The following is a 56976-nucleotide window of genomic DNA, read 5'->3' as shown; positions in this document are numbered from 1 at the left end:
CCGAGAAGCGGGCCCGCGGGCCGGTGAAGAAGGCGGCCAAGAAGGCACCGGCGAAGAAGGCGGCGGCCAAGAAGACCACCACCGCCAAGAAGACCACCACGGCGAAGAAGACGGCCGCCAAGAAGACCACGGCGGCCGGGACCACGGCGAAGAAGACCGCCGCCAAGAAGGTCGCGGCGAAGAAGGCGGCGGCTCCCGAGCAGGAGTGAGCAGGACCGGGCAGGACTGAGCAGGACGTTCCACGACGAGGGCCCGCACTCCGGTGCGGGCCCTCGTCGTGTGCGGGGAGGGCGGGCTCGCTGCGGTGCCGGGTGCGAGGGGAGTGTCACAACCCTGTGATGACGGCGTTCCGGAGGGACTCGCCCCTCTTATCCGCCGGGCGGTGACCGCTACGCTGACGGTATGACGAGCGAGGAGCAGCCCAGCCCCACCAGTGCCCCCGAGCCACCGGAGATCCGTCCCGCCGGGACGCCCGGCGAGCGGGCCAGGGCGCTGCTGCGGCTGCGCCCGTACCGGAGGCTGTGGACCGCACAGCTGATCGGCGGGGCCGGTGACCGGCTCGGGCTGATGGTGCTGGTCGGCCTGGCCTGGGTGGCCGCGCTGATCGGGGGTCAGTTCGGGCACGGGTACCGGGCGGGGGCGCTGGCCGTCGCCGCGCTGCTGGCCTCGCGGCTGCTGGCCACCGTGCTGTTCGGCGCGGCGCTGCTCGGACCGGTGCACGGTCTGGTCGCTTCGAAGCTGGACCGGCGCTGGGTGCTGTTCGGATCGGACGCCTTCCGAGCGGTCCTGATCGGGATCGCGCCCTGGTGGCTCACCTGGTCGTCCGGCTCGGCGCTCTGGCTGCTGCTCGGCACCGCCTTCCTGGCCGGTGCGGCCGAGCGGGTCTGGACGGTGGCCAAGGACGCGGCCGTCCCCGGCCTGCTGCCGGTCGCCGACCCGTACGCCGTCGAGTCGGAGCAGCGGCCCTCGGCCGCCTACCTGGAGACGGTCCGCTCGGTCGACCTGCGGACCGGCTGGGCCGTGGTGCCGCTGGCGGGTGCCCTGCTGGTCGCGCTGACCCTGCTCAACAACGTCTTCGCCGCCTTCGGCTCGGACTGGCTGCGGACGCACCAGTTCACCACCGCCGGGGTCGGCGCCGCGCTGCTGCTGGCCGCCTCGGCCGTGCTGGTCTTCCTCCAGCAGCTGCCCTCCGGCGCGGCCGGAGCCCCGCGCTCCCCGTTGCAGGGCCTGCGCGCCCCGACCGACGCCACCCCCGGCCCCGCGCTGAGCAAGGGCCGGACCGGCTCCGCCCCCTACTTCACCTTCGCGGTGGCCGCCGCCTACGCCTCGATGGCCGGCGTGGCCGCGCTCGGCCTGCTCACCTCGGTCGACCACCGGGGCGGCCCGATCGGCTACGGCCTGGTGGTGCTGGCCGCGGGCCTCGCCCCCGCCGTCGGCGTCCGGATCACCCGTCCGCTGCTGCCCTCGCTCTCCCGCCGCCGGCTGCTGGCGCTGGCCCTGATCACCGAGGGCCTGGCGCTGATCCTGGCCGGGCTGGTGCTGGACTTCGTCCTGGTCCTGCTGCTCACCGTGCTGGCCGGCCTGGCCGCCGGCGTGGTGATCGGCACCGGCCGGACGCTGCTCGCCCAGGAGGTCGAGGAGGCCCGGCTGCCCAAGGTCACCGAGCACCTCCACGCGGTGCTGCGGGTGGTGGTCGGTGCCGCGCTGGTGCTGATGCCGCTGGCCGCCGCCGGGTACGGCGAGATCTCGCTCGGCGAGGTCGAGCCGGGCAGCTTCACCTTCATCCACGACGGCGCCGCGCTGGCCGTCGGCTCCGCCGGGCTGCTGGTGCTGGTGCTCGCCGCCGTGGTGCTGCTGAAGACCGACGACCAGCGGGGCACCGTGCCGTTCGGCCGCGAGCTGCTGCGCTCGGTCCGCGGCGCGGACGTGGTCCCGGCCCACCGGGTGAGCGGCACCGGCTACTTCATCGCCCTGGAGGGCGGGGACGGTGCCGGCAAGTCCACCCAGGCGAACGCCCTGGCCGAGTGGATCCGCAGCAAGGGCCACGAGGTCGTGGTCACCCGCGAGCCGGGCGGTTCGCCGATCGGCCAGCGGCTGCGCGCCCTGGTGCTGGACGTCGGCAACACCGGCCTCTCGCACCGGGCCGAGGCGCTGATCTACGCGGCCGACCGGGCCGAGCACGTCGAGAACGTCATCCGCCCCGCGCTGGAGCGCGGCGCCGTGGTGATCACCGACCGGTACATGGACTCGTCCATCGCCTACCAGGGCGCGGGCCGCGACCTGGCCGCCACCGAGGTGGCCCGGATCTCCCGCTGGGCCACCGGCGGCCTGGTGCCCGACCTGACCGTGGTGCTGGACGTCGCCCCCGAGGCGGCGCGCGAGCGCTTCACCGAGGCGCTCGACCGGCTGGAGTCCGAGCCCACCGAGTTCCACGCCCGCGTGCGCGCCGGGTTCCTCGCGCTGGCCGCAGCCGACCCCGCCCGCTACCTCGTGGTGGACGGCAGCCAGCAGCCCGCCTTCGTGACGACCGCGATCCGCCACCGGCTCGACCGCGAGCTGCCGCTCTCCGAGCAGGAGAAGGCCGCCAAGCTCGAGCAGGAGCGGCTGGCCCGCGAGGAGGCCGCGCGCCGCGCCGCCGAGGAGGCCCGTCTGAAGGCCGAGGCTGAGGAGGCCGAGCGCAAGCGGCTCGAACTGCTGGAGGAGCTCCGGAAGGAGCAGGAGGAGAAGGACCGGCTGGCCCGCGAGGAGGCCGAGCGGCTCGCGGCGGAGGCGGCGGCCAAGGCCGCCGAGGAGGCGCGCCTGAAGGCGGAGGCCGAGGCGGCCCGTCAGGCCGAGGAGGCTGCGGTCCGGGCGGCGGCGGAGGCCGAACGGCGCAAGGCCGAGGAGGCGGAGCGGCAGCGGCTGGCCGCCGAGGCGGCGGCGCAGGCGGAGCTGCAGCGCCAGCGCGAGGAGCAGCGGGCCGAACAGCGGCGGCGGGCCGAGGAGGCGCTGCAGCGGGCGGAGGCGGCGCGGGTCGCCGCGGCCGCGGCTGCTGCGGCGACGTCTGCTGCCGCGGCCACGGCGGCTGCCGCGACGACGGCTGCGGCTGCTGCGCCGACTGCGTCGGCTGCCGAGGCGGAGGACTCGGGGGTGGCGTCCTCGAACGAGGCGACCACCACCATGGAGCTGGCCCACCCGGGCCGGGACCGGGACCAGGCCACCACCGAGCTGCGGAAGCCGGCCGACGAGACGGCCGTGCTGCCGCGCGTCCCGGCGGACGAGACCGCGGTGCTGCCGCGGGTGCCGGCCGTGGGTGAGACGGCGGTGCTGCCGCGGGTCCCCGCGGACGAGACGGCCGTGCTGCCGAAGGTGGAGGGTGCCCGGACCGCCGAGCTGCCCAAGCTGACGGCTGAGCCCGTCCGGCCTGCCAGGCCGACCGCGCCCGCTGCTCCCGCTGCTCCTGCGGACCGGGTGCCGTCCGACCTGTGGCGGGACGAGCCGGCCGCTCCGGCGGAGTCCGAGGCCGAGTCGACCCGGGAGCTGCCGCTGCCGGTGGAGGAGCCGCGGCCGCGGCCGTCCTGGGCCGAGGAGACCCCGATGGACGACCTGCCCAGCCTGACCGACAGCCTGCTCGGCTCCCGTGAGGAGTGGGCGCGCTGGGACGAGAACGGCGAGGAGCAGGACCGCGACCGCAAGGGTCGCAAGCGCAAGTAGCCGTTGGATCGATCGGAGGGGCGGGCGCGGCCGGTGGCCGGGCCCGCCCCTTCCGCGTGCCGCCGCTTCCGCGTGGCGGGGACGGGGCACGGCGTCGACCTCTCCCGCCGGTCGGCGCGGCCGTGGCGGGTGCGTCTCGGCGGCGGGCCCGTGGGTGTCCGCCGTTGCGGTTAGGCTCGGGTGGGACGAGGGAGTGCGGCGTGAGTGTGTGGGACGACCTGGTCGGCCAGGATCGGGTGGTCGAGCAGCTGACGGCGGCGGCCGTGGCGGCGCGGGCGACGGTGGCCGCCGGGCGCGCGGGTGCTGACGGAGCGTCGGAGGGTGCCCCCGTCCCGGGTGGGAACGCCTCGCTGATGACGCACGCCTGGCTGTTCACCGGCCCGCCGGGCGCCGGGCAGACCACCGCCGCGCGGGCCTTCGCGGCGGCCCTCCAGTGCACCAGCCCGGATCTCGAACTCGGCGGCGTTCCGGGCTGCGGTTTCTGCGACGGCTGCCACACGGTGCTGTCCGGAAGCCACGCCGACGTGAAGTACGTCCGCACCGACGGCCTGTCGATCGGTGTCGGCGACATGCGCGACCTGGTGCTGCGCGCCGCCAGCTCCCCGACCGGCGGCCGCTGGTCGGTGATCCTGGTGGACGCCGCGCACCGGCTGACCGAGGCGGCGGCCAACGCGCTGCTGAAGGGCGTGGAGGAGCCCTCCCCGCGCACCGTGTGGCTGCTCTGCGCCCCCTCGGTGCAGGACGTGCTGCCCACCATCCGTTCGCGCTGCCGCCTGCTGGTGCTGCGCACCCCGGCAGCCGAGGCGGTGGCCGACATGCTGGTCCGCCGGGACGGGGTCGAGCCGGAGGCGGCGCGGCTGGCGGCGCTGGCCGGGCAGGGGGACATCGAGCGCTCCCGCCGCCTGGCCGTGGACGAGCAGGCCCGGGCCCGTCGCCTGGACGTGCTGAAGATCCCGCTGGAGGTCGCCGACATCGGCGGCTGCCTGGCCGCGGCCCAGCGGCTGGTGGACACCGCCAAGGCGGATGCCGAGGCGCTGGCGGAGAGTCAGGACGCGAAGGAGACGGGCGACCTGAGGGCGGCTTACGGGGCGGTCGAAGGCAGCCGCGCGCCGCGCGGGATGGCGGGCGCCGTCAAGGAGCTGGAGAAGCGCCAGAAGAGCCGGGCCACCAGGACCCGGCGCGAGACGCTCGGCGTCGCCCTGCTGGACCTGCTCGGCTTCTACCGGGACGTGCTGGCGCTCCAGCTCGGCTCCACCGGCGCGCTGTCCAACGAGGATCAGCGCCAGGCGCTCGGCCGGGTCGCGGGCGCCGGGAGCGCGGAGAACACGCTGCGCCGGATCGAGGCCGTGCTGGCCTGCCGCCGTGCCCTGGACCGGAACGTCGACCCGCTGCTGGCGGTCGAGGCGATGACGGTCGCCCTCCGGGCGGGCTGAGCAGCACCGCTGCGCGACCCCGTGGGGCTGGAGCCGGGGCTGGGGCTCGGACTGGCAGCGGGGCCGGTTGCCGCCGTACGGCGGTGAGTTGACGAAACATCACCTCCTCCCTTCGAGTGAATCGCGGACCCGCCCCGGGAGCCGTACCGCCGCCCGCCGCTGCGCCCGGCACGCTGTGCACCGAGAACCGAGAGGTGGTGCGCCGCATGCCCAGACCGTTCCTCGTCGTACCGCTGGTGGTGGCCCTGGTTGCCGGGTTCCTGCTGGGCCGGGCCGCGCTGGTCCGCTGGCGCGACCTGAAGGCGGCCCAGACCTACGAACTGACCGCCGAGCAGCGGCCGTTGCTGGTCAGGGCCGGCGGCGCGGTACTGTGCGGGATGTGCGTGACCGCGCTCACCGTCGCGGTCGTCCTGGACGGCCGGGGCGTCCGTCCGGCGCAGGCCGCCGCCGTGGTCGCGGCCGAGCGGCCCGCCGCGCCGCCGGTGCAGCCGCCCCCCTCCGGGGCCGAACTCCCGCCCGTGGTGACGCGGTTCGAGCTGATCGGCAGGCCCGCGGGCGGTGAACTGATGGAGGGTGAGGTGGCCGGACCGGACGGCCGCCCCCGGACGGTCAGGGTCTGGCTGCCGGACCGCTACCGCGCCGAGCCGCAGGCCCGCTTCCCGGTCGTGGTGCTGCATGCGGGCACCACCGGCCGGACCGCCGACGCCGAACTCCCCGACGTCTTCGAGGGCGTCGCCTCCGCCGTGAAGCTGGGCCGCTCCCGCCCGTTCGTGCTGGTCGCCCCGGCGGCCCCGGCCGGCACCGGCCACCCGTGCGAGCTGGTCGCCGCCGCCCCGCAGGCCATCGCCGACGACCAGGCTTTGCGGACGGCCGTCGGTGCCGCCTTCCGCACCCTGCCGCCCGGTCCCGGCGGCTGGGGCGTGCTGGGCGTCGAGGGCGGCGCGGCCTGCGCGGCCGCCGCCGGACTGGCCCGCCCCGACCTGTACGGGGCGGCGGCCGCCGTCTCCGGCCGGTACGACGGTGCCGCGCTGGCGGTCGCCGCGGCCGAGGCGCCGGAGGGCACCGCGGCGAAGTTGCTGCTGGCCGCCGCCAAGGACGACGCGGAGGGGCTGGGCGCGGCGCGCGGGTTGCAGAAGGCGCTGAAGGAGGGTCAGGGGCGGGCCGCCAAGGCCAACGTCCGGCTCTCCGACGCGGTCCGGGACTTCGCGCCCGAGCGGGAGCGGCTCCGGCTGGTCCGGGTGGCGGTCCAGTACCTGGCCGAGAACCTGACGCGCTGACGGCCATGGCACCCGCCGTACCCGCCGCACCTGTGCATCCAGCGGCCCCAACGGGCCCGGCGGCCCCGGCGGCCGTACCGGCGATGGCGGAGCTGCGGGCCCCGGCGGTGGTGGCGACGGCGGCGGTGGCGGAGCGGAGCAGTTGCACTGGCGGGCTCGAAAGCGGGTTCGGGGCGCGCGGCGACGCCCGTGCGCCGGAGCGCGGGCGTGCCGATCACCGAGCGCTAGGCTCGGGGCGTCCGACCCCCTCTGCCGAGAGAAGACGCCCCGATGCGCGCAGTCCGGCCCGTCCGCCTCGTGCCCGCCCTGCTCGCCGCCGCGCTGCTGGTGGGCGGTTGCACCTCGGGCCGGTCCGACAGCCCCACCTCGTCCACGCCGCCGTCCTCGGACGCCGCTTCGGGCGCCTCGGCCTCCCGGAGCGCCGGTGCCACCCCGCTCCAGCCGCTCCCGGAGGGCACCCCGGCCGCGCTGGCCCCGTACTACGCCCAGAAGCTCTCCTGGCAGCCCTGCGACGGCGAGTTCGAGTGCGCCACCTTCAAGGTCCCGCTCGACTACGCGGCCCCGTCCGGCGGCGATCTCACCCTCGCCGCCGCCCGCAAGCCCGCCACCACCCGTCCCGGTGGCCGGGCCAAGCTCGGCTCGCTGCTGCTCAACCCGGGGGGCCCCGGCGCCTCCGCCGTCGAGTACGTGGAGGCGGTGGCCAAGGGCTACGACGCCGAGGTCCGCGCCGGGTACGACCTGGTCGGCCTGGACCCGCGCGGCGTCGGCCGCTCCCGGCCGGTGACCTGCCTGAGCGGCCCGCGGATGGACGCGTACACCGCCGTCGACATCACCCCTGACGACCAGTCGGAGATCGATGCCCTGGTGGCCTCCGACAAGGAGTTCGCCGAGGGGTGCAAGCAGAACGCGGGCGCCGTGCTCGGTCACGTCTCCACCGTCGAGTCGGCCCGCGACCTGGACGTGCTGCGCGCACTGGTCGGCGACGAGAAGATCAGTTACCTCGGCAAGTCCTACGGCACCTTCCTCGGCGCCACCTACGCCGGCCTCTACCCCGCCAAGGTCGGCCGGATGGTGTTGGACGGCGCGATGGACCCGGCGCTCGACGCCGTCGCCGGCAACCGGACCCAGGCGGCTGGCTTCGAGACCGCCTGGTCCGCCTTCGCCAAGGACTGCGCCAAGCACGGCGGGGAGTGCGCGCTCGGCGACACCGAACAGAAGGCCGGCGAGCAGCTTCTCGCCCTCTTCAAGCAGCTCGACGGCGCCCCGCTGCCCACCTCCGACTCCGCCCGGAAGCTGACGGAGGCCCAGGCCACCACCGGCGTGATCCACGCGATGTACGCCGAGTTCCTCTGGCCCCAGCTGCGCACCGCGCTCACCTCCGCCAAGGCCGGCGACGGCACCGGTCTGCTCAAGCTCTCCGACCAGTACTACGAGCGCGAGTCCGACGGCAGCTACCCGAACCTCATGTACGCCAACATGGCCGTCAACTGCCTCGACCTCCCCGCCCCTTTCGCCTCGCCCACCGAGGCCGCCGCCGCCGTCCCGGACTTCGAGAAGGCCTCCGCCCACTTCGGCCGCGACATGGCCTGGATGGCCCTGGCCTGCGCCTACTGGCCGGTCCCCGCCACCGGCGCCCCGCACACCATCGCCGCCGCCGGCTCCTCCCCGATCGTCGTGGTCGGCACCACCCGCGACCCGGCGACCCCCTACGCCTGGGCCCAGTCCCTCGCCGACCAGCTCGACTCCGGCCGCCTCCTCACCTACGACGGCGACGGCCACACCGCCTACGGCCGCCGCAACACCTGCGTGGACGGCGCGGTCAACCGCTACCTCCTCGGTGGTGACGCCCCGGCCGACGGCACCCGCTGCGCGAAGTAGCTCACACCGGGCGGAAAGTGGCTTCGGCGCCCGGGCGGTCCGTATGTACGATGACCGCCCCTACCCCTGCCCGCCCAAGGAGTGCTCCGTGCTCGGAGTCAACGACCTGGCGACGTACGTGCTCGGCGCCCTGGTCATCGTCCTGCTGCCCGGCCCCAACTCGCTCTACGTCCTGTCCGTCGCCGCCCGCAAGGGCATACGCACCGGCTACCAGGCCGCCGCCGGCGTCTTCATCGGCGACTTCACCCTGATCAGCCTCACCGCCCTCGGCGCCTCCTCCCTCCTGGAGGCCAACCCGGCCGTCTTCGCCGTGGTGAAGTTCGGCGGCGCGGCCTACCTGCTCTGGATCGGCTTCGGCATGCTCCGCGCCGCCCGTCAGCTCTGGCGCGAGCGGCACGCCCTCCCCGCCGCCGAGTCCCCCGACGAGGCCCCGCAGGCCGACACCGAGCGCCCGTTCCGCCGCGCCCTGGTGATCAGCCTGCTCAACCCCAAGGCCATCCTCTTCCTGCTCTCCTTCTTCACCCAGTTCGTCGACCCGACCTACGGCGCGCCGATCCTCTCCTTCTCCCTCCTCGGCGGCGTCCTCCAGACCTTCAGCGTCCTGTACCTCTCCCTCCTGATCTTCGCGGGCACCACCCTCGCCACCGCCTTCCGCCGCCGCAAGCGCCTCTCCGCCACCCTCACCACCGGCGTTGCCGCCCTCTTCGCCGGCTTCGCCGCCAAGCTCGCGGTCTCCTCCGCCTGACCTCGGCCTGACCCCCGCCCGGCCTCCGGGCCTGCCGGAAAGTCGGTACGGAGCACGAGTGCGCAGCGTGTAGACTGGCCCGCGTTGCCGAAGGCGTGTTCACACACCCCAGGCAACGGTGCCGCCTTAGCTCAGTTGGCCAGAGCAACGCACTCGTAATGCGTAGGTCATGGGTTCGAATCCCATAGGCGGCTCCGGAGTCGAAGAGGCCCGGTCAGGGAAACCTGACCGGGCCTCTTCTGTTGTGCCCGGGGCCCGGATTCACCCGTGCGGGCGGCGACGGGGGTGGGTGGGGGCGGATAGCTTCGTGGGCGAACTGCGGGTGGCGAGCCGTGCTGCCCGTGACGTCGTCGAGGGAGAGGCCCGTGAGGGTTCCCGTGATGGTGGCTGCTGTGGTGGTGGCGGCTGCGCTCGTTCCGGTGGGTGCGCAGGCGGCGCCGGCGGACGGGCCGCCGTACGTGCGTGATCTGGCGGTGTCGGTGGCGGCGCCGGAGCCGTCGGCGCCGGGGGAGGTGGCGCCGTTCACGGTGGTGGTGTGCAACCAGGGGAGCGAGGCGCCGCAGGAGGATGCGGTGCTGGTGGTGAACGGGCCGCCCGGGGAGGGGATGGAGCTGACCTCGGAGAGCTTCGGGGTGGTGGACGGCGGGTGGAACTGGATCAAGTTCGAGCTGGGGAAGGGGCTCTACCCGCACGACTGCACGCACGTGAAGCTCCGGGCCCGGACGCTGGCCGGGATGGACGGGTCGAGGACCTTCGACGGCGGTACGGCGGAGGTGAGTTGGGCGGCGGACCAGGACCAGTCGGACAACGCGGCGACGTGGAGTTCGGTGATCACCGGGCCGGTGACGGGTGCGTTCCTGGCGCTGTCGAAGCAGCCGCTGCCGACCGCGCCGGGCGGGACGGCGGAGTTCCAGGTGGAGGAGAGCAACCTCGGCCCGTCGGTGGACTACCCGTGGCGGGGCCGGGTGGTGGCCCAACTGCCGTCCGGGTCACGGTTCGTGCCCACGGGGGAGGGCAGCCAGTGCGAGATCTCGGCGGACGGCACGACCGCCGTCTGTCCGGACGACATCGTCAGCAACACCTGGCGGCCGGCGAAGCGGGACTTCGCGGTGAAGGTGGGAGAGGGCTGCGAGCCCGGGAGCACGGTGCGGGCGGTGGTGACCTACGAGGCGCCGGCGAACCCGCCGCCGCACCGGTCCGTGCTGAACGTGGACATTCCGGTGAAGTGAGGGGATGAAACGCTGAAGGCGGGCCCGGACCGAGGTGGACTCGGCGGGCTCGCCCAGCGGCGGCACATGACGACGGGTCAGCCGTGGCGGGGCTCCCAGCGGAAGAGGCGGCGGGCGAGGACGGTGGCGCCGGCGGTCCAGGCGGCGGCGATCAGCAGGGACGTGGCGGCGTGCTGCCAGCCGTGCACCAGGTCGAGTTCGGGGAGGGCGGCGCCGCTCCAGGACTCGTGGCCGAAGCCGCGGCCGAACCAGGCGGTGCGCAGGGTCTCCACCACGGGGGCGAGCGGGAGGTTGTGGGCGGGGTCCTGGAGCCAGCTGGGCATGGAGCTGAGCGGGGCGACCACGCCGCTGGCGAACATGCAGATCAGCAGGACGGGGGTGGCGACCATCGGGGCGGACTCGGCGCTGGGGGTGATGCCGGACAGCGCCACCGCCAGGATCGCGAAGAGCAGGAACCCGAGGGTCAGGGTGAGCAGGAAGAGCAGCGGGTCGGCGGGCAGCGGGGCGCCGAACCAGAGCACCGCGGTGCCGCCGAGCACCAGCACCTGGAGCAGGACGACGGCGGCGGCCGCGCCGAACTGCCCGGCGAAGATGGCGGTCGGCGGGACTTCGGTGCCGCGCAGCCGCTTGAGCACCAGGTCGTCGCGGCGGGCGACGATGCCGTTCAGCAGGTTGATGAACGTGGTCACCAGGGCGAAGCCGATGAAGCCGATGGTGCTGTAGGCGGCGGCGTTCACCCCGCCGATCTCGCGCTCGCGGAGCGGGGCGGCGATCACCAGGTTGAGCAGGACCGGCAGCAGGAAGCCGATGAAGGTGGAGCGCCGGTTGCGCCAGAACACCCGCCAGGAGAGCAGGAACTGGCCACGGGCGTAGGCGGGCCAGCTGAGCTCGCGGACGGTGGTGGTGGAGCGGGGCAGGGTGGTGGTCAGGGCGCTCATCGGGTCTCCGCCTTGTCGTGGGCCAGCTGCAGGAAGACGTCCTCGAGGGAGGCGTTGCGCGCCTCGATGCCGTCCAGCTCGACGCCCAGGCCGTCGGCCCAGCCGTGCAGGGCGGCCAGGGCGGGGGCGGTCTTGGCGACGGTGTAGACCACGGTGCCCTCGTCGAGGGTGGGCGACTCGCCCAGCACGGTGGGGAGTTGGGCGGGCAGCACACCGGCGGGCAGCGGGAAGGTGACCCGGGTGCCCTGGCCGGAGAGCACCTCGTCGACGGTGCCGACGGCGGCGAGTTGGCCGCGGTCCATGATGGCCACCCGGTCGGCCAACTGCTGGGCCTCCTCCAGGTAGTGGGTGGTCAGCAGGACGGTGGTGCCGGCCGCGCGGAGCTCCTTGACCAGGCGCCAGGTGGTGCGCCGGGCCTCCGGGTCCATGCCGGTGGTGGGTTCGTCGAGGAAGAGCACCTCCGGGGTGTTCAGCACGGCCAGGGCGAGGTCGAGCCGTCGCCTTTCGCCGCCGGAGAGTTGGGAGACCCGGATGCCGGCCCGCTCGGTGAGGGCGACCCGGTCGAGCACCTCGGTGGTGGGCCGGGCGCCGGAGATGAAGGTGCGCCAGGAGTCGACGGTCTCCTTGACGGTCAACTCCTTGAAGAAGCCGCCCTCCTGGAGCATCACGCCGGTGCGCCTGCGCACCTGGGCGCCCTGGGTCCAGGGGTCGAGGCCGAGCACCCGGACGGTGCCGGCGCTCGGGGCGCGGTAGCCCTCCAGTACCTCCATGGTGGTGGTCTTGCCGGCGCCGTTGGTCCCCAGCAGGGCGAACAGCTCGCCCCGCGCGACGGTGAAGGAGACTCCCCGTACGGCTTCGTAGTCCCCGTAGCTGCTGCGCAGACCGTGTACCTCCACGGCCGCCTCCCCGGTATTCCCCGGGCCTGTGGTGAGTGTCATGGGACATAGGGTGAACCGGCCCGCCCCTATAAGGCAAGTGCACGACATAACCGCAGGTCAGAGGGTATGCAAAATGTCATGGGTGCAAGTGTGGCATTTTCGACGGATGGGTTTCTTACATTCCCTACTGATGTTCGAGCGGCGGCCGGGTGCATAGTTTCCTCATCGCCGAGAACGAGCCGGAGAAAAAGACCGGAAAGCGAATCGGCGGAAAGGGTGACCGGCCCCGACGGGGCAGGCCCCACGACCCAAGAGGGAGCTTCACATGGCTGAGAACACCACCCCCGCGAACGACCAGTTCGACATCGAGATCGAGGAGCTGGACAGCGTCAACGCCGGCGTCTCCGTCTCCTCCCTGGCCTGCGCGGCCTGCCCGGTCTCGAGCTTCAGCTCGATCTCCAACGCCGCCGCCGAGGTTGCGGCCGAGTAATTCGGGACCTGTGCCGCGGTGAGTCCGCCCTCGGGCGGAGTCACCGCGGCACCCTCGTCTCTTCCCCCGTCTTCCCGCCCACAGACACGAATTGACCGACGAACAGCAGTGAAGGAGAAGCCGGGTCATGGAGAACCTCCGGCAAGAGCTGACGCGGTTCATCCAGGAACCCGCCGCTCAGCAGGACCCGCCCGCGCTCTACCGTCGACTGCTGGCCGAGGAGCCGGTGCTGGACCTCGGACGGGTGCACGTGGTGTCGGGCTACCAGGAGATCGTCACCGTACTGATGCACCCCGGCACGGCGGTCGATCCGACCACCGTCGGTCTGCCGAGCGCCGGTTCGACCGCGCTGGCGCGGATCGTCAACCGGATGCTCCCGATGCGCGACGGCGCCGACCACACGCGGTTGAAGCGCCTCGCCACCACCGCCTTCTCCGCCCGCCGCCTGGAGCAGATGCGCGAGCGGATCGAGAGCACGGCCGCCCGGATGCTCGAACCCCTGCTCGCCGCAGGTGAGTTCGACGTGGTCGCCGACCTCGCCGTCCCGCTGCCGGTGGCCGTCTCCTGCGCCATCCTGGACATCCCCGACTCCGAGCAGGAGCGCGTGGTCGGCTGGGCCGGCCTGGTCGCCCGCTCGCTGCTGGACGACTTCGGCGGTCAGGGCGCCTCGGCGGACGCCGCCACGATCGCCGAACTCGACGCGGAGTTCGAGGAGTTCCGCGCCTACGTCGAGGAGCTGTGCGCCGCGCGCGCCGCCGCTCCGGGTGACGACCTGATCAGCCGTCTCACCGTCGCCCGCGCCGAGGGCAAGCTCGACGACGAGGACCTGCTCGCCTTCGTGGTGATGCTGCTCGCCAACGGGCTGGAGACGCTCACCTCCGGACTGGCGCTGGCCGTATGGCAGTTGCTGCGCGACCCGGAGCTCGCCGAACTGATCCGGAACCGGCCCGAGCGGGCCGAAGCGGTGTTCGACGAGGCCCAGCGGCTCGGCAGCCCCGTGCGCGCCAGCGCGCGCGCCCTCACCCACGACGTGACCCTCGGCGACACCGTGATCCCGGCCGGCCGGGTCGCTCTGCTGCTCTACGCGGCCGCCAACCGGGACCCGCGCCGCTTCGCCGCCCCGGACGCCTTCGATCCGGACCGGGCCGAGACCCGTCACCTGGCCTTCGGCCACGGTCCGCACCACTGCCTGGGTGCGCCGCTCTCCCTGATGGCCGGTGCCGCCGTGCTGCGCGGCCTGGCCGAGGCGGGGCGCACGCAGGAGCTGAGCACCCCGCTGACGGAGGAGACCGTGCGCTGGAGCACCCAGTTCGTCTTCGGCGGCATGCGTGAACTGCCGCTGCTCTGCGTCCCCGTGGCGCGGCCCGAGCCCCAGCCGGAGCCGGAGCCGCAACTGGAGCCGCAGCCGGAGTCCGAGGAGTCCGCGGCCGCGCTGGTGGGGGCGGTGCGGTCATGAGCCTCACGACGACCGACGCGTCCGCACGCACCACCGGGACCGCGGAGGAGGAGCGGAACGGCCGGGCCGTGGCCGCCGCCCCCGCCAAGGAGTCCACCGCCGTCGCGGCCGCCCGGGCCGCCGCCGTCCTGGAGCCCGGGCTGGACCGCCCGGTGGGGCTGGTCGGTGCCCGGCTGCGGGCCGCCGCCGCGGCGCTGTTGCTGGTGGTCGGCGCGGGCGGCGGCTGGCTGGCCTTCGGCACGCTGCCGCACACGCTCGCGCTCCCGGCCCTGCTGGCCCACGGCGCGGCCCCGGAGACCGTCCGGGCCGAGCAGGCGGGCGCGCTGCTCGCCTACCAGGTGAGCCCCGGGTCCGCCGTGACGCAGGGTCAGACCCTGGCGCTGCTGCGGACGCCGGCGGGCGAGGAGCTCGCCGTCCGGGCCCCGCAGGCCGGCACCGTCACCGCGCTGCTCTCCGCCCCCGGCGCCACGCTCGCCCCGGGCGCGGCCGTCGCCGCCCTGGACGCGGCGCAACTGCCGGACACCGTCCGACTGTTCGCCACCTCGCTGCGGGAGGCCGGGGAGCTGGTGCCCGGCCGGACGGTGCTGGTCCCGGTGCCGGGCGGGGGTACCGTGCAGGCCACCATCATCGAGGTGGACCCGCTGCCGGTCCGCGCCGAGACGCTGGACGGGGCGTTCTCCGTACCGCTGCCCGGTGTGCCCTCCGGCGCGGCCCCGGTCTGGACGGCCCGGGCCCAACTGCCGCCCGACACCACCCGGCTGCGCGGCCCGGTGCCGCTGACCGTCTCGGTCGACCTGGGTGCCCGGCACCCGTACGAGGCCGTGTTCGGGACGGGGGCCGGCCGGTGAGCCTCGACGTCCGGGAGGCTGCTGCCCGGACCGCACCGGCGGCCGCGGCGAGCACCCCGGCGCCGAAGCCGGAGCAGAGCAGGACCAAGAGGACCAACAAGCCCCGCCGCTACCTGCGCACCCCCGTGGTGCCGCAGATGGAGGAGCAGGACTGCGGCGCGGCCTGCCTGGCCGTGGTGCTGGGCGCGCTCGGCCGCCGGGTGACGCTCCAGGAGGCCTCGCGCTCCTGCGGGGTGAGCCGGGACGGCGTCAGTGCGGCCGCGGTCGCCCGGGCGGCCGGCCGGTACGGCGTGATCGCCAAGGGCCGCCGGATCGTCCGCACCGAGGAGAGGCTGCAGGGCCTGGAGGCCCTCCAGGTCCCGTCGATGGTCCTGGTCACCGGCCCGCACTTCGCGATCTACGAGGGCGTCAAGCGCGGCCGGGTGCACGTCAACGACCCGTCGATGGGCTCCTACTCGGCCACTCCGGCCGAGTTCTGGGACTCGTTCTCCGGGATCGCGGTCGGCTTCGAGCCGGGCCCGGACTTCGAGCCCGGCGGGCAGCGCTTCCCGCTGCTGCGGGCCCTGGGCGGCCGGATGCGGGCGTTCGCGGCCCCGCTGCTGCTGGCGGTGCTGCTCTCGGTCGCGCTGGCGGTGCCGGGGGTGGTCGCGGCCTTCCTGCTGCGGGCGTACCTGCGCTCGGTGGTGCTGGGGGGCCTGGAGTCCTGGGCGGTGCCGCTGGCGCTCGCCTCGGCCGCCGTGGCCGGCACCGTGGTGCTCGGCACCTGGCTCCAGCAGACCCTGGTCAACCGGGTGTTGGAGGCGATGGCGGCCCGGGCGTCGTCCGGCTTCCTGTGGCGGCTGATCCGGCTGCCCGGCTCCTTCTTCCACCGGCGCCAGCTGGGCGGCCTGGTGACCCGGGTCCAGATGAACGACGGCCTGGCGATGCTGCTCTCGCACCGGGTGGCCTCGGCCTCGGCCCAACTGGCCGCCGCCGCCGTCCACCTGGGGGCGCTGGCCTGGCTGGAGCCACGGCTGGCCGTGGTGCCGGTGGTGGTCGCCGGGCTGGACCTGCTGGCCCTGCGGGTCGCCGACCGGCGGCGCGGCGGGCTGGTGCACCGGCTGCACGCCGAGCAGCACAAGCGCGACGGGGTGGCCTTCGCCGGGGTGTCGGCGATCGAGACGCTCAAGGCCGAGGGCGCGGAGGACTCCTTCTTCCGCTCCTGGGCGGGCTGGCAGGCCCGGGCCATGGAGACCGGCCAGAAGGTCACCACCGCGGTGATCGTGCCGCTCTCGCTGCCCGGTGCGCTCAACGCGGCGGCCACCGCCACCGTGGTGGTGGCCGGCACCTCGATGCTGCTGGGCGGCTCGCTCTCGATCGGCACGCTGCTGGCCTTCCTGCTCCTGCTCAACGGATTCCTCGGCCCGGTCGGCCAGTTGGTCAACGCGGCCTCGGAGCTCACCATGGCCCGGGCGCAGAACGCGCTGCTGGAGGACGTGGAGAGCAGCGAGCCCGATCCGTACCTGACCCCGGTGCTGGACGCGCCGGCCGAGCCGGGCCCGCGCCTGAGCGGTGAACTGGAGCTGCGCGACGTCGAGTTCGGCTACGACCCGAACCGGCCGCCCACCCTGGCGGGGATCTCGCTGCACATCCGCCCGGGGGAGTGGGTCGCGGTGGTCGGCGGCAGCGGCAGCGGCAAGTCCACGATGGCCAGGCTGGCCGCCGGGGTGCTGCGGCCGTGGTCCGGCCAGGTGCTGCTGGACGGCAGGCCCAGGGACGACTGGCACCGGGCCGTGGTGACCGGTCAGGTGGCGTACGTGGAGCAGCAGTTGAGGCTCTTCGAGGGCACCGTCCGGGAGAACCTGACGCTCTGGAACCCGGCCGCCGACGAGGACGCCCTGCGCCGCGCGCTGGAGGACGCCGAGGTCGCCGACCTGGTCGCCCGCCGGGGCGGCCTGGACGCCGGGCGGATCGACGAGGACGCCCGCAACCTCTCCGGCGGCGAGCGCCAGCGGCTCGAACTGGCCCGCGCGCTCGCCCTGGACCCGGCCCTGCTGGTGCTGGACGAGGCCACCTCCGCGCTGGACGCGCACACCGAGGCGGCGGTCAACGAGCACCTGCGGCGGCGCGGCACCACCTGCCTGGTGCTGGCGCACCGGCTGAGCACCATCCAGGCCGCCGACCGGGTGGTCGTGCTGGCCGGCGGACGGATCGTCCAGCAGGGAACCCCGGCCGAACTCGCTGCCGTCCCCGGCCCCTACCAGACCCTGCTCACCGAAAAGGCCCGGCGCACCGGGACCCATGAGCCGTCCGAAGGCACCGCGCTCACCGAAAAGGCCCGGCGCACCGGGACCCATGAGCACTCCGAAGCCATCGCGCCCACCGAGAAGGCCCGGCGTACCGGGACCCATGGGCGGACCGAAGGCCCCGCGCCCACCGAGGAGGCCCGGCAGACCGGGACCCATGGGCGACCCGCCGGATCCGAGATCCCGAAGGAGGAGAAGTCATGACCGCCACGGCCACCGCCGAAGCCAACCGGGCCGCGCTCGCCGCCACCGTCGGCGTGCTGCACCCCGGCCGTGGCGGACGACAGACCCGTCCGCAGAACCTCACCCACCCGGCCGAGCAGGCGCACGCCGTGCTCGTCGCGCTCGGGGCGCTCCCCGCAGACGCCGAACTCCCTTCCACGGTACGGAGCTCCCGCGACCCGCTGACCGCGCTGCTGCGGTCGGCCGGGCTGCGGTACCGGCCGGTGACCCTGCCCACGGCCGAGGACGGCCACGGCGACCCGGCCGGTACGGCCGGGCCGATGGTCGGCTTCGCGGCCGAGGACGGCCGCCCGGTCGCCCTGGTGCCGCGGCCGGCCGGCGGCCACCGCCACCACGACCCGGCCGGGGCGTCCGCCCCGGTCGCGCTGCAGGAACGGGCGCTGCTGCTCTACCTGCCGCTTCCCGCAGGTGACTTGGGGCCGGCGGACCTGGCCCGTTTCGTCCTGCGGGTGCCCGGCGCCCGCCGCGACCTGGGACGGCTGACCGCAGCCGGCCTGGGGGCGGCGATGCTCGGGCTGATCGTGCCGCTGAGCGCCGGTGTCCTGATGCCGGAGCTCATGGCGGCCGACCGGCACCCCGTCCGCTGGCTGGCCCTGCTGCTGGGGTCGGCCGTCCTGGCGGCCTGGCTGCTGGTGATCGTCCGGAACACCGCCGCCGTGCGGTTGACCGGGCGGGTGCAGAGCGCGTTGGAACCGGCCGTCTGGGACCGTCTGCTCGGTCACGACGCCCGGTTCTTCCGCGACTTCAGCACCGGAGACCTGGTCCACCGCGCCAATGCGGTGGCCCAGGCCCGGGCCGCGCTGTCCGAAGTCCTGGTCAGCGCCGTCCTGGGGGCGGTGTTCGCCACCTCGGGGCTCACGGTCCTGATGCTGGTGGACGCCTGGCTCGGCGGGCTGCTGCTGCTCGCCGTCCTGGCGGTGACCGGGCTGCTGCTGTTGCTCGGTCGCCGTCGCCAACGCCACGAGAGTGCCGTCTTCGAACTGCACGGCAAGCTGAACGGCGTGCTGTACGGGCTGCTGCTCGGCATCGACAAGATCCAGACGGCCGGCCGGGAGATCCAGGCCTTCGCCCGCTGGGCGGTGCCGTTCGCCGCCCAGAAGCGGGCCGACGCGGACGCCCAGCGGGCCGACGCCGCGGCCGCCGCGCTCACCGCAGGGCTCCAACCGCTGCTGCTGGCCGTTCTGTTGGCGGGTGCGGTGCTCGACGGGAACACCCTGCCGGGCCACCTGATGGCCGCCGGCGTGGCGGCCGGCCAGGTCGCCGCGGCGCTCGGTCAGGTCACCCACGCGGCGGCCAGTGCCTACGGGATCGCCCCGGTGCTGGACCGGATCCGGCCGATCCTGGCCGAGGTCCGGGCCTCGGACGGGGCACGGGAGTTGAACGATCCCGGCGAGCTGCGTGGGGCGGTTTCGCTGGACCGGGTCACCTTCCGCTACCCGGGCACGGCCGCCCCGGTGCTGCACGAGGTCTCGCTGCACGCCGGGCCCGGCGAGATGGTCGCCGTGGTCGGCCCGTCCGGGGCCGGAAAGTCCACCCTGGTGCGACTGCTGCTCGGCTTCGAGACGCCCGAGTCCGGCGCCGTCCGCTACGACGGGCAGGACCTGGCCGGGCTGGACGCGCGGCTGGTCCGGCGCCAACTCGGCGCGGTGCTCCAGCACGGCCGGATGCTGCGCGGCTCGCTGCTGGAGAACCTGGCCGGCAGCGATCCGGACGTGACCGAGGACCGGATCTGGGAGGCCGCCGAACTGGCCGGGATCGCCAAGGAGTTGCGGGCCCTTCCGCTCGGTCTCGGCACCCGGGTCGGGGAGGACGCCGCGGGCTTCTCCGGGGGCCAGGTGCAGCGCCTGCTGCTGGCCCGCGCGCTGGTCCGCCGGCCCGCCGTCCTGCTGCTGGACGAGGCCACCTCCGCGCTGGACAACGCGACCCAGCTGCGGGTCGCCGAGGCCGTCGCGGGCCTGGACCGCACCCGGCTGGTGATCGCCCACCGGCTCAGCACCATCCGCACCGCCGACCGGATCCACGTCCTCTCCGGGGGCAGGGTCACGGCCTCCGGCACCTACGACGAACTACTAGGCCACGACCCGCTGTTCACCCGACTCGCCCGACTCCAGGAGATGTGAGATGCCGCTCGACCTGCAGACCTGGCTCCCCGTCGACGGTGCCTCCGCCCCGACCACCGACGCCGACGCCCTCGCCGATACCGACACCCACGACGAGCCGGGAGCGCTGCTCCCCGGCCCCGCCCGCGGCGACGAACGGCTGCGCGCCGTGGTGGCCGCCGCCGCCTCCTTCCCGGAGCGGGCCGAGGCCCGTGCCGACGGCTCCACGCTCTTCGCCCCCGACCCGGACGAGGACCGCCGGGGCCGCACCTCCGCGGTGGACACCTGGCTGCGCCGGGCGGCCGGCGAGCGCGGCGGCGCCGGGGCGCTGCTGGACCACCTGGCCGAGACCGGCCGCCCGCTCGGCGACGGCCTGCGCCCGGTGGTGCTCGCCGATCCGGCCAAGCTGCCGGACTGGGCGCTGGCGCTGGCGGTCTTCCTGCGCACCCTCCCGGTCTCCCCGGCCCCCGAGACCTCCGCGCCCGGCGCGCTCACCGCCGCCTTCGCCGCGGCCGCCGACGCCCTGCTGCCGCACTCGGGCGGTGCCGTCCTGGGCGTCCCGGTCACCGAGGCGGCCCGGGCCGACCTGGCGGGCACCCTGACGGCCCGTCTGGTCGAGGCCTGCAAGCTGGCCTTCTGCCACGAGCAGCAGACCGCCACCGGCCGCCCGCGCGCCACCGACTGGGACGAGGTCGGCGGCCTGGACACCTCCCAGGAGGGCTGGCTGGCCCGGCTGGAGCGGCTGCCCGGACTGGCCTTCCTGGTCGGCACCGTCTGCCGCCAGTGGCAGCACGTGCAGGCCGAGATGTTCGCCCGGCTGGCGGCCGACCGCGCGCTGCTGGTCGAGCGGATGTGGGACGGCGAGGACCCGGGCGCGCTGGCCAAGGTGCGCGGCGAGGCCGGCGACCGGCACGCCGGCGGCCGCTCGGTCGCGCTGCTGTACTTCGAGTCCGGCGCGGCCGTGGTCTACAAGCCCAAGGACATGCGGCACGTCTCGGCGTACCTGGAGCTCTCGGCCCGGCTGAACCGCGAGCTCTCGCTCGACCTGCCGCTGCGCACCGTGCTGATCCGCAGCGACCGCGGCGACGACGGCCACGCCGCCTCGCTGACCGCCGACTGCGAGAGCGACTACGGCTGGGAGCAGCTCGTCCCGCACCGCCCGGTGGCGGACGAGGGCGGCTTCGGCCGGTTCTACCGGCGCCTCGGCATGACGATCCGGCTGGTCCAGCTGCTGGAGGGCCGCGACCTGTGGGCCGACAACCTGCAGGCCGACGGCGAGTACCCGACGATGATCGACCTGGAGTGCCTGCTCTACCCGCGGGTGCAGACCCCGCCGAGCATCAGCGCGGACCAGCACGGCCTGCTGGACGCGCTGGAGTCGACCGTGGTGCGCACCGCCATGGCCTTCCAGCCGTGGACCCCGGCCAAGCACTCCGCCACCCTGGACATCGGCTGCCTGTCCCGGATCGGCAGCCTGGAGGTCACCCCCGGGGTGGCCGCCCTGCCGCTGCCGCCGTACCGCCCGGTGCGGGTGGACGAGAGCGGGGCCACCGTCACCGCCGACCCGTGGCAGTACACCGAGGAGGTGACCGAGGGCTACCGCGAGATGCACCGGGCGCTGTACGCGCTGCGCGGTGAACTCGCGGACGCCGAGGGCCCGTTGGCCGGGTTCCGGGGCATCTGGGTGCGCTACATCTGGCGGCACACCTGGGACGGCTACAAGATCATCCGAGCCTCCACCAGCCCGCTCGCCCTGGACAGCGGCGCGACCCGCGAGACGGTGATCGCCGGCGCCCTCCAGGGAGCCATCACCGCGCTGGCCGGCGACCCGGGCCGCGGCGACCTGCTGGAGGTGGTGCTCGCCGAGCTGGACTCCTTCCGCCAGCTGGACATCCCGTTCTTCCGCTCGCTGACCTCCTCCTCGTCCGCCTACACCGCCGACGGCCGGGAGATCCCGGGCCACTTCCGCTCCACCGGCTGGCAGCGCCTCCAGGACCGGGTCGCCGAGCTGGAGGGCTTCGACCTGGAGGCCCACCTCGCGGTGCTCACCGGCTGCGTCGACTCGGCCCGCTCCGGCACCCTGCTGCCCGTCCCGGTGGTGCCGCGCTCGGTGCGGGCCCGCATCCCCGGCAACACCGAACTGCTGGACCACGCCGTGGAGATCGGTGACCAGCTGCTGGCCGACCAGGTCCGCGCGGACCGGCAGGGCGCCGGCTGGCTCGGGCAGAGCTGGTACCCGGGCAGCGGCCTGCGCCAGGTCGAGGTGCTCGGCCCGGACCTGGTCAGCGGCACCGCGGGCATCGGCGTCCTGTTCGCCGAGCTCTGGGCCGCCACCGGCGAGCCGCGGTTCCACCGCGCCGCCCACCAGACGATGGCCACCGCCGCCCGCCTGATCGACCCCGAGGCGCCCCGGGCCTTCGCCTTCGCCTCCGACAACCGGCTGGCCGGCGGCGCGCCCGTCCCCGGCGGCTTCTCCGGCCCCGGTGCGCTGATCCACGCCCTGGCCCGGGTCGGCACCCTGCTCGGCGAGCCCGGACTGATCGCCTCCGCCCAGGCCCTGGTGCCCGGCGCGGTCGGCGTCGCCACCCCGGTCGCCGCCCGCCCCGGCCGTCCCGTCCGGCTGCCCAACCAGGACGCGCCGCTCGGCAGCGCCGGCCTGCTGCTCAACCTGCTGCGGCTGCGCCGGGTCACCGGCCCGGGCCACGCGCCCACCGACGACGGCATCCGCACGCTGGCGGCCACCGCCCTGGAGCAGCTCGGTGCCGAGCTGCCCGAGGGCGAGGCGACCGACGACAACGGCTTCCTCGACCTGGTGCCCTCCGGCCCCGACTCGATCGCCGCCGCCCTGGCCCGCACGGTGGCCGAGGCGCCCGGCCTGCTCGCCAACGCCGAGGCGGTCCGCGAGCGGCTGCGCGGCCACCGCTTCGCCACCGCCACCCGGGCCGGCCGGCTGGCCTGCCTGGACGCCGCCGTGGCGCTCGGCTCCGGCATCGTCGACCCGGCCGAACTCTCCGCCCTCACCCCGCCGGTGAGCGCCCGGCAGATCGCCGGCCGCTCCACCCGCGACCTGGTCGCCACCGCCGGCGAGGCGCTCAGCGCCGCCGAGGCCGGCCTGCTGCACACCGTCCCGGACCCGCTGGACTCGCTGCTTCCGGGCCCGTTCTACGACGGCAGGGAGGCCGCCGCCCTGCTGGTCGGCGAGCTGATCGCCCGTCACGAGGCGACCGGCAGCTGGTACCCGGACCGGGCCGCCGCCGACCGGATCAACGTCGGCGTCCTGGACGGCTCGGCCGGCGTGGCGCTGCTGCTGCTGCGCCTGCTGGACCCGGCCACCGCCCCGCTCGCCACCCTCCGCTGACCCGCCGACCCGCGTACGAGACCCGAGGGACCGTCATGTCCGAGATCACCGCGGCCGACACCACGGCGGCCGAGCCCGCGATCGGCTTCAAGCACCACTACACCCCGTACGTCGTGGACGGCGAGGCCGTCTACCTGGTCTCCGAGCGAGGCGTCTCGGTGGTGGACGGCGGCCTGGCCCAGGCCCTCGCCCCACTGCTGGACGGCACCCGCACCGCGGAGCAGATCGGCGAGGCGCTGCGCGGCACCGTGCCCGCCGAGAAGGTCAGGCTCGCCGTCGACCGGCTGCGCGAGCGCGGCTACCTGGCCGACAGCGGCCCGGTCCGCGAGCCCGCCGAGGCCGCCTACTTCGAGATGGCCGGCCTGGACGGCGCCACCGCGAGCGCCGCGCTGCGCTCGGCCCGGGCGCGGGTCGAGGTCTACGGCGAGCTGGACCCGGAGCCCTTCCTGGCCGCACTGGCCGGGGCCGGGGTGACGGTGGACCAGGACGCCGAGTTCACCATCGCGCTGACCGAGGACTACCTGCACCCCGGCCTGGCCGAGCGGGACCGGGAGGCCCGGGAGAGCGGCCGCCCGTGGCTGCTGGCCCGTCCGGTCGGCTCGATCCTCTGGGTCGGTCCGGTCTTCGTCCCCGGTCCGGCGGACCGGGAGGGCACCACCGGCTGCTGGGAGTGCCTCTCGCACCGCCTCTCCGCCAACCGCCAGTCGCTCAGCTACCTGCAGCACCGCCTGGGCCAGGACACCCCGATCTCCACGGCCGGCGCCCGCCTCGCGCCCTCGCTCGGGACCGGCGTCCAGCTGGCCGCCCTGGAGGCCGCCAAGTGGCTGGCCGGGGTCCGCCCCGCCGAGCCGGTGGTGCTCACCCTGGACACCGTGCTGCTGGAGACCGAGCGGCACCGGCTGATCCGCCGCCCGCAGTGCGCGGCCTGCGGTGACGAGGGGCTGGTCGCCAAGCGGCAGTCGGAGCCGGTCCGGTTCGAGAGCCGGCCGAAGGCCTTCACCGCAGACGGCGGCCACCGCTCCGCCTCGCCGGAGGACATGCTGGAGAAGTACACGCCCCAACTCTCGCCCGTCAGCGGCGTGGTGACCTCGCTGGTGCCGGCCGGGCGGACGCCCACCGGGCTGCGGGTCTACATCTCCGGGCAGAACCTCTCCCGCCGCAGCGGCGACCTGAAGCAACTGCGCACCGGCCTGCGGTCGGTGAGCTGCGGCAAGGGCCGCACCGACGTGCAGGCCCGGGCCAGCGCGCTCGGCGAGGCGATGGAGCGCTACTCGGGCGTCTTCCAGGGCGACGAGGCCCGCCGCCGGGCCAGCTACGCCGAGCTCGGCGACGCGGCGGTCCACCCGGCGAGCTCGCTGCTCTACAGCGAGCGGCAGTACGCCGAGCGGGAGAGCTGGAACGACCAGCCCTCGATGTTCAACACCATCCCCGAACGGTTCCGCGAGGACGACCAGTTGGAGTGGTCCCCGGCCTGGTCGCTGACCGAGCAGCGGACCCGCTGGCTGCCCACCATGTCGCTGTACTACGGCTACCGGCACCGCGACGGCTTCTTCGCGGCCGGCGACTCCAACGGCTGCGCGGCCGGCACCTCCTTCGAGGACGCCACCCTGCAGGGCTTCCTGGAGCTGGTGGAGCGGGACGCGGTCGCGCTCTGGTGGTACAACCGGGTGCAGCGCCCGGCCATCGACCTGGACGCCTTCGGTGACCCGTACATCGGTCAACTCCGGGAGATCTACCGGGGGTTGAACCGGGAGATCTGGGCGCTCGACCTGACCTCCGACTTCGGGATCCCGGTGGTCGGGGCGTTCTCCCGGCGGACCGACAAGCCGGCCGAGGACATCCTGATCGCCTTCGGCGCCCACCTGGACCCGCACATCGCGCTCACCCGCGCGCTCACCGAGATGAACCAGTTCCTCGGCCCGGTGGCCGGGGACGAGAACGGCCACGTCAGCTACGCGGGCGCCGACCGCGAGCAGAAGCAGTGGTGGCTCACCGCCACCGTGGCCAACCAGCCCTACCTGCTGCCCGACCCGGCCGCCGAGGCGGCGGGCCCGGACCGCTGGGAGCCGCTGGCCGGCGCCGACCTGGCCGAGGACCTGGCCCTGGTCCAACGCCTGGTCGAGGAACGGGGCATGGAGTTCCTGGTGCTCGACCAGACCCGCCCGGACATCGGCCTTCCGGTGGCCAAGGTGATCGTCCCCGGGATGCGGCACTTCTGGGCGAGGTTCGCGCCCGGCCGGCTGTACGACGTGCCGGTGGCGCTGGGCTGGCTCGACGCGCCCACCCCGGAGGAGGACCTCAACCCGATCCCGATCTTCATCTGATCCACCCGCCCGGCCGCCGCCACGATCCACGCGGCGGCGGCCAGGGCTGGTCGTCCGGACCCTTCCGTGCGGCCGCCGGAGCCGTACGGCGGGGCCCGAACGACCAGCCCAGACCCGGAAAGAGGTTCAACCATGACCGTGACCGAACAGCTTCCACCCGACCTCGCCGCCGAGGGCGGGGCGCCGCGGACGCTGCTGCGGCTGCGCCCCGAGGTGGAGGTCACCGCCCAGGGCGACGACCTGGAGCTCAGCCACCCGTGGGGCCGGCAGCGCGTGCACGCGCTCGGCGCCGACACCGTCCAGCGGCTCGCCGCACTCACCCGGGACCACCTCGACGTCGGTGAACTCGCCGACGGCGGAAGGCTCTACCACCTGCTGAGCCGGTTCCCCTACCTGGTCTCCACCACCCTCGCCGACCCGCTCGGCGAGCCGATGGCGACCGCCGTCCCGATCGCCCGGGCCGCCGGACTCCCCGGTCTGGTCCGCGCCCCCGCCTCGGTGGTGCTGTCCCGCTTCGCGTACCTGCGGCGGCTGCCGGAGGAGCACGCCGGGGCCTGCGTGCTGGAGTCGCCGATGGCACCGTTCCGCCTGACGCTGCACCAGCCCGCGGCGGGCGCCTTCGTGGCGGCCGTCACCGCCAACCGCTCGGTGGCCGAGGCGGCCCTGCTGGCCGGGATCAGCCAGCCGGCCGGACAGGCACTGGCCGGACTGCTGGCGGGCGCCGGCTTCCTGGACGACGGGGCGACCGGCGAGCCGCCGCTCTGGGACTTCCACGACCTGCTGTTCCACGCCCGCAGCCGCCCGGGGCGGCACGACTACCCGAGCGGCGGCGTCTTCGCCCACCCCGAGGTGGAGCAGCTCCCGGCGCTGCCGGGTGTCGGCGCCCGGGAGGACGGCACCGGGATCGACCTGCCGGTGCCGGACTGGGACGAGGTGCTGGCCCGCGACCCGGCGCTCAGCGAGGTGCTGGAGGGCCGCCGGTCGGTCCGCAGCTACGCCGATACCCCGGTCACCCTGGCCCAGTTGGGCGAACTGCTGTACCGGGTGGCCCGGGTCCGCCGGATCATCCCGGGCGACCCGTCCGACCCGCACGGCTACGACATCGTGGACCGGCCCTACCCGGCCGGCGGCTCCACCGGTGAACTCGAGGTCTACCTCTCGGTGGTGCGCTGCGACGGACTGGTGCCGGGCGTCTACCGCTACGACGCGGCGGCCCACCGGCTGCGGCCGCGGCCGTTCTCCGGCCCGGCCGACGAGTCGGCCTTCCGCGAACTGATGACGGCGGCCTGGCGGGCCACCGGCTGCACGGTGGACCCGCAGGTGCTGCTCACCGTCACCTCGCGGTTCGGCCGCCTCTCCTGGAAGTACAGCCAGATCGCCTACGCGCTGACCCTCAAGCACGTCGGCGTGGTCTACCAGACGCTGTACCTGGTGGCGACGGCGATGGGCCTGGCCCCCTGCGGCCTCGGCTCCGGCGACACCGACGCGGCGGCCCGGGCGCTCGGCCTGGACTGGACGGCCGAGTCCTCGGTCGGCGAGTTCCTGATCGGCAGCCGGCCCGCGGACGTGCCGCGCACCGCGCACGGCTTCCACGACATCGTGTCGACCTCGCGCGGAGAGTGACGCGCCGCCAGGTCCTGTAGGTCCCTTTTTCGCAGCAGAGACGTCCGGACATGCCGATGCCCCGCCGTGGAGTGGCGGGGCAGCGGCATGTCCGTGGGTGTTTCCGGGGTCGGCCCTAGAGCCAGCCGTTCTCGCGGGCGATCCGGATCGCGTCGCAGCGGTTGCGGCCGTGGGTCTTGGCGATCGCGGCCGAGACGTAGTTGCGCACCGTGCCGGGGGAGAGCGACAGGGTGGCGGCGACCTCCGAGATGGTCGCCCCCTCGGCCACGTGGCCCAGCACCGTGAGCTCGCGCGGGGTGAGCGGGACGGCGGCCGGCCGGACCACCTCCGCGAGCAGCCGGGGATCGTAGACCCGTCCGCCGGTGGCGAGTTCGCGGACCGCGGAGATCAGCGCACCCGGCGGCACGTCCTTGAGCAGGATCCCCGCCACCCCGTCGGCGACCGCCCGCTGGAGGTCGGAGGAGCGCGGCACCGCGATCAGGAGCAGGACGGCGGTGTCGGGGGAGCGGTCGCGGATCAGGGCGGCCGTGGCGGGGCCGCCCGGGCCCGGCAGGTCCAGGTCGAGGACCGCGACGGTGGGCCTGGTCCTGGCGGCCTCGGCGGCGGCCTCCTCGGCGGTGTTCGCCTCGGCGACCACGGCGAGGTCGGCCTCCCGGTCGAGCAGGGCTCCCAGTCCCGAGCGGAACAGGTGGTGCCCGTCGGCGAGCAGGACGTTCACGTTGGTGGTCCCGGGGGTGCGGTCCGGGGCCGAGCGGTACGGCGGTTGGTCCAGCAGAGGGGTGATCATCCGGCTACCTCGGTGACAGGGGAGTCTCGGGTGGACAGGCGGACTGACGCACGGTCAGACGGTCTGGCGGGTGGAGCTGGTCGAGCGGGTGGAGCGCTGGTCAGTGGTGCTGCTCACCCCCAGCCCCAGGTGCCCTGGGTGCCGGTGGGGATCGGAGCCGGGGTGGTGGTCGAGGCGGGGGCGGGCTGGCCGGTGGTGACGTTGTTGGCCGTGTCGGCCGGCGCGCCGTCGGCCGTCAGGACGACGGCGGCCGGGGCGGTGTCGGCCAGCTGGAGGGCGGCCGTGCCGGTCAGGATGCTGAAACCCAGGGCGACAATCGTGATGAAACGGACCTTCTGCGTCATGGGTGTGCCCAAACCTCTCGCGTTCGACTTGAACCCCGGGCTGCTTCCGGAGATCGAAGGGTGCGGCTGACGTTCCCACCGGGCCCCCTGGGGGGCTGCTGTCCCGGTTTCCGGTCCGTCGTTCTTGCCGACACCATGAGATTGGCCGCCCGGGGTGGTCCCTGTCAGCACCCGGAGCTGGCACCAGAGTGCCGTGACACCCTGAGGCCAGCTCGGGCCGGTTGGTGCCAGGGCCGTTGAATCCGGGCTGACCTGCGGGAACGCCCGATCGGGGTCAGGGGAGGCTGGGCAGCTCGTACAGGCCGAGGGCGAGCCGGGAGTCGGCCTCGCAGTGCAGAAGGTGCCACCCGCTCAGCACGCTGTCCGGGGTGGTCAGTTGCTGCCAGGCCTCGCGCAGCCCGTCCTCGGCGTCCAGCAGGCTGCCGGCCACCACGAAGGCCACCGCGTCCACCGCCTGCGGCGTCACCCGGATCCGCGCGTGGCTGAGCCGGGCCGGGCCCCGGAAGCCGTGCTCCAGGCCGTCCCGTACGACCGGTGCCGCCGGAGGGCAGACCACGGGCCCGCTCGTCTCCAGGTGGGCGCGAATCGCGTACACACTCATAGCCTGGGGCACCGTCGGCCCGCCGACCGGCAGTTGGCGGTGGCATTTCCCCGCCTGGCACCAACATGTCGCGGTCCGCGCGGACGCCGTCGTCTTCACGGTTCATCCATCGGATCGCCGCGATTGTCCGGAAGACTGTTCTAAGTTCCGTCAAGTGACGCTACGCTGACCGCCTGTCAGTATCGGTGAACGGGCACGCCGGTCCGATGTCCGGTCCCGCGGGGGAGGGTGTGATGTGCTCCGACCTTCTGGTGAGGGAACGTTGACCGAGTCCCGGCCGATCGGGCTCGACCCGTTCGGCGAAGCGGTGTACCGGACGATGCTGCTCCACCCGGAGTTGGACACCCAGGGCATCGCCATCCGACTGGAGGCCCCCGAGGCCGAAGTCAAGGCGGCACTCGACCACTTGGCGGACCTGGCACTCACCAGACCCACCGGTGCCGAGGACCGCTGGCGGGCCGTCAACCCGGAGCTCGGCCTGGCCACCCTGCTCGCGCTCCAGGAGGCCGAGGCAGCCCGCCGCCAACAGGAGATCGAACGCAGCCGGGCCACCATGGCCGGCCTGATCGCCGAGTACGCGAGCGTGCGCACGCCCACCAGCCAGACCGGCGTCGAGCTGATCTCCGACCTCGGCGAGGTCCGCGGCCGGCTCGTCCAACTCGCCTCCGACGCCACCGTGGAGGTGCTCGCCCTGGCCCCCGGCGGCCCGCAGCCGCCCCAGGTGATGGAGGCCAGCCGGGCGCTCGACCAGGAGACCCTGGAGCGCGGCGTCCGGATGCGCACCATCTACCAGGACAGCGTCCGCAACGATCCGGCCACCGTGCAGTACGCCCGCTGGCTGCACGGGTTGGGCGGGGCCGTGCGCACCACCCCCACCCTGCCGCTGCGGATGATCCTGGTCGACAACGCCACCGCCATCGTCCCGATCGACCCGGAGGACGCGCGCAAGGGGGCCGTGCTGCTGCACAGCCCCGGGGTGATCGCCGCGCTGCGCGCGCTCTTCGAGCAACTCTGGGACCAGGCACGCGTGCTGGGCGAAACGGTTCAGCGCGACCCGCACGGGCTCACCGCCCAGGAACGCGAACTCCTCCGCCTGCTCGCCGAGGGCCTCACCGACGAACGGGCCGGCCAGCGGCTCGGCGTCTCGCTGCGCACCGTCCGCCGCATGATGGCCGACCTGATGGTCCGCGTCGACGCCCGCAGCCGCTTCCAGGCCGGCATCCACGTCGCCGCCCTCGGCTGGCTCGGCGAACCCACCCCCCGCTGAGCCGCACCCTCGAGCCGCCGTCGGGCCGCCCGCAGGGCGGCCAGGGGCGCGAGGAACTGCGCGAGTCGGAAGACACGGACCCATGTGCCGGGTACGGACAGCCACTTGCAAGTGAATGTCCGTACCCGGCACACGGGTCAGCTCCTACCGCCGCGCGCAGTTCCCCGCGCCCCCGGCCTCACCAGTCCGTGCGCCCCGGCATCAGCCTCGTGCCTGACCCCGCCGGGGGAGGGCGAAGACCAGCGCGAACACCAGCAGCAGGCCGCCCGCCACCCACCAGAGGGCCTGCTGGAAGGCGTCCACGAAGACCGGCCCCATCGCCTGGACGGCCGGATCCGCCGCGTCCACCACCCGGAAGAACGCCACCGAGGAGAGCCCGAGGCCGAGCGCGAAGCCCAGCTGCTGGGTGGTGTTGACGATTCCGGAGGCCGAGCCGGAGTGCTCGCGCGGCACCTCGGAGAGCACCAGGTCGGTCAGCGGGGCCACGATCAGCCCCATGCCGAGGCCCATCACCACCAGCGGGAGCGCCATCTGCCAAGGGGCGATGGCCAGTCCGTACCGGGCGGCCTCGGCGAGGTAGAGCAGGGTGCCGGCCGCCATCACCAGCGCGCCCGCCTGCAGGACCTTGCGGCCGAACCGCGGCACCAGGACCTGGACCGAGATCCCGGCCGCCACCGACACCGCCACCGAGAACGGCACGCCGCTCAGGCCGGCCTTCAACGCGCTCCAGCCCAGGCCGAGCTGCAGGTAGAGGGTCCAGACCAGGAAGAAGATGCCGGTGGCCAGCCCGAAGGAGAGCTGGACGCCGATCCCGCCCGCGAAGCTGCGCACCCGGAACAGCGCCAGCTCCACCAACGGCGAGCCGTCCCGGCGGGTCTTGGCCTTCTCGTACGCCACGAACAGCGCCAGCACCGGGACGCTCAGGCCCATCGAGACGAAGCCCCAGAGCGGCCAGCCGGCCTCCCGGCCGTGGGTGAGCGGGTAGAGCAGCATCAGCAGGCCGACGGCGCCGACCACCATGCCGACCAGGTCCAGCTTGAGCGCCTTCGGAGCGCGGGACTCGTCGACGTACTTCAGGCCCATCAGCAGGCCGGCCACCCCGATCGGCAGGTTGACCAGGAAGATCGGCCGCCAGCCGAGGCCGAACAGGTCCCACTCCGTCAGCAGGGCGCCCAGCAGCGGGCCGAGCACCGCGCCCATCCCGACCATCGCGCCGAACATCCCGAAGACCTTGCCGCGCTCCTCGGCGGGGAAGGAGACGTGGATGATCGAGAGCACCTGGGGCACCATCAGTGCGGCCGTGGCGCCCTGCAGCACCCGGGCGGCGACCAGGACGTCGGGGCTCCAGGCCAGGCCGCACAGGGCCGAGGCCAGGGTGAAGCCGGTGATGCCCAGCAGGAAGAGCCGCTTGCGGCCGTGGATGTCGCCGAGGCGCCCGCCGGTGATCAGGCCGACCGCGAAGGCCAGTGCGTACCCGGCGGTGATCCACTGGAGCGCGCCGAAGCCCGCGCCCAGGTCCTGCTGGATGCTCGGCATGGCGATGTTCACGATGGTGACGTCGACCAGGTCCATCAGGCTGGCCGTCATCACCACCGCCAGCGCCAGCCAGCGCCTGCGGTCGGGTGCGACGGGAGGCGTCCCGGCGGCATCGGCGGGCGGCGCCGCGAGGACGGCACCGGTGTCGGTGGCGGATGGCATGGTGGGGACTCCTTCGGCAGGGACGCCGCGCGTCGGCTGGGAACGCTCCGAAGGTAGTGGCCATCTAGGTCAGATCCTGGCCGCTTGGTCCGCCATGCTGGATCCCATGACGGACACCCCGGCGAGGCTGCTGAGCCTGCTCTCCCTCCTCCAGACCCCGCGCGAATGGCCCGGCAGCGAGCTGGCCGACCGCCTGCGGGTCAGCCCGCGCACCATCCGCCGCGACATCGAGCGGCTGCGCGAGCTCGGCTACCCGGTGGAGGCCACCAAGGGCGCGATCGGCGGCTACCGGCTGGTGGCCGGGGCCGCGATGCCGCCGCTGCTGCTGGACGACGAGGAGGCGGTGGCCATCGCGGTCGGCCTGCGGGCCGCCGCCGGGCAGGCGGTGGAGGGCATCGAGGAGGCCTCGGTGCGGGCGCTGGCCAAGCTGGTCCAGGTGCTGCCCGCCCGGCTCAGGCACCGGGTCGGCTCGCTCAACGCGGCCACCGTGCCGATGGTCGGGTCCGGTCCGCGGGTCGACCCCGAGGTGCTCACCGTGCTGGCCGCGGCCGCCTCCGGCCGGGAGCGGCTGCGCTTCGGCTACCGGGCGGGGGACGGCGCCGAGACCAGGCGGCTGGTCGAGCCGCACCGCCTGGTGGCCGCCGGGCGGCGCTGGTACCTGGTCGCCTTCGACAACGAGCGGGACGACTGGCGGATCTTCCGGGTCGACCGGGTGAGCGGGCCCCAGCTCACCGGTGCGCGCTCGGCTCCCAGGGAGCTGCCCGCCGAGGACGCGGGCGAGTACGTCCGGGCCCGGCTGCACGCCCGCCCCCGGACCTACGAGGCGGTGGTCGTGCTGCACGCCCCGCCGGAGCGGGTCCGCGAACGCCTCGGCATGGCGGAGGACGAGCTGACCGCGCTGGACGGCGGGCGCACCCTGCTGCGCACCCGGTCCGACTCGCTGGAGTGGATCGGGATCCGGCTGGCCACCCTGGGCTGCGAGTTCGAGGTCCGCGAGCCGGCCGAACTCGTCGACCACCTACGCGAACTGGCCGCCCGCGCGCTGCGGGCGGCCGAGGTGTCCGATGCCGGCTGAGGGCGGGTCAGATCACTTGCCCAGCGCGGCGACACCGGCCTGGGCGAACTTCTCGTCCAGGTCGCCGGAGGGCGCGCCGGCCACGCCGATGCCCGCGATCGGGGCGCCCTTGTCGGCGACGGGGGCGCCACCGCCGAGGAAGAGGGTGCCCGGGATGTCCTTCAGGTTCGGGGCCTGGGCGAGACGCTTGGCCAGCTCCGAGGTCGGGGCGTTCCAGGAGACGGCGGTGAACGCCTTGCGCTCGGCCGACTCGTAGGACTGCGGGCCGGCGCCGTCGCCGCGCAGGGTGACCACGGTGTTGCCGTTGCGGTCGACGACCGCGACGGAGACCCGCTGGTTCTCCTTCTTCGCGGCGTCCAGCGCGGCCTGGGCGGCCTTGGTGGCGGCCTCGACGGTCAGGTGGGTGCTGGTGAAGGTGTCGTTCTTCTTCACGTCGGCGGCCTGCACGGCCTGGGTGGTCTGGGCGCTGTCGCTCTTCGGCGCGGCGGTCGCGGAGAGCGCGCCGACGGTGCCGGCCCCGGCCAGCGCGAGGACGGCGGCACCGGTCAGGACGCGGACCCGAACAGTCTTCTTCTGCATGCCACTTGCTCCACTCAGGATCTGGGGGGAACCACCGGCTCCCGCTCTCACCATCGATCCTCGCCCCGGAACCGCCCCCTCCCCGTCGACGCCCCGGCCGACCCGGGGGTCATCCGATCGGCTGACCCCCCACCACCCACCCGGCCTCCGGGGGACACGCCGCCGGGCGGGCGAGGGTACGCACCGGCGCCGCGCCGGGCGGATACTTCTAGAGGCCCCTGGGCCTCAACGGCCCTTCGAACCAGCAGGGACGGAGCCATGCGCGAGAACCCCGAGAATCCCGAGTTCCCCGAGGACTACGACGACTTCGAGGCGGAGGCGGCGCCGGCCGTCCAGGAGGCGGTGGACGCCGAGCGCGACGCCGCCGACCACCTGGGGGACGACTACGAGCAGCTGCGGGAGCGCCGGGCGCTCGGCCACGAGGACGCGGACGACGCGGACGCGGCGGAGCAGAGCCGGGTGGTCGACCTGGACGAGGAGGAGTACCGCTGACGGCCTGCGGTACGGACGGCGGTGCGGCCTGGGGTGCGGCCTGGGGTGCGGCCGACAACGAGTGGCCATAACGGGTCGGAAGGTTAGAATCCGGGCATAACAGCCTGGCGCACGGATCGCCGCGCACACCGGCGGGGCGACCGTTCGCCGAACGGAGGTCGACGATGACCAAGCGATCCACGGGCTCGATGACCAAGCTCCGCACCGGCATGCAGGAGATGCTCCAGCGCCGGTCCATGACCGCCGATCCCGGCATGCGACCGCCGGTCACGGGCGGTGGCCCGATGGCCGGCGGCACGTCCGCCCCGCACTTCGGGGACACCGCCTTCAGCCACGGCGGGCGCCGCTCCTTCGCCGCCCCGGCGATGGCCTCCGGCCCGGCCCACCACGCCGAGCTGCCCGGCCACCGGCACCGGGGAGCGGAGAAGCACTCGGCCCACTGATCCCGGCCCACGCGACGGCGCGGGGGCGGTACCCGGCAGGACCGGGTACCGCCCCCGCGCCGTTCCGCTCCCCGCGCGGCGGCCCGGTGGCGGTAGGGTCCGAGCGGACCCCACGACTGAAGGAGCGTCATGCCGGAGGAGCTCAAGCCCCGCGAGGAGTGGCTGGCCTCGCTGCCCAGGTCCTACACGGGGTCGGGCTGTCTGCTCACCGACCCGGACGGGCGGGTGCTGATCGTCAAGGCCGGGTACCGGGAGCACTGGCAGTTCCCCGGCGGCACCGTCGACCGCGGTGAGGACGGAGCCCGCTGCGCCGCGCGCGAGCTGGAGGAGGAGACCGGGATCGTCCGGGAGGCGGGACCGCTGCTCGCGGTGGCCTGGACCCACCCCTCGGAGGAGCTCGACCACCCGGCCGTGCACTTCCTCTTCGACCTGGGCACCATCGCCGCCGACACCCCGGTCGTGCTGCCCGAGGGCGAACTGGACGACTGGCGGTGGGCGCCGGTCGAGGAGGCCCTCGAACTGCTCGGCCCCAGCCGCTCGGCGCGGCTGGCCGGCGCCCTGGCGGCCCGCGCGGACGGCCGCACGCGCATCGTGACCAGCCCCGAATCCGGCTTCTGACGCAGGAGTCCACCAGGACCCCGGGAGTCCACAGGGCCCCCGGGGGGCCCCGGGGGCTCCTGCGGTCACTTGCGGAACACGTACGCCGCCGAGACCGGGACGCCGAGGTGCTTGGCCCACTTGGGCTTGAGGGCGGTCCACCGCTCGTCCACCACGGCCTCCCGCATCTCGGCCAGCTGCCAGCCCTCGCCCAGCGCGGCGGTCAGGTGGTCGCTGACCAGGTGCAGGTGGGTGTCGATGGCCAGGTCGGTGCCCTCGGCGGTGGTGAAGTGGGTGGGCATCCCGGCGCTCATGATGAACTGCGGGTGCAGGCCGACCAGGACGCAGAGCCCGCCCGGGGAGGCCAGCCGGTACGCCTCCCGGTAGAGCGGGGCCAGCTCCGGCAGGTGCTCGTCCACCAGCGAGGAGATCACCAGCCCGTACTGCCCCTCGGGCAGTCCGGTCTTCGCCAAGTCCCCCTCCAGCAGCACCCGGTGGGCGCCCCGGGTCCGTGCCCTGTCCAGCATCTCGGGCGTCAGGTCCACCCCGTCCACGGCGCCCACCCCGCGGGCCCGCAGCCAGGCTCCGGTCCGCCCCGTCCCGCACCCGAGGTCGGCGGCCTGCTCCACCTGGGCCCACCGGGGGGCGGAGAGGCTCTCCAGTACCGCGAGGTCCATCAGGTCCTCGACCGTGTCCTCGTAGCTCGTCACCCACTGGCCGTATCCGGTCCGGACGTCCACGGTCGGGTAGTGCCGGGTGTCAAAGTTCGCGAATTCCACCATACTTCGCAGTGTTCACGACCCGGCGGCGGAGCTGCCAGCGATTTTCCCGAAGGGCTCGACGGTGCAGCTGCTGACCTTCCCCGAGGCCCAGGTGCCGGCCGAACTGCGGTCGCAGGTATGGCGGTTGCAGGAGGTCGCCTGGCCCAGCGGCGGGGCCGACCCGGGTACGAGCCACGATCCGGCGCTCGCTCCGGAGAGCCTGCTGCTGGTGGCGGACGGCCGGGTGCTGGCCGCGCTGGACCTGCTCGGCAAGGAGATCGACCACGACGGCGCCCGGTACCTGGCCCGCGGGCTGAGCTGCGTGGTGACCGACCCGGCGGAGCGCGGCCGGGGTCACGGCGGGCGGCTGGTGCGGGCCGCGCTGGAGGTGGTCCGGGGGAGCGGGGCGGACCTCGGGGTGTTCAGCTGCGACCGGCCGCTGCTCGGCTTCTACCGGGCGGCCGGGTGGCGGGAGTTGGCCGGTGCGGTGCTGGTCGGCGGGACCCCGCAGGACCCGTTCCCGACCGACCGGCCCGGCTTCGACAAGGTGGTGATGGCCGACCTGTGCACCGGGCGGGCCCGCGCGGCGTCCTGGGAGCACCGCCGGATCGGGCTCCATCCGGGCACGGTGGACCGCCTCTGGTGAGGCGGCACGTGGTGACGTCCCGTCAGAACAGCCACAGCTCCCGGCCGAGCGAGTCGGTGCAGCGGACCTGGACGAAGCGGTCGTCGTCGGCCGCGAGGAAGCCTCCGGCCACCCCGGCCAGCACCTCGCGGGCCACCGGGTCGGAGCGGCTCCAGGCCCCGGTCAGGACCAGGGTCTTGCCGTCCAGCTCGGCGCGCTGGATGCGGGCCACGGCGGCGGACAGCAGCGCCGCGTTCACCTCGTCCAGCTCGGCGGCGGACAGGTACGTCTCACCCGTCCCGGGCCCGCCCTCGGCGGCCGCCAGCCGGCGGCGCAGCTCGGGCAGCCCGTAGTGGCGGACGGCGGCGATCGAGTCCTCCACCGCGACCAGCCAGCGCGGCCCGGGGCTGATCTCCCAGCAGACCTCGTCGTCCACCGGCATCAGCTCGCCGATCCGGGCGTGCCAGAGCTCGGAGCCGTCCGGCGCCGACGGGTCCGGCGGCCCGACCGGCAGCGGGCGGTCCCGTTCGGCGTCCGGCTTGGCGCTCAGCGCGAGGTCGACGGTGTAGCGCAGCGCGTGGCCGTCCGCGTCGAGCACCCGGACCCCCAGTACGGCCCAGTGCAGCGGGGCGGGAAGGACGAAGACCTGCCGCTGGTCCGTCAGGCCCATCGCCCGCAGGGCGGGCGCCAGGTGGTGGCGCATCCCTTCGGCGAAGAGTTCACGGGCAGCCGTCATCGCAGGTCCTCGGAGGTGGGGGGTGTGGTTCGTGCACTGTCAAAGCTAGGTGCCGGGGCCGCCCCGGGGCTGCGGGCGAACGGCGTCGGCCGACGGGCCTTAGGTCCCGCCGGCGCGGGCCGTTCCTCCCGGTGCCGCTGACGCCCCCGTCACGGCGGGACCGGAGCGGCGGCCCGCTCCTCCCGGCGGCCGGACCGGAGCGGCCGAACCGGTCCGGCGCGGGCCCCGGATGGCGCATGATGTGGCGGGTGCACAGCTCCCACCCCCGACCCGGCGGTCCTCCGCCCGACCTCGCCGAGGCCGTACTGGCGGCGCAGGACGGTGACGAGGAGGCGTTCCGGCTGCTCTTCCGGACGGTCCAGCCCGGCCTGCTGCGCTACCTGCGGGTGCTGGTCGGCGGCGGCCCGGAGGACGCGGAGGACATCGCCTCCGAGACCTGGCTCCAGATCGCCCGCGACCTGCGCGGCTTCCGCGGCGACTCCGACGGCTTCCGGGGCTGGGCGGCGACCATCGCCCGGCACCGGGCCATGGACCACCTGCGCCGGGTTCGCAGACGGCCGATCGCCGACCTCCCGGAGGAGTACCTCGCCGAGCTGGCCGCCGCCGAGGACACCGCGGGCAGCGCCGTCTCGGCGGTCTCCACCGCCGACGCGCTGGCCATGATCGCCGAGCTGCCGCCGGACCAGGCCGAGGCGGTGCTGCTCCGGGTGGTGCTCGGCCTGGACGCGCCCGGCGCCGCCGCGGTGCTCGGCAAGCGGGCCGGCACCGTCCGGATGGCCGCCCACCGCGGCCTGCGCCGGCTGGCCAAGCGCCTGGAGGGCGACGGCCCGGCCGGCGGCCCCGCCGAGGGCTTCCCGGCCCAGCGCCGCACGCCCGTGGAACCGCCCCGCACCCGCCCCGCCGCCGAGCAGCCGCCGCCCCGGAAGGGCCGTCCGCCGCGCCGGCTCGGCCGCGCGGGCCGCTCCGCGCCGGAGCCCGGAACGGGATCCGGGAAAACCTTTCCGCCGGGTGTGACACCCGAGCAGGCCGTGACGCTGAAGGACATGAGATGAGCACCAACCGATCCCGACGGATCGACCGCGCCACCGCCGAGCAGCTGCTCGCCGGTGCCTCGGGCGCCCGCGCGACCGGTCCGGAGCGCCTCGCCGACCGCACGGCCCCGCCGGGCCACGCGGAGCTGGCCGGGCTGCTCGCCTCCGCGGCTGCCCCCGAAGCCGGCGGTGGTGAACAGCCCGGCGAGCAGGCGGCGCTGGCGGCCTTCCGGGCGGTGCGCTCCGACCCGTCCACCGCGACCACCGCCCGGAGAACGACCGTGAGCACCACCGTCCGCGTGCGGGCCTTCAGCGCGAAGGCCCTGCTGACCGCCTGCGCGGCCACCGCGCTGGGCGGCGTCGCGGTGGCGGCCGGCACCGGCGGTCTGCCGCACATCCCGGGCCTGCCCGGCGGCGGTCAGGCGGCGCACGCCCCCGCCACGCCCTCGGCCTCCGGCTCCGCGGGCGCCGGCGCGCGCACCGGCACCTCCCCCTCCCACCACGAACCGCAGGGCTTCGGCGTCTCGCACGCCGCCACCCCGCCGCCGTCCGGCTCGGCCGCACCGTCGGCGACCGCCCCCGCCCCCGCCTCCCCGGGCACCGACCAGCGGGCCGAGCTCTGCCACCAGTTGGCCGTGGCGCTGGACGCGGGCGGCAAGCGCGTCCTCCTGCTGGCCGAGCCGCGGTTCGCCCCGCTGCTGGCGGCCGCCGGTGGTGCCGACGGGGTGGCGGCTTACTGCGCGGCGCCCGCCGCCGACCAGGACGGCAAGGCCTCCTCCCACGGGCCCGAGCTCCCCGCACTCCCCTCGGCCACCGCCTCCTCCGGCGGCCGCAAGGCGACCGAGAAGCCGACCGAGAAGCCCGGCGGCAAGCCGACGGACAAGACCTCCGAGAAGCCCACTGCCAAGCAGGACGGCACCCCCGAGGAGCAGAGGACCGCAGGGCAGCCGGAACAGACCCGCCGGTGACCCGAAGACGCCGCGCCGCCGGTGCGCGGGTCGGTCCCTCCGGCACCCGACCCCAGCCCCCGCACCAGGACAGGACCCGCAGGTGACCACCAGCCCCCGGACCCGGGCCGCCCGCCGGGCCGTCCCGCCGCCCGACGAACCGGTCTTCGTGGACGCCTCCGGCCGCCGCCAGCGACTGGTCCGCCGCGCCGGCCGACTGCTCGTCATACCCGCGGCCGGCTACCTCGCCCTGCTGCTCAGCAGTCTGCTCGGCGGTCCGTCCGTGGACGCGCCGTTCCTGCCCCAGCAGCACGCCGAGCGCCCGCCCGCCCCGGCCGTGCCCGCCGCCCCGGCGGGCGGCGCCACGTCTGACGGTCCGTCGGCCCCGGTCTCCGCCCAGCCGGCCACCCGTACCGGCCAGGCGGTCCTCCCCGCCCGCTCCGCCCGCACCACCGAGGCCCCGTCCGCGACCCACTCCGCGACGGACCAGTCCTCCGCCCCGGTCACCACCCCGACCGCGGGCCCGGGCAACTCCGGCAACACCCCCGGCCACGGCCGCCCCAGCACCGCCCCGAGCCGGAAGCCGAGCAAGACCCCGTGACCACCACCCGCACCGCTCCCACCCCCGGCCACCGCTCCCGGCGCCGCAACGGCAGGGGCCGCGGCCGCCGGGCGGCGGTCCGTCAGGTCCCGCTGCGCACCCACTGGCTGCTGCTGACCACCCTGGTGCTCACCCTCACCGCCGCGCTGCTGCTCCAGGGCTGGACCCACCAGCTGTACGGCGGCACGCCCGACGGCGCGACCACCGCGAAGGGCGACGGCGGCTCCGTGCCCGCCGCGGTCCGGGACGGCGGCCCGGTGATCGACGGTGGCGCGGCGCCGCCCCGCTCGGCCCGGCCGGCCGACCGGACGGTGGCGCTCACCTTCGACGACGGCCCCGATCCGGTCTGGACCCCGCAGATCCTGGACGTGCTCCGCCGCCACCAGGTGGACGCTACCTTCTTCGTGGTCGGCTCCCAGGTGGCCGCCCACCCCGAGCTGGCCCGGCGGATCGTCGCCGAGGGCCACGAGCTCGGCGTGCACACCTTCACCCACGCCGATCTGTCCGCCGTCCCCGAGTGGCGGCGCTCGCTGGAGCTGAGCCAGAGTCAGCTGGCGCTGGCCGGCGCGGTCAGCCGGACCAGCTCGCTGCTGCGGCCCCCGTACTCCTCCTCGGCCGCCGCGCTCACCGACGCCGACTGGGAGGCCGTCCGGAAGGCGGGGCAGGACGGCTACCTCACCGTGCTCACCACCCTGGACAGCGGCGACTGGCGCCGTCCGGGCGTGGACCGGATCGTGGCCGACGCCACCCCGCGCGGCACCGCCGGCGAGATCGTGCTGATGCACGACGCCGGTGGCGACCGCAGCCAGACGGTGGCCGCGCTCGACCGGCTGATCACCGAACTCCAGGCCCGCGGCTACCGGTTCGCCCCGGTCGGCGACGCGCTCGGCCTGCCCCGCCCGATGGCCCCGGCCCCGGCCGGGGACCACTGGCGCGGCCTGGCCCTGCTCGGCGCCCTGACGGCCAGTGAGTGGGTGCTCCGGGTGCTGGGCTGGCTGCTGTTCGCTGCGGGCGCGGTCAGCGTGCTGCGCGCGGTGGCGGTGGTGGTGGCGGCCCGGCGGCACAAGCGGCTGCGCGGCCGCCGCCCGTGGGGCCCGCCGGTGACCGAGCCGGTCACCGTGATCGTCCCCGCCTACAACGAGGTGGCGGGCATCGAGGCGGCCGTCCGCTCGCTGCTGGCCTCCGATCACCCGGTGGAGGTGATCGTGGTGGACGACGGCTCCACCGACGGCACCGCCGACCTGGTCGAGTCGCTGCGGCTGCCGTACGTCCGGGTGATCCGGCAGCAGAACGCGGGGAAGCCCGCCGCCCTCAACGCCGGTATCGCCGCCGCGAGTTGCGAGCTGCTGGTGATGGTGGACGGCGACACCGTGTTCGAGCCCGACGCCGTCCGGATGCTGGTGCAGCCCTTCGCGGACCGCCGGGTCGGCGCCGTCTCCGGCAACGCCAAGGTGGTCAACCGCGGTGGCCTGCTGGGGCGTTGGCAGCACATCGAGTACGTGGTGGGCTTCAACCTGGACCGCCGCCTGTTCGACCTGGCCGAGTGCATGCCGACCGTGCCGGGGGCGGTGGGCGCCTTCCGCCGCTCGGCCCTGCTGCGCCTCGGCGGCGTCGGCGAGTCCACCCTGGCCGAGGACACCGACCTCACCATGGGCCTGTGCCGGGCCGGTTGGCGCGTCGTCTACGAGGAGCGGGCCCGCGCCTGGACGGAGGCTCCGGCCTCGCTCGGCGCGCTCTGGCGCCAGCGCTACCGCTGGTGCTACGGCACCCTCCAGGCGATGTGGAAGCACCGCGGCGCGCTGGCCCAGCGCGGCCAGGCCGGGAAGCTCGGCCGCCGCGGCCTCGGCTACCTGCTGCTCTTCCAGGTGCTGCTGCCGCTGCTGGCCCCGGTGGTGGACGTGTTCGCGCTGTACGGCCTGGTCTTCCTCGACCCGGGCCGCATCCTCGGGCTCTGGGCCGCCTTCCTGGCGCTCCAGTTCGCGATGGGCGCCTACGCCTTCCGCCTGGACGGCGAGCGGCTCGGCCCGCTCTGGACGCTCCCGCTCCAGCAGTTCGTCTACCGGCAGCTGATGTACCTGGTGGTGATCCAGTCCGTCTGCACCGCCCTGGCCGGATCCCGGCTGCGCTGGCAGCGGATGCAGCGGTACGGCAGCCTCCAGGTGCCCCCGGCGGGCGCCTGACCCCTGCCGGACAACCGCTATGGTGCACGGGTGCGCGGCCACCGGGCCGAGGCGACCGGGCGGCGCGGAAGGGGAGTGGTCGGGGTGATCGGCCGGATACTGAACGGGCGTTACGAGCTGGGCGAGGTCCTCGGCGTCGGCGGCATGGCCACCGTGCACCGCGGGCACGACCACCAGCTCGGCCGTCCGGTCGCGGTGAAGCTGCTCAACGGCGGCCTGGCCGACGACCCCCGGTTCGCCGAGCGCTTCGCCCAGGAGGCCCAGAACGCCGCCCGCCTGGTGCACCCGAGGATCGTCACGGTCTTCGACTCCGGGGTGGACCAGGGCTCGCCGTACATCGTCATGGAGCTGGTCCACGGCCAGACGCTGGGCCGGCTGATCGCCGACACCACCTGGCTCCCGGTGGAGCGCGCGGTCGGCATCGCGGCCGCGGTCTGCGAGGCCCTGGAGGTCGCGCACGCGGCCGGGCTGGTGCACCGGGACATCAAGCCGGGCAACATCATGATCACCCACGACGGCGGGGTGAAGGTGGTGGACTTCGGGATCGCCCGGGCCGGCTCCTCCGGCGCCCAGCTCACCCAGGCCGCCCAGGTGCTCGGCACCGCCTCCTACCTCTCCCCGGAGCAGGCCACCGCGAGCCCGCTGGACGGCCGCTCCGACCTCTACTCGCTCGGCTGCGTGCTCACCGAGATGCTCACCGGGGCGCCCCCGTTCGGCGGTGACAACTCGGTGGCCATCGCCTACCAGCACGTCGGCGCCCACCCCGCCCCGCCCTCCTACCGCCGCCCCGGGCTCAGCCCGGCCCTGGACGCGGTGGTGCTCCGGCTGCTCGCCAAGAACCCGGCGGACCGCCCGGCCGACGCCGCCACCGCCCGGGCCGAGCTGCTCTCCGCCGTCCCGCTGCACGGTCCGGCCGACCGCACCAGCGAACTGCTCGCGGCCACCCAGGTGATCCCCCCGGTCGCGGCGGTGCCCGGCCAGGTCCCGTACGGCGGCGCCCAGCAGGCGACCTCGGTCATGCCCCCGGTGCCGCACCAGGCCGGCTTCCCGGCCCAGCCGTACGGCGCCCAGCCCTACGGTGCCCAGCAGCAGTACGACGCCCAGCCCTACGAGCCGTACGAGGAGCCGCCCGCCCGGCGGCGCAACCCGCTGCTCTACGCGGGTGCCGGGGTCGCCGCGATCGCCGCGGCGGCGGTGGTCGTGGTGCTCACGGCGGGCGGCCCGGGCAAGGGCGCCCCCAAGGCGGCCCCGAGCCCGACCACGCCCGCCTCGGCCTCCGCCAGCCCCTCGCCCACCCCGAGCCCGACCCCTTCGGCCAAGCCCAGCCCGAGCACCAAGCCCTCGCCGAGCGCCAAGCCCGGCCCGGGCACCGCGCTGTCCGCGCTGCGCGCCGCCGTGGCCCAGAGCGAGTTCGACCGGGACCGGGACAGGCAGCAGGACCTGCTGGAACGCCTGGACGAGGCCGCGGACGCCCTGAACGACCGCCAGACGGACGACGCCGCGCGCTCGCTGAGGGACGCTCAGAAGCTGGTCCGCGACCTGGGCAAGCGGCACGCCATCGACACCGAGACCAGTGTGCTCTGGCAGGCCAAGATCGGCGCCGTCCTGGCCCTGGTCGGCTGATCGCTCAGGCCCCCTCGTGCCGCTGGTTCCGGTGGCGGCGCCCCCGGCCCGGCTCCGCGGCCCGCACCTCGGCCCGCTCGGCCAGCCGCTCGTGCAGGCGGCGGCTGACGGTGGTGGCCCCGGCGGTCAGGAAGACCAGGGTGTAGAGGATCTGCAGCATCACCACCACCCGGGCCGACTGCCCGGACGGGGTGACGTCGCCGAAGCCGACCGTGGCGAGGGTGACCACGGTGAAGTAGAGCGCGTCGATCCGGGTCGTCAGTCCGGTGAACTCGTGCGCCAGCGCGTAGTACGTGGAGGCGAAGACCACCAGGGTCAGCGCGCTGAGCAGCAGGATCGCCATCGCCGGGCGGCCGGGCAGGCCGAGGTACTCGCGGCGGATCTCCCGGAGCAGGTACCCGGCCAGCACGGTCAGCGCCCCGGCGAAGGTCAGCCAGCTGGGCACCGGGTGGTGCGGGCCGAAGACGCCGAGCGGCACGGTGAAGTAGGCCACCAGCAGCGCCGCGGCCCCGCCCGCCCCGAACAGCCAGCCCACCCGGTCGACCCGGTGCCCGGAGCCGTCGTCCTCCTCCGACCCCGTCACGGCGCGGCCGCTTCGCCAGGCCGTTCACCCGGCCGCTCGTCCAGCAGTTCCAGCACCGCCAGCCCGCCCAGCAGGGCGAAGCCGGTCCAGAAGACCACCATCCCGGTCGGGTAGCTCCAGAACACCAGCACCAGTGCGGCGGCCGCCACCCCCGTCCACCCCAGCCAGGCCTTGTACCGGTGGACGAAGCGCCCCACCGGACCGAGCCGCAGCCCGGCCCGCGCGGCGGTGGTCCGGACGGCGCCGAAGCCGGCCGTCCAGAGCCGCCGTACGGTCCCGGCCCACCGCCCCGCCCCGGTCAGCCAGGCGCCGAGCGCGACCAGCACGCCGAGCGCGACCACCGCCCGCACGGTGGTCCGCAGGTAGTGCACCAGGGCGTCGAAGACGGCCGCGGCGGCGCCCTGGCTCACCCCGGCCGGGAGCCGGTCCAGGTAGAACGCCCGGCCGACGGCGAGGCCCAGCCCGAGCAGCGCCGCCCCGCCGGCCACCAGCAGCGCGGCGGTGACCAGGGCCCGGCGCCGCCGCCCGGCCAGCAGCACGCCGCCCGCCGCGATCAGCACGGTGAGCACCGGCAGCCAGAAACCGGCCAGGTCGAGCAGCCGGAAGGCGGTCCGCGCCTTGGGGATGGCGTCCGACTGCACCAGGACGTAGTCGGTGTGCACCTCGGGGATCTTCGAGGCCACCCCGAGGCCCTGGGCGACCAGCCGGCTCTTCACCTGGTCGACCAGCGGGGCGAGGTCCAGCGTCACGGTGTCGCCCTGGACCTCGACGGCGCCGCCGCCCTCCCCGGTGAGCAGCCGGTCCACGGCGGCGTGCGCGTTCCGGTTGACGGTCACCCAGACGGTGGCGAAGGCGTCGCTGTCCACCACCTTCTCGACCTGGCCGTGGACGAATCCGGTCAGGCCGTTGGTGAGGGTGGAGCCCAGGGCGCCGAGCGCCTTGTCGAGCAGCGGCCGGTCGGCGGGGGCGACCTGCTCCAGCAGGGTGTCGACCGGCAGGTACTTCATCACTTCGGCGGTCACCCGGTCGGTCACGGCGGCCCGGATCGCCGGGTCCTCGGCCAGCGGCGCCATGGTGGCCACGTACCGGTCGGTGTCGCCGACCTCGGCCCTGGTCCAGGCGGCCACCACGCTCAGCGGGGTGAGCACGGCGGCCAGCAGGACCAGCAGGACGGCGAAGGCGGACCTGACGCGGTGCCGGCGGGGCCGTGCCTGCCGCTCCTCCAGCAGGGCGAGCCGACGTCGCAGCTCCTCGACCTCGGTGGAGCCGGTCGGGTCGGCCATCCGTACCTCCTGCGGTGTGGATCGGTGCACACCAGGAGATAACAGAACTTTTCCGACAGCCAGTCAGACCGCGGCCGGACACGGCAAAGCACCGGGCCGCCGGTCCGTCCCCGAGGGGAGGACCGGCGGCCCGGTGCGGACCGGCCGTGGTGGCGGGTCAGGCCTTGTTCTGCTGGCCGCTCGGCTCGGCGGCCTTGGTGATGACGGTCGGCTCGACCGCCTGGCGGGGCTGCTCGGTGGCGGTGCTCTGCGCCGTGCCGTCCGCCGGGGCGGCCGGGGTGCCGGCGGCCTGGGCGTCGTCCTCGCGCAGGGCCTTGGTCTCGGCCTTCAGGATGCGCATCGACTTGCCGAGGCCGCGCGCCATCTCGGGCAGCTTCTTCGAACCGAAAAGCAGGATGACCACAGCCAGCACCACGAGAAGGTGCCAGGGCTCCAGACCGTTGCGCAGCATCCCTGACCACCGGTCCCTTCGGATTACTCGCTGTTTCATGGGTCGGGCGAACTTGCCCCACCTCGGCCAGTATGCATGGCCCGCCCGGCCGACGTATACAGCGGTCCTGAAACATCGGGCGAAAACCAGGTGTTCACGTGAGCGTTGCCCATCCAGTGGTCTAGACCAGCTCCGGCTGCCCGGCCGAGGACTCGGCGGCCTCCTCCGCCGGGGCGGGAACGGGCAGGTCACCCAGCATGCGGTGGGCCAGGAAGGCCCCGAGCAGCATGGTGACCAGGCCCACCGCGGCGGCCAGGTGCATGCCGTCGGCGAAGGCGTCCCGGGCGGCCGTGAGCAGCTGCCCGCCGAGCTCGCCCGGCAGCTGCGCCGCCACCGTGACCGCCCCGCCCAGGGTGTCCTGGGCCACCGCCGCGAGCTCGGCCGGCAGGCCGTTCGGCAGGCCGCCGTCCAGTCGGGCGGAGTAGACCGCCGCGCCGGCCGCGCCGAGCAGCGCGATCCCCAGCGAGGCGCCCAGCTCGGTGGCGGTCTCCGAGACCGCCGAGGCGGCGCCGGCCTGCTCGGGCGGTGCGGCCGAGACCACCAGCTCGGCGGTGAGCATCATCGCGGCCACCGTCCCGGCGGCCAGCACCCCGGCCGCCACCAGGATCAGCGCCAGCGGGGAGTCGGGACGGACCTGCGTCATCAGGGCGAACCCGGCGGCGGCGATCACCAGACCACCCGTCAGTCGCACTCCCGGCCGGACCTTCCCGGCCAGCGCCCCGGAGGCCCCGGCGGTGACGAAGACCCCGACGCTGGGCAGCAGTGCCCACAGCGATGCGGTCAACGGGGCCATGCCGCGCACCAGTTGGAGGTACTGCGAGGTGTAGAGGGTGAAGCCCATCATGGCCAGCATGGTGAGGGTGTTGACCACCACCGCGCCGGAGAAGGTGCGGTTGCGGAACAGCGCCGGGTCGACCAGCGGCGTGGCCGCCGTCCGCAGCCGCCGCACCAGCGCCCCGCCGAGCAGCACCCCGGCGGCCAGGGCCGCGGCGGCCCCGGTGCTCCAGCCGTCCACCGCGAAGTGCTTGATCCCGTAGACGGTGGGCAGCACGGAGGCGACCGCGAGCAGTGCGCCGGCCAGGTCGAAGCGGCCGGGCTGCGGGCTGCGGTACTCGGGCAGCAGGAACGGGGCGGTGAGCAGCACCAGTGCCATCACCGGGAGGGCGGGCAGGAAGACGGCGCTCCAGGTGAAGTGCTCCAGCAGCAGCCCGCCGACGACCGGCCCCAGGGTGGCCCCGGCCATGGTCGCGGCGCCCCACGCGCCCATCGCGGCCGTGCGCTGCTTGGGGTCGTGGAACATGTTGCGGATCAGCGCCAGGGTCGAGGGCATCAGCGTCGCCCCGGTCACCCCGAGCAGGGCGCGGGCCGCGATCAGCTGCCCGGCGCCGTCCGCGGTGGCGGCCAGCAGGGAGGCGGCGGCGAAGCCGAGCGCCCCGGCCATCAGCAGGCGGCGGCGGCCGATCCGGTCGCCCAGCGCGCCCATCGGGATGAGCAGCCCGGCCAGCAGGAACGAGTAGATGTCCATGATCCAGAGCTGCTCGGTGGCGCTGGGCCGCAGCTCGGTGCTGATGAAGGGGACGGCGAAGAACAGGATCCCCATGTCCGTGGCGATCACGAGGGTCGGCAGGAGCAGGACGGCGAGGCCCGTCCATTCGCGGCGGCCGGCGAGGCCGTGGGTTGTGGTCACGAGAAGAACCGTACGGGCGTGTCAGACGAATGTCTAGTACGGATGTGCAAGACATCCGTCTCGCCCGCGGCGTACGCTTCCGGGCATGGGAAATCGTGAGGACCTGCTCGACGGCGCCAAGCGCTGCCTGTCAGAGAAGGGCTACAGCCGCACCACCGCGCGGGACATCGCCACGGCGGCGGGCGTCAGCCTGGCCGCGATCGGCTACCACTTCGGTTCGAAGGAGGCGCTGCTCAACCAGGCGATGATGGAGGCCATCGGCGGCTGGGGCGAAGCCGTCGACGCGGCCACGGCCGGCGCCGGGGGCACGCCGCGGGAGCGGTTCGTCGCCGTCTGGGACGGGATCCGGTCGACGATGGTCGAGTACCACGGGCTCTGGGCGGCGCAGTTCGAGGTGATCGCGCGGATGGACGACCTGCCCGACATCCGGGAGCAGTTCGCCAAGGTCCAGCGGCTGGCCCGGCTGGAGATCGCCCACATGGTCAGCGGCGAACGGGCCCCCGAGGACGAGGACGAGGTGCTCCTCGGCGCCTTCTACCAGGCCCTCCTCGCCGGCACCGTCACCCAGTGGCTCGTCGACCCGGCCCAGTCCCTGACGGGCGAACAGATGCTGCAGGCCCTCGAACTCGCATCGGCCCGCGTCCTGGACTGATCCCGCTGGCGCCCGGTTGCAGCGACCCGGGGGCGCGAGGAACTGCGCGAGTGCGGAAGGCGGCCCAGCGCCAGATCGGGGCACGTCGGCCAGTTGCACGTGCTGCCGTTCCCCTACGCGCAGTTCCCCGCGCCCCCGGCATCACCACCTACGTCCCTCGTGCCCCCGCTGGAGCAGCCCGGCGTGCACCCTGGCGGACCCTCGCCGAAGGTGGGTGGCATGGCGACGTATCAGAAGTTCATCGGCGGGTTCGAGGTCAACCGGGGCCTGCTGGCCACCGGGGTGGTGCTGACCGGGGTGGGTGCGCTGGTCGGCCTCGCGGGTACCGCGATGGTCGGGGCGGCGCTGCTCTCGGCCGGCCGCGGCTGGGTCCGACAGCTGGAGACCCCGCCGGGCGAGATGGCCCAGCGCACCTTCCAGCACGCCCGGGCGGCCTCGATGGCCGGCTGGGACGCCTGGCGTGCGGAGCACCCGCAGCACCCGGGGCAGCACAACTGACGGACAGAACACGAGGATTGGGCAGCGGGCCGATGGGGGAGCGGCCCGCTGCCGCACGTCCGGCGGCGGATCGTGGGGGATGCCGCCGGGCGTGGTCGGGGGGCCTACAGGCCGAGCGACTTGGCGACGATGGTCCGCATGACCTCGCTGGTGCCGCCGTAGATCCGGAAGACCCGGTTGTCGGTGTAGAGCCGGGCGATCGGGTACTCCAGGATGTAGCCGTAACCGCCGTGCAGCTGCAGGCACTTGTCGATCACCTGGGAGGCCGACTCGGTGCAGAACAGCTTGGTCGCGGCGGCGTCCGCCACCGTCAGCTGCCCGTTCTGGTAGAGCTCCAGCGCCCGGTCCACCATGGACTCCTGGGCCAGCACCTGCGCCTGACAGTCCGCCAGGCTGAACTTGGTGTTCTGGAACTCGGCCACCGCCTGGCCGAACACCTTGCGGTCCTTGACGTAACTCACCGCGAAGCGGACCGCCGCCGCCGAGGAGGCGTACGCGCCGACCGCGATGGCCAGCCGCTCCTGGACCAGGTTGTGGGTCAGGTAGGCGAAGGCCTTGCCCTCCTCGCCGAGCAGGTCGCCCACCGGCACCTTCACGTCGGTGAAGGAGAGTTCGGCGGTGTCGGAGGTGCGCAGGCCGATCTTCTTCAGCTTGCGGCCGACGGCGTAGCCCTCCGAGGTGGTGTCCACGCAGAGGATGGAGAGCCCGGCCCGGCGGTCGGCCGGGTCGTACGGGCTGGTGCGGCAGATGACCAGCACCAGGTCGGCGAGCACGCCGCCGGTGATGAAGGTCTTGGCGCCGTTCAGGACGTAGTGGGTGCCGTCCTCGGAGAGCCTGGCGGTGGTGGCGATGCCCGCGAGGTCGGAGCCGGCGCCCGGCTCGGTCATCGCGATGGCGGTCATGATGTCGCCGGAGACGAAGCCCGGCAGCCAGCGCTGCTTCTGCTCCTCGGTGGCGTACTCCAGCAGGTAGGGCAGCACCAGGCCGGTGTGCACGCCCGAGGAGCCGAAGGTGACGCCGGCCCGGGCGCACTCCTCGCTGACCACGGCCTGGTACTTGAAGCCGGTCTGGCCCGCGCCGCCGTACTCCTCCGGGACCTCGATGCCGTAGACGCCGAGCGCGCCGAGCTTGCGGTAGAAGTCGCGGGGCGGGTGGCCCTCGTTCTCCCAGCTCTCGTAGACCGGCACGACCTCCTTGGCGATGAAGTCCCGGATGGTCTCCCGGAAGGCCTCGTGGTCCTCGTCGAACACGGTGCGGCGCACGGCGGCGCTCCCTTCGTGGCGGCCCGGAGGCGGCTCTGATCGCGGCTCAAGTTAATCGGCGGTAGCTTCCGGTGTCCAGCACTTCCTGATCCCGTCCGTCCCGTGTTCGGGCTCCGGACGGACCGTCAAGTGAATCGTTGCTACCCTGGCCGGGCGGTTTCGCGGAGTGCTCGGGTGCGGTCGGCAGGGGGCGATGGTGGCGACGAGGCGGCCGCCGGGGCGGAAGGCGCAGATCCTGGGCGTCGCGGGGGAGCGGTTCCACCGGGACGGGTACCACCGGGTCTCGATGGCGGAGCTGGCGGGGGAGCTGGGCATCACCGCCCCCGCGCTCTACCGGCACGTGCCGGGCAAGCCCGAGCTGCTCCGCCAGGTCCTGGACTCCCACCTCCGCGCCCTCCGCGAGGCCGTCCGAGCGGGCTCCTCCACGCCGAACGAGGCCGACGGACCCGACGGGCCCAGCGAGGCGAGCGAGCCGGCCGGGCCGTCCGCCCTGGCCGCCGCCCTGGCCCCGGCCGCGATCGACCACCGGGCACTGGGCACGCTCTGGCAGCGGGACGCCCGGCTGCTGGCCCCGGCCCAACGGGCTCTGCTGCGTCGCGAGTTGCGCGCCGAGGTGGCGGCCATGGCCACCGCACTCCGCCTCTCGCGGCCCGAACTGACGCTCCCGGACGCCGAGTTGCTCTGCTGGTCGGCGCTCTCCGCGCTCGGCGGGCTGTCGAACCACAGCTTCGTGCTGCCCCGGCGGCGCTTCGAGCGCCTGCTCGGCGAGCTGACCACCGCGGTGCTGTCGACGCCGCTGCCGTCGTCGCCGTCCGGGCCGTGCTCCGTCGCGGCGGACGGCCCGCCGCCCCCGGGCTCCCGCCGGGAGGAGTTGCTGACCGCCGCCGTCGTGCTGTTCCACCGGTACGGCTTCGACAACGTGACCACGGACCGGCTCGGCGCGGCCGTCGGCATCGCCGGGCCGAGCGTCTACAAGCACTTCGGCACCAAGGCCGAACTGCTGGCCGCGGCCCTGGAGCGCTGCCGGGAGCGGCTGCGGCAGGAGGTGTCGGCGCCGATGGTGGCGGCGGGCGGCCCGGCGGCGGCGCTCGCGGCCGGGCTCGGGGCGTACGTGGACTTCGCACGCCGGCACGGCGACCACCTGGGCGCGATGGTCAGCGAGACGGAGCGGCTGGCCGCGGCGGACCGGCGGGCGGCAGTCGCCTTCCGCCGCGAGTTCCTGCGCACGTGGGTGGAGTTGCTCCGGCGGGTCCGGCCGCAGTACGGCCCGGCCGAGGCCCGGATCAGGGTGCACGCGATGTTCGCACTGGTCAACGACGGGGTGCGGGGCGGCTGGGCCAGGCCCGACCTGACGCAGTGTCTGACCGATCTCGCCGCGGCCGTGTCGGGCCTGACCGCCCTGGACATGGAGCAGGGGCGGGCCCGGCCGGGCCCGCCCCTGCGGGGTCACCACGACGAGGTGGGTCAGTACAGCACGAACGGGTAGTACACCGAGTGCGTGAACGCGCCGTTGCCCTGGATCACGCCGATGCCGCCGGAGTTGCCGGCCACCCCGGCGCTGTTGTTCTGGTTCGCCGCGCCGGAGCCGGTCGCGGCCTGCTGGGTCGCGTTCCCGTTGCCGTTGACGCTGCCGACGATGTTGCCCGAGCCGGTGTTGCTCACCACGCTGCTGTTGGAGCCGTACGCGGCGCCGGCGCCGTTGTCCGCGTGGGCGGTGCCGGCTCCGAGGAGCAGAATGGCGCCGAGGGCGGTGACGGTGGCGGCTGCGCGAATTCGGGACACGGTGGTCTCCCTGCTAACTGGTGCGAATGTGGCGCGTTCGGGGTGGCCGCCCCGTAACGTGCCGGTGCCTGACGTCGCGTGACCAGCATTCCCCAGTCGGCCGATTGACTTCAATGGCCGCCGTGCCGGTTCGCCCGAACGAGTAACGGGCGCGTCACGGACGCGGGGGGCGGCAAATGTCGAAGGGGGTCACTCCGGTTGATTTCCCCCCTCCTGACCTGCGGTTCCGCCGCCGACTCGGCGGCGAACTCGGGGGCAGGTAACGGTAAAGCGAAAAACCTGGTAGGTGGATTGTCCGACTGGCAGACTTGGGCCTCATGTCGGAAGACCTTGAGCCCGGTCGGCAGCCGGAACGGAATCTGCGCACGACCGAGGTGGACCTGGGGGGACTGGTCGGGGTCCTGGCCACCCATCTCTACTCCACCCCATTGGTGGCCCTTCGCGAACTCGTCCAGAACGCCCATGATTCGCACACCCGCAGGAGTTTGGAGGCGCCGGGCAGCACCGTCGGCGCGGTGATCCGGGTGGGGGCCGATCCGGCCCGGCGGACGATCCGGATCGAGGACTCCGGGGCGGGTCTGACCGAACCGGAGATCCACGCCTACCTCGCCACCGTGGGCAGTGGATACACCAGACTGCTAAGGGAATTGACGGGTAGTCAGGAACTGATCGGCGCATTCGGCCTCGGCTTCCTCTCGGCCTTCTCGATCGCCGACGAGGTCACCGTCACCACCACCTCGCACCGCGAGCCCGGTGTCGGCCACCGCTACTCCAGCAGGGGCGGTGAGCAGTACGCCGTCGAGCCGGTGGGGCCGCGGGCCGCCCCGGGCACCCTGGTGGAGCTGCTGCTCAAGCCCGAACACGCCGCCCTGGCCGACGAGTACACCCTGCGCGAGGTGCTCACCCGGTACTGCGTGCTGCTGCCGGTCCCCGTCCTGGTCGGCGACGACCCGAACCCGGTGAACGACCTCCCGGTCCCCTGGCGACCGGAACGGCCCCTGCCCGACGGGGAGTCGGAGACGGCCCGGCTGCACTTCGCGGCCGGCTTCGGCCGCCGCTTCCCGCCGCTCGCCACCCTGCCGGTCACCCCGGTGGACGGCGCCGGTGACGCCGTCGGCCTGCTCTGGGTGCAGGACGGCGGCAGCTACGGCTCCACCGACAACCGCGAACTCGCGGTCTACCTGCGCGGCATGCTGCTGACCGAGGACGCCCGGGACCTGCTGCCCAGCTGGGCGGGCTTCATCGGCGGCGTGATCGAGTCCGACCTGCTCACCCCGACCGCCAGCCGGGAGGACCTGCAGCGCGACGGGCACTACCGCGCGCTCCAGCAGGTGCTCGCCGACGCCATCGTGGACGGCCTGTACGAGACCGCCCGGCTCCACCCCGCCGTCTGGCGGCGGATCCTGACCCGGCACGGCCAGGAGCTGCTCGGCGCCGCGCTCTGCGACGAGCGCCTCTTCACCCTGCTCGCCGACGACGTGCCCGTGCCCACCTCCCAGGGCGAACTGACCGCCGGTGCGATGCGGGCCGCCGGGGACGGTGCGGTGCACGTGGCGCTCGGCTCCGAGGGCGGCTTCGAGGAGATGCTCTACCGGGCCATGCAGGTGCCGATCGCCCGGGGCGACCGGTACGCGGTGCTGCCCTTCCTGCGTCGCTACGCCCGCCAGCGCGAGTGCCGGCTGGTCGAGCTGGGCGGTGAGAGCGGCAATCGCGAGCTCTTCCGCGATCCCGAACGGCCTTTGGCGGCCGAGGAGTTCGGCTGGCTGGCGGCAGCCCTGACGGATCCCGGCGAGCAGTTGGTCCCGGCCCGGTTCGACCCGCCGGGGCTGCCCCTGGTGCTGGTGCCGGACCGCGAGGCGGAGCTGAAGGCGCGGCTGGAGGGCGAGCAGGCCGAGAGCCGCATCCCCTCCGCCGCGCTCCGGCTGGCCCGGGCCTTCACCGGCCGCACCGACGGCGGTGTCCGGGCCCGGCTCTACCTCAACCTCTCCGCCCCGTCCGTCCGTCAGCTGCTGACCGCCTACCGCGCCGGGCACACCGGCAGCGCCACGGCGGCCGGGCTGCTCCGCTCGCTCAAGGTCATCATGGCGGCGGCCTCCGGCTCGTCCGCCGGCGACCTCACCGCCGCGCTCGGCGGCATCGGCACGGCAGTGGCGGCACTCACCGCCGAGGTGCTGCCCGCCGAGGTGCTGCCCGCCGCGGTGCCGCCCGCCGCGGTCGCCGATGTCCCGGCCACCGATGCCCCGGTCGAGGGGGAGGACGCATGACCACCGACATCTGGGCCTGGGTGCACGACAGCCACGCCCGGCTGGTGGAGGCCGGTCACCACCGGCTGGCCACCGCGCTGGCGGAGATCGCCGGCCACGCCGTCGAGGGCCGCAACGAGCAGCTGGACGCGGTCTTCCCGGAGGCGCTGGCCTCGGCCCGGGCGCTCGGTCTGCCCTGGGTGGAGGTCTTCCTGCGGCACTGGCGGCTGCAGAACCTGCTGAACAAGCGTCACCAGGGCGAGGCCGCCCTGGCCGAGGCGGTCTCCCTGCTGGAGTTCGCCCACCGCCCGGAGACCGAGGGGTGCCCGCAGGCGGTCTGCGCCGTCCAGGACTTCACCATCTGCCACGCCAACATCGACGGCCCCGGCTACGTGCCCGAGCGGCTGGCGGTGCTGGAGGAGGCGCTCGCGCGGGTGGAGCCGGCCCGGGCCTGCTTCGACTGCCTCTCCCGGGAGTACGCCGACACCCTGGAGGACGGCGGCCGCCCGGAGGAGGCGCTGGCCCACCTGGACCGGGCCCAGGCCCGCATCCTGGCGGCGGGCGAGCAGGTCTCGCTGGCCTTCGGGCACGGCCGCGCCTCCGCACTGCACCGCCTCGGCCGCCACCAGGAGGCCCTGGAGGCCTACCGGCTGGCCGAGTTGGCGCAGGTGGCGGCCCGCCGCCGACTGGACGAGGACGACCGCCGCAAGCTGGCGGTGGGCCGGGCGCTGGAGTTCGCGGCGCTCGGCCGCCGCGAGGAGGCGCTGGGCCAGCTCCCGGACGTGGAGGAGGCGGAGGCCTACGCCGACATCCGGCTGCGCTGGGCGACGGCGGTCGAGCTGCTGGCCGGTGCCGGGGCCTACCCGAACGACACCGAGCTGGGCGTCCGGCTGGCCCACTGGGTCGGCTACCTGGACGCGGCCGGTTCGCACCGCCCCTGCCTGGACCTGCTGCTGGTCGCCGGGCGGCTGGCCGTGGCCCGCGGCGCCCGGGAGGTGGCCCGGACCCTGGCGGCCACCGGCGGGCGCAAGCTCGCCCACCTGCGCAGCCCGGCCGGGGTGTCCCGGCAGCTGGCCGCCCTGCGGACCGCCGCCGACGCCCTGCCGCCCGCCGAACTCCCGGTGCCGGTGCGCGAGGTGAAGCGCTGGATGGCCGAGCACCCGGGCGAGGTGCCCCCCGAGCGGGCCGCCGACCTGCTGGCGGCCGCCCACGCCGCCGACCCGCGGGGCGGCCACCTGCCCGCCCTGGCCGGGGCGCTCGGCGCGCTCGGCCACGCCCGGGCGGCCGCCGCGCTGCTCTGGGAGCAGCTCGAGCTGGCCCCGCAGGACACCCTGTCGGCCCGTCAGCTGGCGGCCGCCCTGATCGAGGCGGAGGACGGCGAGGGGGTGCGGAGGCTGGCCGACCGGCTGGCCGCCGACAGCCCGGCCGAGGCGCAGTGGGTCCGGGCCCGCTGGGCCGCGGCCGAGGGCCGCTGGGCCGAGGCGGCCGAACGCTGCGCCGCCGTGCTGGCCGAGGACCCGTCCCGCCCGGCCCCGCGCCGCCTCGGCGCGGCCGCCGCCACCCGGCTGGGCGACTACCCCGCCGCTCAGCGGCTCTACCAGGAGCTGCTGGCCCTGCCGGAGGACACCCAGGACCCGCACCCCGAAGTCTGGCCCGCCGACCTCTGGCACCTGGTCACGGTCGCCACCGTCAACCGGGACTGGGCGGTGGTCCGGGCAGCCGGGGCCCAGCTGGGCCTGGAGTTCGAACGGGACGAGGGCCCGGTGGACGAGGACTGGCAGCTGGTCACCGTCCGGGCCCCGCGCAGCGACGGGACCCTGGCCGACCTGCCCGCCGTGCGGACCGGCCCGGCCACCGCGCGCATCCTGCCGGTGCTCGGCGAGGACCTGACGCTCAACCACAACGACGTGGTGGTCTTCGGGCCGGCCGTGCGCAACCCCGGGCCGGACGCGGGCGGCACCGCCTGGCGGCCCGCCTTCGACCTGCTCGCCCTCCTCGACCCGGCGGGCTACACCACCTGGTGGGTGGACGGCGCCTGGCCCGGCGCCACCGCCTGGGCCGGGCTGCGGGAGGCACTGGCGGCGGCCGGCTACGGGCTCTGGGCCCACAGCGGGGACGGCTACCTGATCACCGATCCGGACACCCCGGGCGGCAGCCTGCGCGGCGTCTACGCGGCGGTCGGCGTACCACCCCTGGCCACCGCCGCCGAGGCGGACGCGGTGCTCACCACCCTGACGGCCGGCTGGCGACACCCGCTCAGCTGGCCCGAACTGGCCCTCGCCGCGGGCGCCGACCCGGGCCCCCACCTGGACACCGCCCGCCGCTACGGCCTCTGACTCGCCGTCACCCCGGGGCCCGTCCCGCCGTCGCGGCGGGCCCCGGGGTGGGGTCGAGGAACACCCGGGCCACGGCCGGGAGTTCGGCCCGGACGGCCCGCTCGGCGGCGTCGCAGGCCTGCTCGACCTGGGCGGCGGTGGCCAGGTCGTGGAAGTCCACCTTGGCCGCCACCAGCACCTCCTGCGGTCCGTGCACGATGGTGACCAGCTCCAGCACCGCCTCCACGTGCGGCTGGCGGCGCAGCGTCTCCTCGATCCGGTCCTCCAGCGGCTGCGGCAGCGCCCGGCCGATCAGCAGCGAGGAGTTGTCCCGGGCCAGCACGTACGCGACCCAGGCCAGCAGCAGCCCGATCAGCAGCGAGGCCGTCCCGTCCCAGACCGGCGAGCCGGTCAGCTGGGCGCCGAGCAGCCCGCCGAAGGCGAGCAGCAGTCCGGCCAGCGCGGCCGAGTCCTCCAGGAAGACCGCCTTCACCGCCGTGTCCGGCGTGTGCCGCAGGTAGGTGACGAGCCCGGTCCCGAACCTCCGCCCCTCGCCGCGCACCTGACGGTACGCCCGGCGCAGCGAGATCCCCTCCAGCACGAAGGCGACCGCGAGCACCGCGTACGAGAGCGTCGGGCTGCCCAGCTCCTCGCCGTACCGCAGGGTGTGGATCCCGTCGTGGACGGAGAAGACCGCGCCGCCGACGAAGGTGGCGAAGGAGGCGAGCAGCGCCCAGAGGTAGCGCTCGCGCCCGTACCCGAAGGGGTGGGTGTCGTCGGCGGGGCGGGAGCCGCGCTTGATCGAGGCGAACAGCAGCAGCTCGGTGACGGTGTCGGCGAAGGAGTGCGCGGCCTCGGAGAGCATCGCGCTCGATCCGCTCAGCACCCCGGCCACCGCCTTGGCGACGGCGATCCCGAGGTTGCACAGCCCCGCCACGATCACCGTGCCCAGGCTCTCCTGCTCCTCGGGCTCCTCCGGTTCGGTGCTCATGGGCGG

47 protein-coding genes and 1 tRNA gene (1 of these 48 only partly in view) are annotated in these 56976 nt (G+C 74.8%); 32 read left to right on the top strand and 16 right to left on the bottom strand.

Translation table 11 applies throughout. From position 1 onward, the window contains the following. The 8 genes from topA to ACWCYY_RS30910 all read left to right on the top strand — a co-directional run. Positions 1–209, top strand: the 3' end of a protein-coding gene (gene topA / locus ACWCYY_RS30945) for a type I DNA topoisomerase (protein ID WP_345289619.1). Its footprint begins 2650 nt before the window's first position; 209 of the gene's 2859 nt are visible here — the last part of the coding sequence; its start codon lies beyond the left edge, outside the window; it ends in the stop codon at positions 207–209. Between the two features lie 193 nt (positions 210–402). Continuing rightward, positions 403–3693, top strand: a complete 3291-nt coding sequence (tmk, locus tag ACWCYY_RS30940; protein ID WP_449797900.1) for a dTMP kinase — start codon at positions 403–405, stop codon at positions 3691–3693. Positions 3694–3893: 200 nt separating this feature from the next. Next, entirely contained in the window at positions 3894–5126 is a 1233-nt protein-coding gene (locus ACWCYY_RS30935; RefSeq protein WP_449797899.1) for a DNA polymerase III subunit delta', read from the top strand. Positions 5127–5332: 206 nt separating this feature from the next. After that, on the top strand, positions 5333–6403 hold the full coding sequence (locus tag ACWCYY_RS30930) for a hypothetical protein (protein WP_449797898.1): 1071 nt from the start codon (positions 5333–5335) through the stop codon (positions 6401–6403). 270 nt (positions 6404–6673) lie between these two features. After that, a complete protein-coding gene (locus tag ACWCYY_RS30925) occupies positions 6674–8281 on the top strand; it encodes an alpha/beta hydrolase (protein WP_345287791.1) in 1608 nt (535 codons plus the stop codon). A gap of 88 nt (positions 8282–8369) precedes the next feature. Then, positions 8370–9026: a leucine efflux protein LeuE gene (gene leuE / locus ACWCYY_RS30920; RefSeq protein WP_449797897.1), complete on the top strand. Its 657-nt coding sequence runs from the start codon at positions 8370–8372 to the stop codon at positions 9024–9026. A 120-nt stretch (positions 9027–9146) separates the two neighbouring features. Continuing rightward, positions 9147–9220 (top strand) — tRNA-Thr (locus tag ACWCYY_RS30915). A gap of 171 nt (positions 9221–9391) precedes the next feature. Further along, positions 9392–10255, top strand: a complete 864-nt coding sequence (locus ACWCYY_RS30910) for a hypothetical protein (RefSeq protein ID WP_449797896.1) — start codon at positions 9392–9394, stop codon at positions 10253–10255. Positions 10256–10332: 77 nt separating this feature from the next. Here the strand turns inward: ACWCYY_RS30910 and ACWCYY_RS30905 are convergent, their stop codons facing one another. Beyond that, on the bottom strand, positions 10333–11193 hold the full coding sequence (locus tag ACWCYY_RS30905) for an ABC transporter permease (RefSeq protein WP_345291013.1): 861 nt from the start codon (positions 11191–11193) through the stop codon (positions 10333–10335). After that, on the bottom strand, positions 11190–12089 hold the full coding sequence (locus tag ACWCYY_RS30900; RefSeq protein WP_449797895.1) for an ABC transporter ATP-binding protein: 900 nt from the start codon (positions 12087–12089) through the stop codon (positions 11190–11192). The genes ACWCYY_RS30905 and ACWCYY_RS30900 overlap by 4 nt, the downstream gene beginning before the upstream one ends. 307 nt (positions 12090–12396) lie before the next feature. On the opposite strand from ACWCYY_RS30900, the gene ACWCYY_RS30895 reads away from it, so the two are divergent. The 8 genes from ACWCYY_RS30895 to ACWCYY_RS30860 all read left to right on the top strand — a co-directional run bounded on the left by ACWCYY_RS30895 (position 12397) and on the right by ACWCYY_RS30860 (position 26797). Further along, complete coding sequence (locus tag ACWCYY_RS30895; protein WP_345291011.1) at positions 12397–12561, top strand: hypothetical protein; 165 nt, start codon at positions 12397–12399, stop codon at positions 12559–12561. A gap of 127 nt (positions 12562–12688) precedes the next feature. Beyond that, complete coding sequence (locus ACWCYY_RS30890; RefSeq protein WP_345291010.1) at positions 12689–14017, top strand: cytochrome P450; 1329 nt, start codon at positions 12689–12691, stop codon at positions 14015–14017. Beyond that, entirely contained in the window at positions 14014–14865 is an 852-nt protein-coding gene (locus tag ACWCYY_RS30885; RefSeq protein WP_449797894.1) for an acetyl-CoA carboxylase biotin carboxyl carrier protein subunit, read from the top strand. Before ACWCYY_RS30890 ends, ACWCYY_RS30885 begins: the two co-directional genes overlap by 4 nt. Continuing rightward, positions 14862–17354 (top strand): ATP-binding cassette domain-containing protein, encoded by a 2493-nt coding sequence (locus ACWCYY_RS30880; protein ID WP_449797893.1) that lies wholly within the window; start codon positions 14862–14864, stop codon positions 17352–17354. The genes ACWCYY_RS30885 and ACWCYY_RS30880 overlap by 4 nt, the downstream gene beginning before the upstream one ends. Beyond that, complete coding sequence (locus ACWCYY_RS30875) at positions 17351–19513, top strand: ATP-binding cassette domain-containing protein (RefSeq protein WP_449797892.1); 2163 nt, start codon at positions 17351–17353, stop codon at positions 19511–19513. Before ACWCYY_RS30880 ends, ACWCYY_RS30875 begins: the two co-directional genes overlap by 4 nt. Position 19514: 1 nt before the next feature. Further along, the gene (locus tag ACWCYY_RS30870) at positions 19515–22850 is read left to right on the top strand and encodes a DUF4135 domain-containing protein (protein ID WP_449797891.1); all 3336 of its coding nucleotides are present in this window, start codon (positions 19515–19517) and stop codon (positions 22848–22850) included. 35 nt (positions 22851–22885) lie between these two features. Then, positions 22886–25174: a TOMM precursor leader peptide-binding protein gene (locus ACWCYY_RS30865; protein ID WP_449797890.1), complete on the top strand. Its 2289-nt coding sequence runs from the start codon at positions 22886–22888 to the stop codon at positions 25172–25174. A gap of 132 nt (positions 25175–25306) precedes the next feature. Further along, entirely contained in the window at positions 25307–26797 is a 1491-nt protein-coding gene (locus tag ACWCYY_RS30860) for a SagB family peptide dehydrogenase (protein WP_345291003.1), read from the top strand. A gap of 115 nt (positions 26798–26912) precedes the next feature. Here the strand turns inward: ACWCYY_RS30860 and ACWCYY_RS30855 are convergent, their stop codons facing one another. The 3 genes from ACWCYY_RS30855 to ACWCYY_RS30845 all read right to left on the bottom strand — a co-directional run bounded on the left by ACWCYY_RS30855 (position 26913) and on the right by ACWCYY_RS30845 (position 28523). Beyond that, positions 26913–27584: a response regulator transcription factor gene (locus ACWCYY_RS30855; RefSeq protein ID WP_345291002.1), complete on the bottom strand. Its 672-nt coding sequence runs from the start codon at positions 27582–27584 to the stop codon at positions 26913–26915. Positions 27585–27697: 113 nt separating this feature from the next. Then, complete coding sequence (locus tag ACWCYY_RS30850) at positions 27698–27928, bottom strand: hypothetical protein (protein WP_345291001.1); 231 nt, start codon at positions 27926–27928, stop codon at positions 27698–27700. Between the two features lie 274 nt (positions 27929–28202). Beyond that, a complete protein-coding gene (locus ACWCYY_RS30845) occupies positions 28203–28523 on the bottom strand; it encodes a hypothetical protein (RefSeq protein ID WP_345291000.1) in 321 nt (106 codons plus the stop codon). Positions 28524–28791: 268 nt separating this feature from the next. Here ACWCYY_RS30845 and ACWCYY_RS30840 point away from each other — a divergent pair, with 268 nt between their 5' ends. Then, complete coding sequence (locus ACWCYY_RS30840; RefSeq protein WP_345290999.1) at positions 28792–29796, top strand: LuxR C-terminal-related transcriptional regulator; 1005 nt, start codon at positions 28792–28794, stop codon at positions 29794–29796. A gap of 201 nt (positions 29797–29997) precedes the next feature. Here ACWCYY_RS30840 and ACWCYY_RS30835 read toward each other — a convergent pair whose 3' ends face one another. Beyond that, positions 29998–31494 carry an MFS transporter gene (locus tag ACWCYY_RS30835; protein WP_449797889.1) on the bottom strand — a complete coding sequence of 499 codons (1497 nt, stop codon included), beginning with the start codon at positions 31492–31494 and terminating at the stop codon, positions 29998–30000. Positions 31495–31600: 106 nt separating this feature from the next. On the opposite strand from ACWCYY_RS30835, the gene ACWCYY_RS30830 reads away from it, so the two are divergent. Beyond that, entirely contained in the window at positions 31601–32569 is a 969-nt protein-coding gene (locus ACWCYY_RS30830; RefSeq protein WP_449797888.1) for a helix-turn-helix transcriptional regulator, read from the top strand. A 12-nt stretch (positions 32570–32581) separates the two neighbouring features. Here the strand turns inward: ACWCYY_RS30830 and ACWCYY_RS30825 are convergent, their stop codons facing one another. Next, positions 32582–33148: a GlcG/HbpS family heme-binding protein gene (locus ACWCYY_RS30825; protein ID WP_345290996.1), complete on the bottom strand. Its 567-nt coding sequence runs from the start codon at positions 33146–33148 to the stop codon at positions 32582–32584. 258 nt (positions 33149–33406) lie between these two features. On the opposite strand from ACWCYY_RS30825, the gene ACWCYY_RS30820 reads away from it, so the two are divergent. The 3 genes from ACWCYY_RS30820 to ACWCYY_RS30810 all read left to right on the top strand — a co-directional run bounded on the left by ACWCYY_RS30820 (position 33407) and on the right by ACWCYY_RS30810 (position 34701). Next, on the top strand, positions 33407–33640 hold the full coding sequence (locus ACWCYY_RS30820; RefSeq protein WP_345290995.1) for a hypothetical protein: 234 nt from the start codon (positions 33407–33409) through the stop codon (positions 33638–33640). 164 nt (positions 33641–33804) lie between these two features. Next, on the top strand, positions 33805–34083 hold the full coding sequence (locus ACWCYY_RS30815; protein ID WP_449797887.1) for a hypothetical protein: 279 nt from the start codon (positions 33805–33807) through the stop codon (positions 34081–34083). 129 nt (positions 34084–34212) lie between these two features. Next, positions 34213–34701, top strand: coding sequence for an NUDIX hydrolase (locus tag ACWCYY_RS30810; RefSeq protein ID WP_345290993.1), 489 nt, complete (start codon positions 34213–34215; stop codon positions 34699–34701). Positions 34702–34766: 65 nt separating this feature from the next. Here ACWCYY_RS30810 and ACWCYY_RS30805 read toward each other — a convergent pair whose 3' ends face one another. Further along, positions 34767–35462 carry a class I SAM-dependent DNA methyltransferase gene (locus ACWCYY_RS30805; protein ID WP_449797886.1) on the bottom strand — a complete coding sequence of 232 codons (696 nt, stop codon included), beginning with the start codon at positions 35460–35462 and terminating at the stop codon, positions 34767–34769. A gap of 61 nt (positions 35463–35523) precedes the next feature. On the opposite strand from ACWCYY_RS30805, the gene ACWCYY_RS30800 reads away from it, so the two are divergent. Further along, positions 35524–36087, top strand: coding sequence for a GNAT family N-acetyltransferase (locus ACWCYY_RS30800; protein WP_449797885.1), 564 nt, complete (start codon positions 35524–35526; stop codon positions 36085–36087). A 22-nt stretch (positions 36088–36109) separates the two neighbouring features. On the opposite strand, the gene ACWCYY_RS30795 is transcribed toward ACWCYY_RS30800, so the two are convergent. Continuing rightward, complete coding sequence (locus ACWCYY_RS30795; protein ID WP_449797884.1) at positions 36110–36802, bottom strand: hypothetical protein; 693 nt, start codon at positions 36800–36802, stop codon at positions 36110–36112. Positions 36803–37050: 248 nt separating this feature from the next. Between ACWCYY_RS30795 and ACWCYY_RS30790 the strand changes: the two genes are divergently transcribed. The 5 genes from ACWCYY_RS30790 to ACWCYY_RS30770 all read left to right on the top strand — a co-directional run bounded on the left by ACWCYY_RS30790 (position 37051) and on the right by ACWCYY_RS30770 (position 43184). After that, positions 37051–37854: an RNA polymerase sigma factor gene (locus ACWCYY_RS30790; RefSeq protein ID WP_345290989.1), complete on the top strand. Its 804-nt coding sequence runs from the start codon at positions 37051–37053 to the stop codon at positions 37852–37854. Then, on the top strand, positions 37851–38801 hold the full coding sequence (locus tag ACWCYY_RS30785) for a hypothetical protein (RefSeq protein ID WP_449797883.1): 951 nt from the start codon (positions 37851–37853) through the stop codon (positions 38799–38801). Before ACWCYY_RS30790 ends, ACWCYY_RS30785 begins: the two co-directional genes overlap by 4 nt. A gap of 82 nt (positions 38802–38883) precedes the next feature. Beyond that, a complete protein-coding gene (locus tag ACWCYY_RS30780) occupies positions 38884–39381 on the top strand; it encodes a hypothetical protein (RefSeq protein WP_449797882.1) in 498 nt (165 codons plus the stop codon). Next, positions 39378–41561: a bifunctional polysaccharide deacetylase/glycosyltransferase family 2 protein gene (locus tag ACWCYY_RS30775; RefSeq protein WP_449797881.1), complete on the top strand. Its 2184-nt coding sequence runs from the start codon at positions 39378–39380 to the stop codon at positions 41559–41561. Before ACWCYY_RS30780 ends, ACWCYY_RS30775 begins: the two co-directional genes overlap by 4 nt. 30 nt (positions 41562–41591) lie before the next feature. After that, the gene (locus ACWCYY_RS30770) at positions 41592–43184 is read left to right on the top strand and encodes a protein kinase domain-containing protein (protein ID WP_345290985.1); all 1593 of its coding nucleotides are present in this window, start codon (positions 41592–41594) and stop codon (positions 43182–43184) included. Positions 43185–43188: 4 nt separating this feature from the next. Here the strand turns inward: ACWCYY_RS30770 and ACWCYY_RS30765 are convergent, their stop codons facing one another. The 4 genes from ACWCYY_RS30765 to ACWCYY_RS30750 form a co-directional block, all read right to left on the bottom strand. After that, a complete protein-coding gene (locus tag ACWCYY_RS30765; protein ID WP_449797880.1) occupies positions 43189–43767 on the bottom strand; it encodes a potassium channel family protein in 579 nt (192 codons plus the stop codon). Beyond that, on the bottom strand, positions 43764–45050 hold the full coding sequence (locus ACWCYY_RS30760; protein WP_449797879.1) for a hypothetical protein: 1287 nt from the start codon (positions 45048–45050) through the stop codon (positions 43764–43766). The genes ACWCYY_RS30765 and ACWCYY_RS30760 overlap by 4 nt, the downstream gene beginning before the upstream one ends. Positions 45051–45207: 157 nt before the next feature. After that, a complete protein-coding gene (tatA, locus tag ACWCYY_RS30755; RefSeq protein WP_449797878.1) occupies positions 45208–45501 on the bottom strand; it encodes a Sec-independent protein translocase subunit TatA in 294 nt (97 codons plus the stop codon). Positions 45502–45661: 160 nt separating this feature from the next. Beyond that, complete coding sequence (locus tag ACWCYY_RS30750; protein ID WP_449797877.1) at positions 45662–47227, bottom strand: MFS transporter; 1566 nt, start codon at positions 47225–47227, stop codon at positions 45662–45664. 85 nt (positions 47228–47312) lie between these two features. Between ACWCYY_RS30750 and ACWCYY_RS30745 the strand changes: the two genes are divergently transcribed. Both ACWCYY_RS30745 and ACWCYY_RS30740 read left to right on the top strand, forming a co-directional pair. Continuing rightward, positions 47313–47879 (top strand): TetR/AcrR family transcriptional regulator, encoded by a 567-nt coding sequence (locus ACWCYY_RS30745; RefSeq protein WP_449797876.1) that lies wholly within the window; start codon positions 47313–47315, stop codon positions 47877–47879. 219 nt (positions 47880–48098) lie between these two features. Then, positions 48099–48377 (top strand): hypothetical protein, encoded by a 279-nt coding sequence (locus ACWCYY_RS30740; protein ID WP_345290979.1) that lies wholly within the window; start codon positions 48099–48101, stop codon positions 48375–48377. Positions 48378–48481: 104 nt separating this feature from the next. Here ACWCYY_RS30740 and ACWCYY_RS30735 read toward each other — a convergent pair whose 3' ends face one another. Then, positions 48482–49639, bottom strand: coding sequence for an acyl-CoA dehydrogenase family protein (locus ACWCYY_RS30735; RefSeq protein ID WP_345290978.1), 1158 nt, complete (start codon positions 49637–49639; stop codon positions 48482–48484). A 193-nt stretch (positions 49640–49832) separates the two neighbouring features. On the opposite strand from ACWCYY_RS30735, the gene ACWCYY_RS30730 reads away from it, so the two are divergent. After that, positions 49833–51125 carry a TetR/AcrR family transcriptional regulator gene (locus ACWCYY_RS30730; protein WP_449797875.1) on the top strand — a complete coding sequence of 431 codons (1293 nt, stop codon included), beginning with the start codon at positions 49833–49835 and terminating at the stop codon, positions 51123–51125. Here the strand turns inward: ACWCYY_RS30730 and ACWCYY_RS30725 are convergent. Continuing rightward, positions 51104–51421 (bottom strand): hypothetical protein, encoded by a 318-nt coding sequence (locus ACWCYY_RS30725; protein WP_345290976.1) that lies wholly within the window; start codon positions 51419–51421, stop codon positions 51104–51106. The two genes, ACWCYY_RS30730 and ACWCYY_RS30725, sit on opposite strands and share 22 nt — an antisense overlap. Before the next feature lie 317 nt (positions 51422–51738). On the opposite strand from ACWCYY_RS30725, the gene ACWCYY_RS30720 reads away from it, so the two are divergent. Both ACWCYY_RS30720 and ACWCYY_RS30715 read left to right on the top strand, forming a co-directional pair. Beyond that, complete coding sequence (locus tag ACWCYY_RS30720; protein WP_449797874.1) at positions 51739–53685, top strand: ATP-binding protein; 1947 nt, start codon at positions 51739–51741, stop codon at positions 53683–53685. After that, positions 53682–56000 (top strand): hypothetical protein, encoded by a 2319-nt coding sequence (locus tag ACWCYY_RS30715; RefSeq protein WP_345290974.1) that lies wholly within the window; start codon positions 53682–53684, stop codon positions 55998–56000. Before ACWCYY_RS30720 ends, ACWCYY_RS30715 begins: the two co-directional genes overlap by 4 nt. A 7-nt stretch (positions 56001–56007) precedes the next feature. Here ACWCYY_RS30715 and ACWCYY_RS30710 read toward each other — a convergent pair whose 3' ends face one another. Next, positions 56008–56970 (bottom strand): cation diffusion facilitator family transporter, encoded by a 963-nt coding sequence (locus ACWCYY_RS30710; RefSeq protein WP_345290973.1) that lies wholly within the window; start codon positions 56968–56970, stop codon positions 56008–56010. Positions 56971–56976 lie beyond the last annotated feature (6 nt).

Source organism: Kitasatospora sp. NPDC001664, from assembly GCF_053596675.1.
Note: the sequence above shows the minus strand (reverse complement) of the source record. Positions and strands in the feature narration are given on the sequence as shown.

Excerpts from the sequence above, each read along its gene's own strand:
- tmk (WP_449797900.1), top strand. The coding sequence starts at position 403 with ATGACGAGCGAGGAGCAGCCCAGCCCCACCAGTGCCCCCGAGCCACCG.
- ACWCYY_RS30930 (WP_449797898.1), top strand. The coding sequence starts at position 5,333 with ATGCCCAGACCGTTCCTCGTCGTACCGCTGGTGGTGGCCCTGGTTGCC.
- ACWCYY_RS30925 (WP_345287791.1), top strand. The coding sequence starts at position 6,674 with ATGCGCGCAGTCCGGCCCGTCCGCCTCGTGCCCGCCCTGCTCGCCGCC.
- ACWCYY_RS30905 (WP_345291013.1), bottom strand. The coding sequence starts at position 11,193 with ATGAGCGCCCTGACCACCACCCTGCCCCGCTCCACCACCACCGTCCGC.
- ACWCYY_RS30895 (WP_345291011.1), top strand. The coding sequence starts at position 12,397 with ATGGCTGAGAACACCACCCCCGCGAACGACCAGTTCGACATCGAGATC.
- ACWCYY_RS30890 (WP_345291010.1), top strand. The coding sequence starts at position 12,689 with ATGGAGAACCTCCGGCAAGAGCTGACGCGGTTCATCCAGGAACCCGCC.
- ACWCYY_RS30885 (WP_449797894.1), top strand. The coding sequence starts at position 14,014 with ATGAGCCTCACGACGACCGACGCGTCCGCACGCACCACCGGGACCGCG.
- ACWCYY_RS30875 (WP_449797892.1), top strand. The coding sequence starts at position 17,351 with ATGACCGCCACGGCCACCGCCGAAGCCAACCGGGCCGCGCTCGCCGCC.
- ACWCYY_RS30870 (WP_449797891.1), top strand. The coding sequence starts at position 19,515 with ATGCCGCTCGACCTGCAGACCTGGCTCCCCGTCGACGGTGCCTCCGCC.
- ACWCYY_RS30865 (WP_449797890.1), top strand. The coding sequence starts at position 22,886 with ATGTCCGAGATCACCGCGGCCGACACCACGGCGGCCGAGCCCGCGATC.
- ACWCYY_RS30860 (WP_345291003.1), top strand. The coding sequence starts at position 25,307 with ATGACCGTGACCGAACAGCTTCCACCCGACCTCGCCGCCGAGGGCGGG.
- ACWCYY_RS30855 (WP_345291002.1), bottom strand. The coding sequence starts at position 27,584 with ATGATCACCCCTCTGCTGGACCAACCGCCGTACCGCTCGGCCCCGGAC.
- ACWCYY_RS30850 (WP_345291001.1), bottom strand. The coding sequence starts at position 27,928 with ATGACGCAGAAGGTCCGTTTCATCACGATTGTCGCCCTGGGTTTCAGC.
- ACWCYY_RS30835 (WP_449797889.1), bottom strand. The coding sequence starts at position 31,494 with ATGCCATCCGCCACCGACACCGGTGCCGTCCTCGCGGCGCCGCCCGCC.
- ACWCYY_RS30830 (WP_449797888.1), top strand. The coding sequence starts at position 31,601 with ATGACGGACACCCCGGCGAGGCTGCTGAGCCTGCTCTCCCTCCTCCAG.
- ACWCYY_RS30825 (WP_345290996.1), bottom strand. The coding sequence starts at position 33,148 with ATGCAGAAGAAGACTGTTCGGGTCCGCGTCCTGACCGGTGCCGCCGTC.
- ACWCYY_RS30820 (WP_345290995.1), top strand. The coding sequence starts at position 33,407 with ATGCGCGAGAACCCCGAGAATCCCGAGTTCCCCGAGGACTACGACGAC.
- ACWCYY_RS30815 (WP_449797887.1), top strand. The coding sequence starts at position 33,805 with ATGACCAAGCGATCCACGGGCTCGATGACCAAGCTCCGCACCGGCATG.
- ACWCYY_RS30810 (WP_345290993.1), top strand. The coding sequence starts at position 34,213 with ATGCCGGAGGAGCTCAAGCCCCGCGAGGAGTGGCTGGCCTCGCTGCCC.
- ACWCYY_RS30805 (WP_449797886.1), bottom strand. The coding sequence starts at position 35,462 with ATGGTGGAATTCGCGAACTTTGACACCCGGCACTACCCGACCGTGGAC.
- ACWCYY_RS30795 (WP_449797884.1), bottom strand. The coding sequence starts at position 36,802 with ATGACGGCTGCCCGTGAACTCTTCGCCGAAGGGATGCGCCACCACCTG.
- ACWCYY_RS30785 (WP_449797883.1), top strand. The coding sequence starts at position 37,851 with ATGAGCACCAACCGATCCCGACGGATCGACCGCGCCACCGCCGAGCAG.
- ACWCYY_RS30760 (WP_449797879.1), bottom strand. The coding sequence starts at position 45,050 with ATGGCCGACCCGACCGGCTCCACCGAGGTCGAGGAGCTGCGACGTCGG.
- tatA (WP_449797878.1), bottom strand. The coding sequence starts at position 45,501 with ATGCTGCGCAACGGTCTGGAGCCCTGGCACCTTCTCGTGGTGCTGGCT.
- ACWCYY_RS30745 (WP_449797876.1), top strand. The coding sequence starts at position 47,313 with ATGGGAAATCGTGAGGACCTGCTCGACGGCGCCAAGCGCTGCCTGTCA.
- ACWCYY_RS30740 (WP_345290979.1), top strand. The coding sequence starts at position 48,099 with ATGGCGACGTATCAGAAGTTCATCGGCGGGTTCGAGGTCAACCGGGGC.
- ACWCYY_RS30730 (WP_449797875.1), top strand. The coding sequence starts at position 49,833 with ATGGTGGCGACGAGGCGGCCGCCGGGGCGGAAGGCGCAGATCCTGGGC.
- ACWCYY_RS30720 (WP_449797874.1), top strand. The coding sequence starts at position 51,739 with ATGTCGGAAGACCTTGAGCCCGGTCGGCAGCCGGAACGGAATCTGCGC.
- ACWCYY_RS30715 (WP_345290974.1), top strand. The coding sequence starts at position 53,682 with ATGACCACCGACATCTGGGCCTGGGTGCACGACAGCCACGCCCGGCTG.
- ACWCYY_RS30710 (WP_345290973.1), bottom strand. The coding sequence starts at position 56,970 with ATGAGCACCGAACCGGAGGAGCCCGAGGAGCAGGAGAGCCTGGGCACG.